Here is a 57,671-nt window from a genome sequence, read left to right on the forward strand (position 1 = left end):
GGTGCGAACTTCTTTAACGTTTACCAGCTTGTCGCTTGGAACACTACCCGCAACAGTCGAAGAATTCACCGTGGCGACTGTTGCGCTTTTTGTTGTTGCGCCGGTTAGATCAGGAGATGTACCGTAAACGATTTCTGAAACATTAACCGTCGAATCCGTAAGCCAGTTGAAAGCCATAGCCGTTTTACCGGGTGCTGCGCCTCCACCTATAGCCAATGTGATTTGAGAAGGAATTGTCGCGGGTGCTGCTGCCGATGCAGTCATAGGCATCGCAAGCCCATTTGTAGCTAAAAGCACTACTAAAATTGCTAGAATCAATTTTGTTGTTGACTTTTTTATTCTTGACATTAAAATTTTCCCCCCTCTTGTTGCTGTATGACCTATGACCATTATGAGTACACTATGTTAAATCCAATACACTTTAATATTAAGATCATATTAATCCCCCATGTTGGTTTTCGATCAAATCGAGTAGCCTAAGGAATAAATTCAAAAGCCGAGACGCACCTTAAACAAGGTTCGAATCGGCTTTTTTCCTTCACAGAACATATGGGCAAGTACTCGATCATAGGTTTGCAGTAAGCATTTCCAGAAACTGCTTGTTGACTCCATGTTGATTAAAATGTCCTACATCTGCATTTTGTTGACTTGTTGGATTTTCCTGGAAATAGAAATTAAGCGGAATATGAACAGAATGGCAGGGGGACAGTCTGTACGTGCATAGGAGGTATAAGCGCGTGCGTTTGGTTTGAGGGTTCATGTAGGTTCTTTCACGAAGCAAGTGTTGATTCCACGTTGACTTTGAAACATAAAAAATACATCGCCAGAGCACTAAACCCTCATGGCGATGTATTCAACACTCTGATACTACTTACTCTTCCTCACCCGTCGCAATCGGGTTATCTGCCCACGAAATCCAGTCGCTCCAGCTTCCGCTGTAGAGCTTCACATTGTCGAAGCCCGCTTCGCTAAGTCCCAGCACATTCGGGCACGCTGTCACGCCCGAGCCGCAATAGACGATGATTTCATCAGCGTCGCGCAGCGCGGCGAAGTGCTGCTCTTGCTCCGCAGCTGACAACCAAGCGCCGTTCTCGCCGAGAACGCCTTTCCAGAAGAAGCTGCGCGCGCCCGGGATGTGGCCAGCCACCGCATCGATCGGCTCTTCCAAGCCGAGGTAGCGGCGCTCCTCGCGCGAATCCACCAGCACGGTGCCTGGGCGGCCGAGCTTGTCCTTCACTTCATCCATGCTCGCCAGCATGGAGCGGTGCACCTTCGGTGAGAAGGTCCGCGGGAATACCGCTGACACTTCACCCGTGACCGGGTACCCCGCGGATTTCCACGCGGCGTACCCTTGATCCAATACGTATACCTCGGAGTGGCCGAGGAATTTCAGCATCCACCACAAGCGCGATGCCATAGCTCCGCCCTGATCGTCGTAAGCAACGACGGTCTTCGTGCCGTCAATGCCGAGACTGCCGACGAGGATCGAGAATGCACCGAGATCCGGAAGCGGATGTCGTCCGCCGTGCGCCATAATGGCACCGGATAGATCCTTCTCCAAATCGACATACACCGCTCCCTCAATATGATCCTGCTCATACTGTTCACGGCCTGATTCAGGCTTACCAAGTGCAAAACGACAATCCGCGATGACGATATTCGCATCCCCCAATTGCCCAAGCAACCACGACTGACTTACGATATTTTCCACGGTTTCTGCCACCTTCCCCTACCTACAGTTAATCTCCCATCCCACTTGTGGGATTAGCGGAGTACGATTGCCAATTGCTTCGATCTCCACCCATTTTATCGTAAAAAGCTTGTGCGCGTAAGTTATCTGGTGCAGTTGTCCAGGTTAAATTTGCATAACCGTGTCTGGCTGAGTATCCTTTGCAGGCTGCGAAAAGCTTTGCCGCCGCACCCTGTCCACGCTCAGCTTCAACAACGTACAAATCGTTCATCACCGCAATTTTGGAGGCGCGCAGCGTGCTGAAGGTGAAGTATAACGTCGCAAAGCCGACTAACGCCCCTTCCTCCGTTTCAGCAACAAATTGAATGCCAATTTTCTGTTCGAGCAATTCATGAATCAAAGCGTTCAGCTTCTCATCCTCCGGTTGTCGGTACTGATAGAAATCCACAATATAAGCTAGCATTAAAGTTTTGAGCTGGGGAATATCGGACATGACAGCTTCACGAATGGTCACTTGTGTCATCACGGGTGCCCTCCTTATTGTAATTGATATAATGAAAACAGGCGCTTCAGCATTGAGTGTTAAAAAGTTGCGGAACGTCGTTCCGTATCTTTCAGACGTCAGGTAGAATAAGGGGATTTGTTAGTCTAAAATAGAACAATGGCCAAATACTGCTTATAGAAAGGTTGCCCACAATATGCCTGAACCTATTACCATAACTTTACCTTGGCGCGTGGTTCCACTAACGGATTCGAATTGTCAGGAACTGTGCACGTGGAGCTATCCGGCTCCCTACGACATTTACAACTGGCCAACTTGGGCCGCAATGCTCGACAACCAATCCGAATTCGCTGATCCCCAAATAAGGGATGAACAATATCGCGGTGTGGTGGATATAAACGGTACGCTAACCGGATTCGTACAGTATTTCCCGATCGTTGGCGTTACCCGACTAGGCCTAGGTCTTCGACCTGATCTATGCGGCAGCGGTGGTGCAAATGTTGGCGGAGTCCGAGGTACAACCGGTGAGGGGCTTGGCACGCAATTCGTTCAACTCCTTGTGGCTGAAGCCCAACAAAGAGCCCCCGAGCAAGAAATCGACCTCGAGGTACTCGTCTGGAACGAGCGCGCTATTCGCGCCTACCAGCGTGCTGGTTTCACGATCACGGATACATATGAGAAGTGGACGCCAACCGGAACAGCTGACTTCCACTGTATGATCTATACAGGTCCGACTATCCTTTTAGTACGTTAACTCCGCAAACGCCTGATCAAACTTCGCAGCAGTCGAGAAATCAAGCTCAGTCAAGCCACCGGCACTCCACGAGGTCAGGCGCAGCGTCACCATTTTATAATCAATGGCGATCATGGGATGGTGGTTAACTGCTTCTGAGATTCGAGCAACCTCATTAACGAAGTCGATTCCCCGCAAGAACGATTTGAATCGATACTTCCGCACGATCCACTTGCTTTCCTCAGCTTCAAGGTTCCACGTTCCCAACGTGGACAATCGCTCATCCACAGTTACTCTCTCTAGCCTCACTCTCACCAACTCCTCGATACTTCTACCGCCAGCTTATATATTAATAAATATGGCAACCCAAAAATAACGTTATGAAAACACCTTATTTGCTAGCATAGAAGAGATTTCAGGATAATAACGTTATCCCATAGCCTTATTATGATATAAACGGCGTATGCCGCTCGTTTTGATTGAAATAGCGTTATTTCATCATGCTATTTTCTCGTAGAATCTGTATATGGAACAAAGAGCGTTATGGCAGACCCTTATTTGGAAGCGTATGTGACCTCACCTTTCTAAGGGGACAATCGGCTCTGAAATCGACGCCTATTGCTGAGGCCCATTCTGGGTTAGCAATAGGGTCGATGCACCTACTCGTGAGGATGATCGTGTCCCCACTCCCTCACTCGTAATCATAGGCAACTACACCCATATCACTCTCTCCCGCATAAGTCCGAAGCAACTCCAAGAACGGCTTCCCGTAGTTGCGGTATTTCACCTCACCGACCCCTTTGATGCGCAGCATCGCGGCTTCCGTAGTCGGACAGCTCTCACTCATCTCACGCAACGTGCTGTCGGCGAAAATAATATAAGGCGGCACCTTCTCACGCGCAGCCATTTCACGGCGCAGCAATCGCAGCTGCTCGAACAACGTATTGTCCATCGCGGCAACAGCGCGTACGGGTTGCTTGCGCACCTTTTGATTCACGGTCAGCTTGCCCTGAAGCACTTCGGCAGCAGGCTGCATCAAACGAACAACCGGGTATTGACCATCGGACAGCTGCAAGAAACCTTCCGAAATCAGCACATTGATCAATTCAGCGATCTCTTTTTCGGGCAAGTTGCTCATAATCCCGTGTGTCGGCAAGCGATCAAATCGATAGTCCATAATCTTCTTCGCCTTGGAGCCCTTCAAAACCGAAGCGACCATCGAAATCCCGAAGCGCTCGTTCATGCGGCGAATGCAGGAGAAGATCTTCTGCGCCTCGACCGTAATGTCGACGGTGTCACGATCGTCCTTGCAGGAGCTGCAGTTCCCGCAGGTGTCTTTAATATTTTGCTCATCAAAATAATGTAAAATAGCGTTCCGCAAACAGCGCGGCGAATAGCAGTAGTCGATCATGGTTTGGAGCTTCTTGTACTCATTCGCTTTGCGCTCAGGCGAGAGCTGGTTCTGCTCAATCAGGAACTTCTGCGTCATAATATCCTGCGCACTGAACAGCAGAATACACTCGCTTGGCTCACCATCACGCCCCGCACGGCCGGCTTCCTGGTAATAAGCTTCCATATTTTTCGGCATATTGTAGTGAATTACGTACCGGACGTTGGATTTATCAATCCCCATCCCGAAAGCGTTCGTCGCGATCATCACGCGAATATCATCGTAGAGAAACGCCTCCTGCATGTAGGAGCGCTCATCATCGGACATGCCGGCATGATACTTGCCTGCGGCGAAGCCTTTTTTGCGCAACGTTTCGTACAAATCCTCAACATCCTTACGCGTCGCAGCGTAGATAATGCCGGGCTGATGCGTATGTTCCTTCACATAGTTCTGTATGTAATCCCGCTTTTTCTCACCGCGAAGAATGGTTAACTCCAAATTGTCACGTGAGAAGCCATTGATGAAAATCCCTGCGGCATCCAGATCCAACAATCGCGCAATGTCCGCAGTGACCTCAGCAGTAGCAGTTGCTGTAAAAGCAGCCACAATCGGCCGATTCGGCAGCTGCCGAATGAAAGGAGCAATCGAGACGTAGCTCGGACGGAAATCATGTCCCCACTGCGAGACACAGTGTGCCTCATCAATCGCAACCAGAGGCAGATTCAACGCCGCCATCCGTGCGCGAAACCGTTCCGACTCTAGACGCTCAGGCGCAATATAAAGCAACTTATATTTGCCCTGCATAGCCCCCTGCATGCGCTGTTCCACTTCTCTAGCTTCCAACGTACTATTAATGAATGTGGCCGGAACACCGAGAGCGCCAAGTGCATCCACCTGATCCTTCATCAAAGAGATAAGAGGGGAAATGACTAACGTCACTCCCTCCATCAGCAGGGCTGGCACTTGATAGCAGATCGATTTCCCGCCGCCTGTCGGCATAATTCCTAGCGTATCTTTCCCTTCGAGAAGGTTCGTAATAATATTTTTCTGGCCTTCCCGGAACTCAGGATACCCGTAAACCTGTTGTAGAACCTTTCTTGCGCCATCCAACATAGCTTCTTTACACCTTTCTATCGTACAGTTCTGCCTGTTTTAAACCAAATAAATGACCGAAACCAGCTTCTCGCCATCATGCACCTTGAGCACGTGATTCCCCGCATCATGCTTAACTGATCCTGCGCCAACCTGCATCACCGGTGAACTGCCTAGTCCGTAGAATATATCATCAGCCAGCGTACGCAGGCATTCTTCCTGTTCACTTTCGTCCAGCTCCTGCCAGTCTTCTGCATTCATCTCCAGCAGCTCATAGAAACCATTCACCATTTCGATCCCACGTACAAAATCAGTAACAATATCCTTATATTCACGACCAAATTTAATACCCACTCGCGCAGTCTCCCTTCAAGAAGCATTTCATCTAGCTTCACTTTATCATATTCTAGGTAAGAATGCAGGGTTAACCCCTTTCAGCACGGATTAAAAATATCACCTTTGGCATAAACTGTGGAAATGGGCAATTTCGGAAAAAATCTGTTACTATGGAAGAAGGAATGCGCCGCTCGGAGGGTAGGAACGATCACATGTTGAAACTTCAAATTCCCAAAAATCGAATGAACTACCTCATCAAGCAAATCCCGCTTCACTTTGACGCTATCCGTCTGGAGCAAGGCTGGGAGTATTATCATAAAGGCCGCGTGACCGAGGTTGATCTCAAAGGGCTTAGTGTTCTAGCCACCGTCACAAGCAAACAAGTCCATAAGGTAGAAGTTCATTTAGAAAATTTCGCTGCAAGTACCTGCACTTGTTCTTTCGATGGCTTCTGTCAGCATATCGGTGCTACGTTTTTCAGCCTATACGCCGCTTATGGTCGTGCAGAGCTTGTCCTACAGCAGCTCAAACAGCAAATCCATACACGGAAGAAGCCAGCCCGAAGTGCTGCAGCTTCCGTTATACAAGAACGCAAAGCGGCCGCACAGGCGAACGTACCCTTGGAAGAGAGTATGCCGAGTGATTGGCATCGTTTTTTTGAAGGAAAGTTTCACGGCTTCTCCATCTCGCATCAACATTCCATAGAAACCTTCTATGAGTCCGCCTTGGAGTCGTTGCCGACCTTTGCAGCCAATTGGCGCGATACCACGCGTGAGCTGTATATGTTCCACATTGTGCTGTTCATGATGCGGAAGATCGAACAATTTTATCAAGAAACGAAAAGCTCTTACCTCAGCTACTATCATGAAAACGGGTGCAAAATTTCCGCCAAAAACTGTGAAGATAAGCTTGTCGAATTCGTCGACCGCATAGATGTGAACCGCTCTTTCCTGGCGGAGCCTAAGATATGGTTATCCACGATGAAAATGGTCGGAGAATCCGCCCTGCAAGGCAAGGACAGTCCCGTTGATTGGCTGTTCGTATATCGTTTCATCTGGTGGAAGCTGACCGATCAACCTAGCGCGCAGAAAGAGGAAGTAACACGTCTCGACGGTCTTTTGGCCAAGAAGGAACTGCTTCCGAAGAAAAAGGATTCGTTGCTTGCGGCTAGGGCTCACTTTGATATTATGCAGGGGCATACCGAGCAAGCCTTCGAACGTCTTGGGCAATTGGCTCACCCGCATGCGAAGGATTTCTTCCTTTATTTAAATAAATTCGCGAGCGATGGACAGTGGGATCACATGCTGGTCTGGTTGCGCTGGCTGTTCCCCTCGATAACGAATGCGAATCATGATGATTTCCGCACGTTCTGCCAATATTGGCTAGATACCACGAAGCATCTGGCAAACGATAGCGAATGGGTACAGGTGATGGAGTCCTTACTCCCACGTTCCTACTACTATTACACCGCGTATTTGCTGCAAACGAAACGGTACCGTCAATGGGTGGATTTGCAGTTGGCGAATCGGATTTCACCTTTGAATTTGTATGGAATAGAGCTCAAAGCGATCGAAGAGCACGACTCCGCGCTGCTCCTTCCGCTCTATCATCAAGCAGCCGAACGGGCTGTTCTGGAGAAAAATAGGGCTTCTTACAAGACGGCAGTCCGCCTGCTCAAGAAGCTGCATAGCATCTATAAACACATCGGCCAGGATGACCGCTGGGAGCACTATATTTACCGCTTAGCGGATAAGTTCTCGCGTTTGCGTGCTTTCCAAGAAGAGCTCAAGAAAGGAAAATGGATTCGATGATCGAAACCAGCGCGCTGACCGTTCACGTTAGTTCCTTACCTAACGGGTCATTATTTCTATGGGGTTCCCGTGAAAACGGTGGTATTTGGGATGCTCTTGATTTAAAACATATGCTATTCGCCTGGCATCGCGCCTCCTTCTTCGGCACCTTCATGGAACCGAGCGAATGGCAAAATCGGGAAGGCATCGAACTGCTGCCGCTGGAAGCGCTCGATTATTTCAGCGAACCGCAGCCTGTTCAGCACTTACAATTGAAGTGGCATGCTTCTTCCGCTGATGTGATTGCGCTGGCTCCTGCTATTCGCGAGTCGCTTGCGACAGGTCGTTTCATGCCGGACTATGAGAAATGGAAGTCCGGTGAAATCGGTTGGAAGCTGCAGCTGCCGGAAGAGCTGCAATTGCTTGAGACTCCAGCGATATCACGCTGGATTCATGCCTTGATCCCGGAATGGGTCGATGCCGACGGGATCATGAAGGACAATTTACGCAAGCTCGAAGCTGCGTATCCGTTAATGCGGCGCGGCGATGTCAGCGCAGAGGTGTGGCTGGACGAGGAAGACTGGCTCGTCAGCATTGGCTGGCGTCAGGACCGGACGCCAATGCGTACGTGCCTGCAGCTCGTCGAGCCCGACCTGGCGCACGGCGCAGGCTGGCAGCTGCGCGTGCTGCTGCAGGACCGGCTGGCGCCTGAGGTGCTGCGCACCGTGACGACCGTCGGCGAGCCGGTCGCAGGGGAACAGCCACTGCCAGAGGCTTGGCTGCCTGAAATCGCCCGTGTCGAGCGCGACACGGCGAAGTGGGTGCGCATCCTGCCGTGGCTGGATGCGGGCGAAGGCGTCCTCCGTCAGTCGGTGACGGAGGAGGAGGCTTGGCGCTTCCTCGCAGAGGGAAGCGTAAGGCTTGTTGAGTCAGGAACAAGCGTGTTCCTGCCGGCGTGGTGGGATCGCATCCGCAAGATGCGGCCGAAGCTGCGCGCGAAGATCAAGTCTTCCGTCGGTTCTGGACGGGAGACGATGTTCGGGCTGACCCAGCTGATGCAGTTCGACTGGAAGCTGGCTGTTGGCGATTTGGAGCTGACGGAAGAGGAATTCCGTCAATTGCTCGAGGAGAAGCGTAAGCTGATCCAGATTCGCGGCAACTGGATTCAGCTCGACCCGAAATTCATGGCGCAGGTCGAGCAGATTATGAAGCAAGTGCACAAGAAGCAGGGGCTGTCGTTCCGCGATGTGCTGGAGCTGCATTTTGCCGGTGACGCAGGCGGCTTGCTGCCTGCCGAGGATGATCCTGATGCGATGCGCTACCTCGACATGGAGGTCGAGTTGAACGAGCAGCTGCGCCACATGATCGAACAGTTGACGCAGACCTCGGCGATTCCGACGATTGAACCGCCGCCTAGCTTTCACGGCTCCCTTCGCCACTACCAAGTGGACGGTATCTCGTGGCTGTTGTTCTTGCGTAGATTCGGCCTTGGCGGCTGCTTAGCTGATGACATGGGTCTCGGGAAAACGATCCAATGGATCACGTACTTGCTCACGGTCAAAGAGACCGAGCAGCCAGATACACCATCGTTGCTCGTTTGTCCAACCTCCGTGCTGGGCAACTGGCAGATGGAGCTGAAACGATTTGCGCCTTCGTTGCGCGTCCATCTTCACTATGGGCCGCAGCGGTTAAAAGGCCCTGCTTTCGGAGAGAAAATCGTCGGCAATTATGATTTGGTACTGACCTCCTATACGCTTTCCCATCTAGATGAGAGTGAGCTGGGCGCAATTGCCTGGAACTCGATCTGTTTGGACGAAGCTCAAAATATCAAGAACGCTTATACCAAGCAAGCTACGGCGATTCGCCGCTTGAATGGTTTCCATCGCATTGCCTTGACGGGAACGCCGATCGAGAATCGTCTGACCGAGCTATGGTCGATCTTCGACTTCGCGAATCCTGGCTATCTCGGCACCGTGCGCGAGTTCACGACTCGCTACGTGAACGCCATCGAGAAGACGCGCGATGAGGCGACGATTGGCAAAGTCCAGAAGCTGATCCGCCCGTTCTTACTGCGCCGCGAGAAGAAAGATCCGGCGATCCAGCTGGATCTGCCAGAGAAGAACGAGTCCAAAACGTTCATCTCGCTCACAGCAGAGCAAGGCTCGTTGTACGAGAATTACATCCAGGATATGTTCGATCGCCTGGATAAGCTTTCTGCGATGGAGCGGCGAGGCCTCATCCTCGCTGCGTTGACGAAGCTCAAGCAGGTGTGTAACCACCCTGCTTTGCTGCTCAAGGAAGGGCTCGGCGCCCCGTGGAGTGGACGCTCCAACAAGCTTGAGCGCTTGCTCGAGATGGTGCAGGAGCTGCGCCAAGAGGGCGACAAATGCTTGATCTTCACGCAATTTGTCGAGACGGGCAACCTGTTGCAGCATGTGCTACAGCAGGAGCTCGGCGAAAAAGTGCTGTTCCTGCACGGCGGAACATCCAAGAATGGGCGCGATGAGATGATCGCGCACTTCCAAGACAATGATGACCTGCCGGTCGACGAGCAGCGAAATGTGTTCATTCTTTCGCTGAAGGCCGGCGGCATCGGGCTCAACCTGACGGCGGCGAATCATGTGTTTCACTACGATCGCTGGTGGAACCCCGCCGTCGAGAATCAGGCCACAGACCGCGCCTTCCGGATCGGGCAGACGCGACATGTGCAGGTGCACAAGTTCGTGACACTCGGCACGCTGGAGGAGCGCATCGACGAGATGATCGAGCGCAAGCTCGGCCTCAGCCAGCAGATCGTGGGCTCCGGTGAGAACTGGATCACCGAGCTGTCGACCGACGAGCTGCGCGATTTGTTCTCGCTCCGCCGCGAGTGGGTAGAGGCGTAAAGAGGCTTCGAGGTCTGCGGTTTGAGGCACGACGCTGGCTTCACACACAAAAGAGGTTATCCCAAGCTTCACCTGGGATAACCTCTTTTGTGCTCCATGTGTATCCGTTGTCCATCTCAGTTCTATCTCTCTATGTACTCAACTACCACTTTCACTGTAACCTACGCTCTTTATACCTCTGCTGCTATACGCTATCTACTCTCCGTTTCTTTCCATCTCTAGCTATTCTTCCTCCATTCACTCTATCTCCCCCTACAAGCTCCCTTATTTCTCGCTCTACTGCCACGTTTCTCTATCTACCCTTCCATCCTCCACACTACCCCATCCACCAACAAGCTAATCCAAGGAGTTAACTGTATAAACTCCAGCTATTTTCATTCAATTCTCTTAAATAACTCATTTAACTGTAAAACCTACAACTAATCTGCCCGATTCCGATGAATTATGACCACTTCTCCAAAATTAACTGGAGGTTTTCCATTTAAGCGTTCCATTTCAGTATTATCATTGAAATTAACTGTACTTTTTCCATCTATTCGCGAAATGTGGAGCGGTACTTGGTGTTTTGTACTTGGTGTTTGGTTATTTCCCCTCCATCAAATCAATAAATCCAAAAACAAATAATAACCCTCTCCCATCGCACACGAGTAAGTCTGAATCTGTCGTGAGGTATCCAAGTCGGTATAGGCTTGGGAGAGAATGCCTTGCTTTTGCAGATTCATCATCAGAATGTTAGAGATGAAATATGGCCGCCACGTCCAATTCGCTTGACGGTAGCTCTCGTCTTTGCCCCATCCATCTTCGGAACGCGTGTAGTTAGAGGAAATCTGATAGCCATCGCCCTGGCAAATATACATGCGGATACAATTGTCCGTAACGTTACCGATGGTTTGCTCAATTACCGCATCAGCCTCCTCCGCAGTCGAGAAGTGAACGGAGGCGTTGATTAACGCATCCAGCCTTTGATGTACACTCAGCAGGTGATGATATCGCCCAAATTCATCCTGTCCGAACGATTTAATTTCCTGTTCCAGCATGGCTTTGTAGGCATCTGGACGCTGCAGGTCTGGCTCTGCTTTTGAGAACAAAAAACCTTGTACATATCTAGCCCCAACCTGTAAAGCGCTGCGCAGCTCCTGCTTCGTTTCGACGCCTTCAACGAGTAGGGAAGCACCAATCTGAGCAGATACAATGGAGAAAGACTGCATAACGGCCTTGTAGCCATCGTGGACGATACTCTTTTTCAAAATATTCAGGTCAACCTTCAAGATCTTCGGCTGCAAGCTCGCAATTCGGTCGAAGTTACTAAAGCCGCTTCCGACATCATCAATGGCGATCGTACATCCGAATTCACGATATAATTCAACAATCCACGTCAGCTCCTGGAGCTTGCCCGTAAATTCCTCCTCGGTGATTTCAATGACGATCCGCGAGGGATTAATCTTGTATTTTTTTAACAATTCAATCGTTGGTAAGATGCCCGTTCGCTTGTAAGTTCTATAAATCCAAGAGGGCTTTAGGTTAATAAACAGTTCGCTCTCGTCCGATGCAGCGACTATTCGTTCAATGGCCTGCTCTCTTAAATGACGATCAATCATTAGCTGCATGTCTTCGGAAATCTCTGGGTCTTTGAAAAAAGGACCTAAGCTCTCCACACCACTCTCGCGAACCCATCTACCTAGTGTTTCATACCCTATTATTCGTTGACTCTGCAAAGAGATAATCGGTTGAAAATAAGGACGTACTTCATGACGCGGCGGAATCTTGATGTTTTTCACCTGCACAGTGCGCCTCCCTCTTGGAAATTTTTATGTCACATGACTTAACATCCATATCGTTATTGACTCATATTTTAAACGACATCTCCCTTTTCTGCAATCTATGATGGAAGAAAACATAACATTATCGATTTTTAGAGGAATTTGTTGATGTTTGTCGAATTTCTAGGTGATCTTTTATTCTATTAGAAGTTAGGTGACCGATTGGAATGAAAACTTTCACGAGATCGCGGATCTCCATGCTATATGTCATTTTAATAGTCGTTTTACTAGCTTTCGTCAGTGTATCCAACTATATGGCTTCTCGAAATATGGAGAGAGAAAACAATGCGATTGTGAATCAGGCGATTCCGATTCTGACGACGGCCAATAGTTTATTGACCAGCTTAATCAATCAGGAGACGGGTCTCCGCGGTTACCAACTAGGTGGAGGCAATGAACAGTTCCTTGAGCCTTATACCACGGGGAGAGAACAGGTCGCCATGGATTTAAGCACGCTTTCGTCCTACGACAAGAAATATCCAACCCTACAACTTATTATTGATACCCAGGCGATACCAGCCATTACCAATTTGCAAAAGTACTATGATACGACTTTAGAATTATTCCGTGCAGGTAAAATAGAAGAAGCGAAAGCCCGTGTCACTGGCGGCAAAACGCTAATGGATCGCTATCGTGTCATTCATACGAGTATCGAAAAAAATATTGGGCAGATTACGTCTTCAGCTTCTGAGGCTTCTCAGCAAGCAGGTCAAACCTCCCGTTTGATCACCATTGTCGGCTTCCTGATCGCTCTTCTTGCAGGAGCTATGTCCATCATCATCTCCTTACGCTCCTACCAAGCGGAGAAGGAGCTGCGCAAGAGCGAGGAAACTTACCGCTATATGGCGGAGAGTCTGGAATCCCAGAACGAGGAAATTATTGCCCAGCAAGAGGAACAGCAGATTACGTTGGCTAAGTTGTCTGAGCGCGAACGAGATTTGGAACTCATCTCCTCATACCAAGAGAAGCTCACTGGCTATGTGAAGTTAACTGATTTCTTGAAACATACGCTGCCTGCCTTATTAAATTCGCTTGCGCAGGATGCGGCTTTGGTTGTCCTCGAGGATCGATCAGAGAACGGGGCCAGTTCCTACGAGGTTATTCATTCTATCGGGTATCCCAAGGGACATATTCAAGCTTCACGCAGCGAACTCTTCGGCCCAGCCAGACGTGTATTCGAAGAGGGGGTTTCGATCACACATACCCGTGATGTGACAGGCAATGAGCAAGGTGTCCATAACGGCATGACACGAGCTATCGATCATTACATTCCGCTCACAGATGATAAGCAAGAAGTCATTGGTTTTCTCTTACTAACGAGTTACCAATGCGCGCACTATCAAGATGATAATCAACGTCTAACCAAAGGTTTAGTTCGTCAATTCGGGCTGGCGTTCTATGCACAGGTCGTCAATGATGAGAAACTACAGCAAGCAGAAAGCCTAGCCTTACTGAACGATCAACTCACGGCAGAGAAATTGCTATTAGAAGGTCAGCATGACCTTATTCAAAATATTTTAGAATCCGCCCACGAGGGTATGATGATGTGTGATTCAGAGGGTATGATTCTCTTTTCCAATCATCGGATGAATCAATATTTCGGGCTACATGAACGGATCGGCCAGAACCTTGTTAGCTGCAGCTATGAGATTGGGGCCAAATCGCCTAGTTTTCATGGGGTAGCAGCTTCCATCGAGGCCTTGATAGATCGCTCGCTGTCTCATTTGACGCAGCGCTTCAGCTTTCAGCAGGACGAACAGCTCCAACATGCGGAGCTCTACGCTACCGTTGTTAGCGAAGGCACGGAGCAGCAAGGCTATCTCTTCGTTTTCCGTGACCGTACGGAAGAAGAGCGCGTGGATGAAATGAAGAATGAATTCATCTCCATTGTTTCACATGAGCTGCGGACTCCGCTGGCCAGTGTGCTTGGATTTATCGAAATTTTACTGCATCGCGACCTTCCGCAAGAGAAGCAGAAACGTTACATGGAAACCATTTATAACGAAGCCCAACGCCTGTCGAATTTAATCAATGACTTCTTAGATCTACAGCGGATGGAGTCCGGTCGTCAATCGTACAACTTCGCACCGATTCATTTGCAGTCTCTCGTCACCGAAATTGCAGAGCAATGGCAGGATAAGCAGCTGCATCAGATCGTCATTCATCAGCAAGAGCCTGAGCTTTGGGTACGGGCAGATGTTGATCGTATTCGCCAAGTATTCGATAACCTCATTAGCAATGCTATCAAATACTCGCCGGCAGCAGATCATATCGACATTCATGTGTTGGCACATGACGGTAAAGCTACCATTGCCATTCAAGATTACGGTCTCGGTATACCACCGGAAGCGAATGAGCATATGTTCTCGAAATTTTTCCGTGTCGACAACTCCGACCGCCGTCAAATAGGTGGCACAGGCCTCGGTCTCGCCATTGTAAAAGAAATCGTCGAGGGCCATGGCGGGCACATCTCCTATACGTCTGAAATGGGGCATGGTACCACGTTCCGCATTGAACTCGATCAATATGAGATTTCCGGCTTAGACGGGAAAATCGTTATTTTCGAAGACGATGATAACCTGGCCAAATTAATTCAAGTCGCTTTAAATAAGCTAAGTCTACCTTCGATCCAACTGCGTTCCGCTGAGGAAGGCATGATCGCATTGCGTCGCTGTGAGGGTGAAGGTCCTGTTCTATTTATCGTAGACATCCATCTAGAAGGCGAGAAAACAGGCTGGGATTTCATCGCAGACCTGTACAAGCATCCTTTGCATGCGCAAACGCCAGTCATTGTTTCAACAGCGCTCGATCCGCCTCATGATTATCATGAGAAAGAGATTGAGAAATATCTGAAAAAACCGTTCACAATGGAACGACTTGTACAGGTGGCGAAACGCTTGCTCGACAATAAAAGCAGCCTAGCCTACGTTTTCCCAGCTCAAGACAAAGAAACCCTCTCCACCACCTTAGAACGCAACGGCATTAATGTGCTCAAAATGCAAGAGAATCAGGACATGATTGAGGTTGATCTCATTAGGCCTCCATCGGACAAGTAACCGTTCATTGATCTCTCCTACCTTATTATAGGGTGGGGGAGATTTTTATCATTATTGTAAAGAAGAGGGATTTCCCTACAGAATCGCCAATATAATAGAAAAATAGAGGTAAGTGAAGAGAAAGGGTGTGCCCGTATGGCAAAGCTTGAACCCGCTTCCAAACCATTGCAAGGCCGCAGTGTTTGGGCGTTATTTTTCTCCCTGCCTATTTTCGCATGGGCGATGTACGATTTTGCAAATACCATTTTTTCTTCCAATATCGTAACTGTGTTCTACCCTTTTTATTTAAAAGAAACCTTAGGCAGCAGCGAGGAAATGAACCAGATTGCAAGTACGTTCATCACGTACTCCAATGCGTTGTCTAGCTTCTTCTTGGTGCTCCTATCTCCCTTATTCGGTGTCTGGATTGATCGTACGGGCAAAAAGAAAGCCTATCTCGTCCCCTTCACACTGATCGCGATCATCGCAACATTTTTGATGGGGGCATCGGCCGTATGGGATACAAATACAGAGTGGCTCGGCCTCAATACATCCATTCTCGGTGTTATTTTATTTTTCATGGTCGCCAAATTTTTCTATAACTCCAGCTTAGTGTTCTATGACTCCATGATCTCTGATCTGGGCAATGAACGCGAGATTCCTTTGATCTCCGGATTTGGTGTAGCCGTCGGTTATGTAGGTACGCTCGTGGGTCTAATTGCTTTCTTGTTCGTTCACGATAACCACTTCGAGAGTACATTCATTCCAAGTGCGGTCATGTTCCTCATCTTTTCACTGCCGATCATGTTCTTGTACAAAGAGAAGCGGCAAAAGCCAGTGGCTAGCAATAAGTCGCTGCTTAGCGGTTATCGCGAGATTTGGACGACGTTCAAGGAAGCTCGAAAGTACCAAGCAGCTTTCACGTTCATGATCGCCTACTTCTTCTTCAACGATGCCATTGCTACGGCGATTGCCGTTATGGCCATTTATGCGAATACCGTCATGGGCTTCTCGACGGGGCAGTTCATTCTACTTTATCTTGTATCCACGGTGTCTAGCGTGATCGGGTCCTTCCTATTCGGTTATGTGACACGCAGTATTGGACCTAAGAAAGCCGTAACCATTGTCGCTATCATCCTCATTGTGGCCATCTCCCTCGCTTCTTTAGCAACAAGCCAGAGCATCTTCTGGGTAGCAGGCAGCCTGTATGGTGTTTCTATGGGTGCGATGTGGGTGACCTCTCGTACCTTGATCGTGCAGCTAACACCGGAAGAAAAACGCGGTCAATTTTTCGGCCTATTCGCCTTCTCAGGGAAGGTGTCCTCCATTGTCGGACCTCTACTCTACGGCTCCATCACATGGGCTATGGCCTCTACTGGCAACTTAGCAAGTCGAGTCGCACTTGGCTCCTTACTGGTCCTAGTCATCATCGGGCTCATCGTCCACATGCGAGTTCCGCAAAAATTGCAAAATCCCGCTTAATTCATGTACAATTACATCTAACATGAGGAAGCAGACACAGCAAACACTAGAGCATCTAAGGCTTTAGTGTTTTTTTGTAAGCATCCGTTGGTTACCGCACTATACTTCCTAGTCAGACACAATCTATCGTACAGGCGTTCTCATCAGAAAGAGGGGATATGGTAATGGCTTTACGGTACAAACGAGTCCTCATTAAACTTAGTGGCGGTGCTGTCGCAGGTGATAACTCCTTCGGATTTGACCCTACACAGCTGGATCATATCGCCAATGAAATTATGACCGTCGTGAATTTAGGCGTTGAAGTGTGTCTTGTGATTGGTGGAGGTAATATTTTCCGCGGCAATATGGGCGAAAGCTGGGGCATCGAGAAAGCGGAGGCTGATAACATCGGCACACTCGCAACAGTCATCAACAGTTTGATGCTGCGTGGTGTGTTGAAAGCGAAGACGGAGGCCGAGGTGCGTGTTATGACAGCCATCCCAATCGCATCTGTGGCAGAGCCTTTCATTCGTTTACGAGCCATTCATCACTTGGAAAAAGGGTACATCGTCATTTTCGCCGGCGGAAACGGACAGCCTTTCGTTACGACGGATTATCCGTCTGTACAGCGGGCGATTGAAGTCAATTGCGATGCCATTCTCGTGGCCAAACAAGGCGTGGACGGTGTCTTCGACAAAGATCCGAAGCACCATCAAGAGGCGCTCCAGTACAAATCGCTCCATTACAACGATGTGATTCAGCACAATTTGAAGGTGATGGATCAATCTGCCTTTATTCTAGCGCGGGACTACCATGTACCGATTCACGTGTTCAATTTCGACAAACCTGGCTCGATGAAGGACATCTGTGCGGGGCTGAACACGGGTACGATTATTAGCGCGTCATCTGAACTCATATATCATTAATGGATTTGTATACACACGGCCCTCTCCATCGTACCTTGACCATCCACCATTTTCGCCGTCGCACCAACGCAAAATCGTACAATCGCAACTTTACCTGTATAAACTACAGCTAATTCTGCCACTTTTCTCACATCGGATAAAACAACTGGATTTCCTCCAGTTAATATGACCCTATTACGCTGAAACGGTGGGGATTGGGGATTTTACCTGTACATTATCCAGCTAATCGTCCAAATCGAGCTAAATTGGTGAAAATAGATGGAGGTTTTCCAGTAAGCTGGTCGCGGCGGTATGTTGAGAGGGCGGACGACAATATATCAAAAGCAAAAAAGGATAGACAGCAGAATCTGCTGTACTATCCTTTTATTTTATGCGCGGAGGAGCACGTAATAGTCATTCGCGTTTTTCGTTGCAAATCCACAGGATTCATAGAGGCCGAGCGCTTTCTCATTCTCTACCGACACTTCCAGCTTGATATGCTCCGCTTGATCTTGCTCTTTCAGCGCTGTAATCGTTTGACTTAAAATCTGACGACCATACCCCTTGCCCCTGATCCCAGGCAGCACGCAAAAACCATAAATAAATCCACTAACGCCCGGCTCCACCATCGCACCCAGCTTTCCAATCGGCTCTTTGTTCTCACCTAGCTCCGCAATCCACGTCCGTTCCTTGTCACCCGTAATGGTTTGCATCACGTACTCACGTGTGTCAGCTTCCGTCATGTCGAAGCCTGACATATTCAGCTTAACCAACAGTTCCGTATCGGAACTATCTGCTAAGCGAATGCTCAATTCTGTTTGCGTGGAGGCGGGCGGGATTACCTGCTCTTTCAGCTCCATCACATACTCCGAAAAAGAGTACGCCGCGCCAAGCTTGGTCAAAAAAGCCTTTCCGCTTTCCGAGCCACGCTCATTGATGAAAATAAGTTTAGGAACCTCTCTTTGGCTGCACACTTCCATGGCCCTTTGAACAAGTTGGTTGAAAATCCCTCGGCGCCGCGCCTCAGGATGCACCATGCCGCTGATTTCCACTTCGGTAGATAAGAAGCTGTAAATAGCAAGGAAACCGACAATCCGGTCATTTTCATAATATACGAAATCATTCGTCACACCAGCAGGACGGCTGGATAAAGTGCCCCAGTTTAATTTAATGTCAATACCTTCATGCTTATTACATAGCTCCCATAGCGCTCGAACTTCCTCCAACTCTTCAGGAGATAGTCCCGCTCTTGCATATATGCCTTGTTTCATATGTTGTCCTCCATTAGTCATCTCATTCATTTGGACTTACCTGCTGTCATTATACATGTCTGAACGTTGCCGTGGTAAGCTAATAAATCATTCTACATATTTTTTCGTGGGGCTGTGAACGGTTTGCAGGAGCTATTCGTACTATCTATGAAACCAGACAGAGAGGGTGTTCAATCACTTGGAAGAGAATGAATTCATTCGTCAAGCCATGCTAGGCGACACCGCCGCTCTGTCTCAGCTTCTGCAGAAGCATTATGCATTTGTGTATAAATATTTAGTCAAAATCACGCTGAATCCCTCTCAAGCTGAGGATCTTACGCAAGAAACAATGGCCCGATGTATCGAGAAAATAAAGCTCTACAACGGGACTTCGAAGTTCTCGTCCTGGTTAATCACCATCGCCACTCGGTTGATGATCGATCAGAGCAGACGCCGCCTTTGGGAGCGCAAGTGGCAGGAGAAAGAGCAACTGCAATCCTTACGCCAATTGCAATGGCAGACCGCACATCACACGGATGACGCTTGGCCGGAGGTGTTAGATGCCTTAGCCGATATGCCGCGGGATAGTCGCATACCACTTATTCTTAAACATTACTACGGATACACCTATGAGGAAATTGGCGGCATGCTCGGCATTGCGGAGGGCACCGTGAAATCTCGGGTGCACCATGCATTAAAACAACTACGGAAGGAGCTGATGTAGATGGATGATGAGTTGCACAAGCAGCAGCGGCAAAAGCAGCTTGAGGCGGAACGTTCAGAGCGTAAAGTGCGTGGCGAGGGACAGACAAGCGAGGAGCTTGCCGATGAACTAACCTCTCGCCAGCTGCGTGAGGGGCTTGACCTCCTCGAGGCTGCAGTCCACGTGCCAACGCCGAGCATTGCTTGGTTCGATCAGCAAATTGCCGCGACGCAAAGTAAGCGGAAATCCAGACTAGTGCGCGATCTAGTGATCCTATGGATCGGCGCGATGCTTTTGTTTTATGTGTATTATCTCACGGTAACGGCTAAGCCAGTTGCCTTCCTCTCCATCCAAGCCGCGGCCATATTGGTTCCGTTAGCTTGGCTAATCCTAAGAAAGCAGGTGGATTCTCATGACACCAACTGAATCCAAATTCGATCAACTGCCCCTTTGGGCATGGATCGGTATCGCATTGATTTTACTCGTACAAAGCACATGGCTGTACGTTGACTCCCGCAGGCGTGGCGCTCGCCACCCTTGGTTTTGGGGTATTTGGGGCATTATTCAGGCCCCGGTTCCCACGATTGTTTATCTGTTCGCGGTGCGTAAAATTCACCGAAAATGAATGACGTACTACCATGACGGTTGCCCTCAAGGGCAGCCGTTTTTTATTTCCAATTTAAAAATCCATATTGACTTCCTTCAGTCGAGTGAGCTATGATTTGGTTGTTGTTTTACTAATTTAGTAAATTAGTAATTTAGTAAATATTAATCGAAAGGACTGAGACCTTTGTTAACCAATCGTTATGTTCGTACCATTATCCTGTCCCGCGTGCTCTTGCAGCTCGGTATTTGGATCCGTAATTTCGCTATCCTTCTCTATATCTCGGACATTACCCATAATAATCCGCAGTATGTATCCTTGATTTCCGTTGTAGAGACAGCGCCTATTTTCATTTTCGCCTTCATTGGCGGCACGTTCGCGGATCGTTGGCGTCCGAAGCTGACCATGGTTTGGTGTGATTTCATATCCGCCATTACCGTATTCATCGTGCTGCTTGCTGTACTCTCTGGTTCTTGGTACGCCTTGCTGGTGGGGACGTTTATTTCCGCGAGTTTATCGCAGTTTTCTCAACCGTCTGCCATGAAGCTCTACAAAAAGAATGTACCCGCGGATGGACTCCAGAGTGTCATGGCAATGTCTCAATCCCTCGTAGCTATTTTCATGGTCTTGGGACCTGCTGTCGGTACTTTCATCTATCTGAAATATGGCATTGAGGCTTCGTTAATCCTAACGGGTGTGATGTTCTTGGGATCATCACTTGTGCTTACTTCCCTCCCGAAAGACGACAGAGAAGAAGTCTCCGCGGGGAGCAGTAGCTTCTTAAAAGAGCTAACAGCAGGTCTGCGGTATGTGCAAACCAACCGTGCGCTACGAACGCTGAGCCTCACTTTCGGTGTCACTGGATTAGCCGCCGGTTTAATTCAACCACTCGCGATCTTCATTGCAATTGAGAAGTTAGGACTAAGTAAACAGTCTCTCCAATGGTTTATGATGGCCAATGGGGCCGCCATGCTAATCGGGGGAGCTGTCATTATGGGGGTTGCGAAAAAGGCCAAGCCGCAGATTTTGCTTGCGATTGGTTTACTAGTTAGTGCCATCTGCACGATTGGCGTTGGAGCCTCCACATTCATATGGTTGACGTTGATCCTACAGATCATAAGTGGATTGTTCTATCCATGTATCCAGGTCGGCATTCAAACCCTGATTATGAGGAACACTGAGGGGCCATTCATGGGGCGAGTTGGCGGAGCAATTACGCCGATTTTCATGGGGATGATGCTGATAGGGATGGCTTTATCCGGTTATTTGAAAGATTCGACATCCTTGTTGACTGTTTATGTGTTGAGTGGCTGTTTGTTGTTCGTGGGAGTCGTGTTGCTTGGCCCACTTCTTCGAAAAAAGCAGCAAAACATAAAGCAACAGAGTATGTAGGAAGTGAAAGAGCGATCAGCTTGGCTAGGTGCGACTGTGGTAGGTGCCTGCTAATGCATGGCAGTTGTTGGAGATGGATGTATTGAGGGAGGAAAGAGTAGCTCGAATGCTAGTTGTTGATTGGGTGAGTAATGGTTGTGCTAAGTAGCTAATGTTTGAGGGAGAGCTCTATGCGGCTGGATAGCTTGTTGGCGATCGGGCGAGTGTGTGGTTGTTTTAAGTAGAGTAGCCTGGGTGGCGTATTGCATGGAATGCTGTTACTTGACTCTTCCACGTTTACCAGCTGCGTAGCTTTAGATGGATTTCATACAGTTATTTCCCCCGAAAAGAGCTTGTTTATTGAAATAACTGGATTTCCTCCCGCTAATTCGCCCCGATTAGGGACTACAGGCAGAAAAGCAGCAAAATAGATGGAGGTTTTCCAGTTATTCACTCATTTCGATGAAACCTGCCGAGAATAGATGGAGGTTTTCCAGTTATCTTTTTCGGCAGAGGCGCAAAGAGCTGGGAGAACGCACAGACGCATAGGTGCCCTTGGCCCCTGGCCCCTCCTAGCACTCTCTCACTCCACGCCTCCAACTCACTTAGCCCGCTTCCCTAACACATACTCCTCTGGCGTCTGTCCCAGGATCGACTTGAAATCCTTAATAAAATGAGACTGATCATGATAGCCGAGATCCATCGAAAGCTTAGCCCAATTGTGCGTGTCGTTTCCGTCGGTGGTTTCTGCTGCATTTTGGATGCGGGCGATTTTGATAACCCACTTCGGACTGACACCAACATACTGGTCGAAGAGACGCTGAAGCGTGCGAATATTCATCTGAAAATGTTCGCATATCGCATCAACCTTGGTAATGTCGGGTTGCCCGTACACATGATCCACGATCTGATTAACTAGTAGGACTTGCTCATCCTGTGCAGGAAGTTTGGAACGAATCATGCTTTCCACCAGACTAATGTTCCGCCCATCGTCACTATGGCTAAACACCTGAGCTTCCAAAGAACGCGGGTCGGTGTCAAAAACATCCCTAATACTCAGCGGATTGTCTAACATACTAGATATGTTTTCTTGGACAAAAGGGTAGAAGCCACCCGGCTTAAATTTCACGCCGAACACACTCCCCTGACCTTCCAGGTGATGTCCGTATTTCTCTTTACCAGGTCCGAAAATTGCCGTGCGCTCTGGCTCCACAACGAGGTTCACGCAAGGATTCGGGATAACATGCTGTGTGTAAGGGTCTTTGCCCACTAGGTCCCATCTGACAACCCAGTAGTGCCGAACGAAAAAGGCTACATCCTCAGCCGGCGCATACCGACATAGCTGAAATTTGTGCCCACCTTGCTGAAAATTAATAATACCCAGACTAGGCAAAGAGGGGCTTGTAGTTGGAGTCTCTTTCATCCCTAGATTCGTACTCGGATTCAGATTCGTAGTCATATCGAACACTCCTTGTCGCGTTTTTACAATACATGGGAATACTAGCTGCATTATGATAGGTAGGATCACAGAAGCGAAGGAGTGCGAGCGATTATGGAGCTAAAGTATGAATTTTATATTGGTGCAAGCACCAAGCAAGTTTGGGATATTCTCATCACGCCAGAAGGTACTCGGCAAATTTTATTTGGCAGCGTACTGCATTCAACTTTTGAAATTGGCTCGGATTATTCCTATATTGGTCCTGGTCAAGATGGCGATGAAACGGTTCATGTATATGGCAAAATATTGGCTTATGAGCCTGAGAAATTACTCAGCTGTACCGAGCATGCAGGTCCTTCCTATCGGGAGAACCATGCAGAGTTTGAATCCCGTATGACAATGACCCTAGAAACCGTTGGAAACTGTACGAAATTAACGCTTGTGAACGATCAATGGACGCCAGACCATCCGAGCTTTGAGTCTACCAAAGCCAGTTGGTGGATGATTCTCAGCAACATCAAGACGCTAGCCGAGACGGGTAAGACGCTAGATTTCGGTTGGTAGACTTTTCAAAACTAGAAAAGAAATAGAGGAGTCCATTCGGACTCCTTTTTATATAGCTCACACCTTACAGTGGCAGAAGCGCCAACTTCTCTTTCCCTTCCAAACCATCAACCATCGCTTCCCAAGCATGTGGCTTATTCGCAAGCACGGCATAATACCGCCGCAAGAATTGTGCCACCAACGCCGCACTAATCTCCGCCTGTTCTTCATCCGTTGGCAGGAAACATAGATCCAGTTCCTCAACAGCTTCCCCATTGTTCTCCCAGGATGGGTGTACGTAGGAAAAATCAATCCGCTTGTAGCCAAGATGCGACAGCACCTCACGTCGAACGTAAGGGTCCATCGGCTTCACGCCGCCAAAAGCATGTCCCTCGATCCGATATGGATCATAAATCTCAGCGAACATCCCGAGCATAGGCTTACCCGATTCTGCCGCAAGTCGCTCAAGGTCCTGCCAGCGTTTTCTTGCTAGAAACCGACCGATCCCAAGCCCTGCCCCACCAATAATGGTGAAATCCGTCATTGCCACTTGCCAATCTTCGTAATAGCGATACTCCGTTGTACCGACCACTTTGCCTTCATGCACCGCAACAAAAACGCGAATGCCCGGGTCTTCTAACGGCTCTTTCCATAAGGGATAATCCAGCACTTCCTCCGGCGGGAATACCTCTTTCATCAGATCGTGCATCGATCGAAACAACGGATCCTCAATACTCGTTATACGTATGAATTCCATAAGGTCAACTCACTCCTATTTGTAATATGTAAAAGGATTCCGCCACTCCATCAACAGCGCATGATTCAGCGATTCCTCATCCTCCAAATACCCCGCAACCACCCCGACTGGCGTCCGGCCGCATCTTAGCAAAAAAGTAATTACCGGGTCCTTCATCGTCGCCTTCATCACTGCCTCCACGTAGTTGTCTGCACTCATTGCTTCCGCCACCTTATGATAGCCCGGCATTCGTCCGCCACCAAGCAAACGCGCCAACCCCAACTGAACGACGACCTCATACATGGACTGCATAAGCCACTTGCCTAACCCAAGCTTACGATACGCGGGCATGATGCAGACATCCACAATGTAGAGTGTGTCCCCGTCTGGACGATGCGTGCGGATGGATCCACTATCCGTTACCGTTGACCAACTATGATCAGCGCTAGCCGCCATATCCTCACTGTCCACACGCAGTCCCGTAATTGAACCTACAACCTGGCCCGCCACTTCCACGCACAGCGCTCCTTCGGGAAACCGAGTTACATGTTCCGTCAGTTGCTCCTTCGTCCACCAGAGCTCAGAGGGAAACGGAGGTGGAAAACTTGCCTGCTGAACAGCAATCAGCGCCTCGAAATCTGCCACGCCATAAGTGCGAATGATCGCCTCCACAGGCGTATCACCATCGAAAACATAGAGATGTTTTCTCATGGCATTATGACCAATCCGTATACAAATCCGTTCGGCGGTCACGCCAGGTAGTGACGGAGCCCCGCTCCCGAACGACTGCCAACAGCGAGAGGTCAAGATCGGCGGTCACAACCATATCGCCATTAATCTCCCCTTCGACGAGAATACCTTTAGGCGGGAACGGCACATCATTAGGCGTAATGACAGCGGCTTGCCCGAAGTTCGCTCTCATGAAATCAACCGTTGGTAAAGCGCCGACAGTCCCCGTCGTCACCACATAGATCTGATTCTCAATCGTCCGGGCATGACACGTATATCGAACCCGATGGAACCCATGTCGATCATCTGTACATGAAGGAGCGAACAGTACATCTGCTCCACGGGCTCTGGCCATCCGCACGATTTCGGGGAACTCCACATCGTAACAGACCAGAATGGCAATCCGCCCTTTGTCTGTATCAAAAACCTGCAGCGAATCCCCCGCACCCATTCCCCATTCCTTTACTTCGGTAGGAGTAATATGCAACTTCTTTTGCTCACCAATACGACCATCTGGATAGAACAAGAACGCCGTATTAAACAGCTTGTCCCCCTCTGCCGTAATGTGCGTACCGCCAATTAGATGCATGCCCGTTTGCTGAGCAAGTCCCTGAAATAAGTTGCGATATGCTTCTGTAAAAGATGGGAGTGCTTCTATCGACAATGGCTTGCCGCTCTCATCGCCAATGGACATCAGCTGCGTGGTGAACAACTCCGGAAACAGGACAAAATCCGCCTCAAACTCCTGCGCCACCTTCACATAATGCTCCACCTGTGCGGCAAACTCTTCAAAGCTGCTTATCGTATGCAAATGATATTGAACAGCGGATACCCGCATTTTCATGATTCCAACACTCCTCTACCTCATTCATTCAAAACGAAACTGTTACAGCCGAACCAGCACCCTGCCTCTGACCTTGCCTTCCAACACTAGCTGCGCAGCCTCAGCAACCTCATTCAGCCTGGCTTCCTTATACACCGTCTGCTCAAGCAGCCGTGGCTTCAGCTCCGTGGCCATCCGCTCCCAGAGCGTCTTTCTCACTGCTGATGGACAATAGACCGAATCAATTCCGAGTACATTAACACCGCGCAGGATAAAAGGATACACTGTCGCCGCAAAATCCCCGCCGCCCGTCAATCCACTCAGCGCCACGGAGGCGCCGTATTTCATGCGGCTGAGCACGTGCGCTAGCGCCGGGCCTCCTACAGGATCAACCGCCGCAGCCCAATACTCCTTGCTGATCGGCTTACTTTCGGCAGGCGAAAGCTCCTCCCGAGATAGCACCCGCGTCGCACCAAGCTCAAGCAAATACGCGTGGTCAGCGGACTTCCCTGTGCTGGCCTCTACTTCATAGCCGAGGGCGGCGAGCATCGAGACGCTGCTGCTGCCCACACCACCCGTAGCCCCGCGCACGAGCACGGGTCCTTGCCCTGGGCGCAGCCCATTCGCCTCCATGCGGTGAATGGACAGCGCTGCTGTAAATCCCGCCGTGCCAAGAATCATCGCTTCGCGATGGGTCAGTCCCTGCGGGAGTGGCACGACCCAATCGGCGGGGACGCGCGCATACGCGCTGAACCCGCCGAAATGCCCTGTGCCCAGCTCGTAGCTGGTCACGAGCACCTCATCGCCCTCGCGATAGCGGGGATCTGAACAGGCCACGACCGTACCCGCCAAATCGATGCCAGGTACCATAGGGTACTGGCGCACGACTCGCCCCGATGGGCTGCAAGCCATCGCATCTTTATAGTTAATGCCGGAGTATGCGACGCGGATGGTCACTTCTCCAGCGGGTAAATCGGCCATGCGTAGTTCTTTTATTTTGCAAGAAAACTGATCCTGTATTCGCTCTACGACTATTGCGTTAAAGCTATCCATATTGGGCGCCTCCAAGCTTTTTCTCACCACTACACTTGATGCTATTAGTTTACTAAATTTTGTATCTCCTTTCCATTCTTGTATCCCATCCCTTCCAATCACATTTTCCATACGTTTCCTATGACCCCACGCAAGGATGTGATACCATTAAATCGACAATTTATCTACTAATCCTACAAATACTGGAGTGCAACTCATGGATCCTACACTAACCATGTTCATTTCACTTATCGCGACCTCGGGAGTTTTCACAGTCTTTCTGTGCATGTATGCCTATATCAAACGCAAAGAAATCCCCGGTGCCTATACATTCGTCATCTATACGGCAACACAGGCTATTTATATTTTTGCTCATGCTTTTGAAATGGCCAGCGATACGTTAGTCGAAGTAAAACGATGGACGGTTCTCGAATATATTGGCATCGGGGCCGCGCCTGCCATTGGTTTGTTGATTGTCATGCAATATGTTGGCATGAACTTGACTCGTACAAAGATCGCAGCGCTCTTCATCATTCCAACCATTACCTTAATTATGGTGATAACCAATGATTATCATCATTTATTTTATAAAGACATGTATTTTCGCGAAAATGTACCCTTCCCCACTACGGATATCGTTATCGGACAATATTACATCGTTCACGGCGCTTATATTTTCGGATGTATGCTGGCAGCGGTCGTCTTGCTTCTGCGCAGATGGCGTCAGACAAAAAAAGCCTACCGTTTACAACTCGTAACCTTAATCATGGGGCAATTCATGCCAATGACAGGTGCGTTCGTCTATCTGATGGGGCTAACACCGTATGGCATTGACCCCGTACCTATGATTCTTTGTATAACTTCTGCCATGTACATCTGGGCGATTGTGTCTACAAGGATGTTGACGGTCATTCCGATTGCGAAGGATCGTATTTTTGAAAGTATGCGGGAAGGCGCTATTGTCCTGGACTTCGCCGATCGGCTGGTAGACTTTAACGGTGTCATTAGCGCAATGTTTCCGGGATTAACAACCGACATGCTTGGACTAACGCTCGATGAAGCTTGGATTCAGTTGTCGGGTACGCCGTTTCCCGTGGCGCGATCACAAGACGGTGTGCAGGAAGAATTTAGTTGGCGCGCCGCCGATGGTAAGAAATTCTTTTACCAGATCCGTTCCTCCGTTGTGCGGGGACGCAATGGGGAGCCGATCGGGAGCCTGCTGATGCTCATCGACGTCACCGAGCAGAAACTACTCCAAGATCAATTGGAACAGTTAGCCTATTATGATGGCTTGACGAAGCTGCTGAATCGGACGGAGTTTCTCCGTCGGAGCAAGATGATTTTGGAAGGAGATCTAAGTGGCGAGAAATCGACGTGCATCCTGCTCTTCGATATTGATCATTTCAAGAGCATCAATGACACCTACGGTCACGATGTAGGCGATCTCGCGATTCAGCACGTAGTGAAGGTGGCGAAACGGCTTGAGGCCGACATACCTAACGTGCTGATCGCCAGGTACGGCGGCGAGGAGTTCGTCATGGCAATGCCTGCTTGCTCGATGGATGAGGCGGTCTTGCTGGCTGAACGGGTTCGTGCACAGCTCGCAGCGGAGCCGATGAGCGGCAGCTTTGGATCGATTGCCATAACTGCGAGCTTCGGATTAACGCAGGCAGGCCATCGCGGAGACAGCTTGGAAATGCTTCTGAAGCATGCTGATATGGCCTTATATCAGGCCAAACGGGCAGGCCGGAATCAGGTGCGGGTATTTGACGGAACTGCGGAAGCAACGTTCGGCAACTCACGGTGAGCATTAACTGTAAAAACTACAGCTAATATTGGCTTATCTCGGTGTTTTTTGAGTTTAGATGGAAAAGCTACAGCTAATTCTGACAGATGAGGGCATTTCGGCGAAAATGGATGGAAATTAGCTGTAGGAAATCCAGTTAATCGACATAACGAGGGAAATGCAGCCGAAATAGATGGAGAAAATCCAGTTAGTTGGCGGGTGGGAGTGGCGGTGGGAGAGTAGCGGTGGAAAGTAGCGAGGGCGTGTGCTAGCAACTACAAGCGGACCAGTGACAGACTGATTGACTAGCCGGTGGAAGCGACGTTCAGCAACTCTCGGTGAGCATTAACTGTAAAAACTACAGCTAAAATTGGCTTATCTCGGCGATTTCTGAGTTTAGATGGAAAAGCTACAGCTAATTCTGACAGATGAGGGCATATCCGCGGAAATGATGGAAATTAGCTGTAGGAAATCCAGTTAATCGACGCAACGAGGGAAATCTAGCCGAAATAGATGGAGAAAATCCAGTTAGTTGGCGGTGAGAGTGGCGTAGGCGGGTGCGAGGAGGACTGGTGGACTACGGGGAATGGTGCGGGTTTGGACGGGACTGGTGAGAACCAGTGAGAAAATGGAGCAGGATTGACGGGGCGTGGGGCTAGCTAGGGACTAGATAGTTTCTGTCGGAGGACTGGCGGGGGAACGGAAACTAACTCGTCACTGGCGAGGACAGTGCTAGCACCTACAAATGAGTGTCAACAGGCTGATTCACGCTAAGCAAAAAGGGAGTTCCCCTCCACGGGAACTCCCTTTCTATTTCCTGCCGGACTCCACGTCCGTCAAAGCGAGCTGGCTTCGCTGAATTGGCTCGCATACAAATCATAGTAATGCCCACGAAGAGCCAACAGCTCTTCGTGCGTACCGCGCTCCACGATCTCGCCGCCGTGGATGACCAGAATGGCACTCGCTTCGCGGATCGTGCTGAGCCGGTGGGCGATCACGAAGCTCGTTCGCCCCTTCATGAGCACGCCCATCGCCTGCTGGATGTGCTGCTCGGTGCGCGTGTCGACGGAGCTCGTCGCCTCATCGAGCACAAGAATCGCGGGGTCGGCGAGAATCGCCCGCGCGATCGTGAGCAGCTGCCGCTGGCCCTGACTCAAGTTGCCGCCTCCGGCGGTCAACTTGGCGTCATAGCCGCTCGGCAGCTTGCGAATGAACCCGTCCGCGTTCGCAAGCTGCGCGGCGGCTTCGACTTCTTCGTCCGTCGCGTCTAAGCGGCCGAAGCGGATATTTTCTCGGATCGTCCCCGAGAACAGGTAGACATCCTGCAGCACGAGGCCGAGTTGGCTGCGTAGGCTGTCTTTTTCCATCTCACGAATGTCTAAGCCATCAATCGTAATACTGCCCTCATTTATATCGTAGAAGCGAGTTAGCAGATTAATGATCGTCGTTTTACCAGCACCCGTGGGACCCACGAGAGCGATCAAATCACCAGGCTCCGCAGTGAACGAAACCTCATGCAACGTGGGCACTTCGTCGGTGTAGCTGAAGGAAACGTTTTGAAACACGACTTCCCCTTTGACATCCGTTAGCTGGACACCCTCTTTACTCGATTCGTACTCCGTCTCATTATCCATCACTTCAAAAACTCGCTCCGCACCCGCAATACCCGACTGAATCATATTGTACTGGTTAGCGAGATCGTTAATCGGACGGCTAAATTGCTTCGAATAGTTCAAAAAGCTGATAATCACGCCAACCATCGTCCATCCCCTCAGCACCATCCAACCGCCGATAGCAGCCAGTAAAATGAAGCTAAAATGATTGATCATATTCATGCTCGGCCCCATCATTCCCGAGAGCTGCTGCGCACCAGTACCAGCGACTCGAAGCTGCTTATTGATTGCAGCGAGTTGATCGACGGCAGCGGCTTCGCGTTGGAATGTTTTCACAACCTTTTGCCCAGAAATTGTCTCCTCAATCAAGCCATTCAGCTCACCGAGTCTCTGCTGTTGCTCTTTGAACAAGCGTTGGGTATGTTTCGTGATTTGCTTGGTTGTGAAAAGCACGATCGGAACCGTGATTAAGGCGATGAGCGTAAGCCAAATATTCAATGTAATCATCATGATCAAAGACCCGACAATCATAATGATGCTGGTCATAATTTGTGTTAAATTTTGACTGAGCGTGGTCGCAACGTTATCGACATCATTGGTCGTGCGGCTCATGAGTTCCCCATGTGAGGTCTTGTCAAAATAGCTAATAGGCAGCTTGTGCAGGTGGCGAAAAAGATCCTGTCTCATTTGCCACACGGTCCGCTGGGATACCCCAGCAACCAGATAGGATTGGATCCAAGACGCGGCCCCGCTGACTACGTAACAGCCCAGCAGCAGGAGACAGAGCCCCAGCAGTCCATCCTGGTCTCGCGGTATGATGTAATCATCAATCGCTCTTCCGATTAAAAATGGCCCTAGCAAGGCAAGGCCGCTGCCGAGAACTGTCAAAATCGCAACGGTGAGCAGCCCGGTACGTTGTAGCCTCAGATAGCCCCACATGCGAAGGAGGGTTGCGCCGATGTTTTTCGCGCGTGGTTTGCGCGTTTGCTTGTTAGCCATGCAGAGCCGCCTCCTTCCCTTGCTGGGAATTATAAATATCTTGGTACAGCTGGCTTGTCGCCAACAGTTCCTCATGTGTTCCTCGCGCAGCGATACGCCCCTCATCTAGGACAAGGATTTGATCGGCCTGCAAAACGGAGGAGACGCGCTGTGCGATAATGATGCGTGTGCTGCCTGCCATCAACGCTTGCAAGGAACGCTGGATGCGTTTCTCCGTGCCCAAATCAATTGCACTCGTGCTGTCATCCAGCACAAGTAATGGGGATCGCAAAAGCAAGGCCCGAGCTATCGCTATTCGCTGCTTTTGACCGCCAGATAGATTCACGCCTCGTTGCCCCAACTTGGCTTCATAGCCTTCAGGCAGTTTGGAGATGAAACTATCAGCCTCTGCTGCTTGGGCGACAGCCACCATCTCTGCCTCCGATGCTCCTGGCTTGCCGAATAGAATGTTGTCGCGAATCGTCCCGCTAAACAAAATGGACTGCTGCAGCACAATGCCAATCTGGCTACGCAAGTGTTCGACGGGCAACTCTTTCACATCAACGCCATTTAGACGAATATGTCCACTGGACGCGTCATAGAGTCGGGGGATCAAGCTAACCAGTGTAGATTTACCTGAACCTGTTGCCCCAAGTATGCCAATGGTTTGACCTGGCAGTGCTTTAAACGAAATATCCTTGAGAACTGGCTGATCGGGAGCTGTCTCATACACGAAGGAAACCCGTTCAAATTCTAACTCACAGCCCACCACAGTGGATGATGTAGCCAAGGATTGGTGTGGTTTAAGTAGCTCTGCTTTTTCCTGATCCTGAGCAGGTTCATTTGGATCCACCTTCGTATCGAGCACCTCTCGAATCCGTTCAGCGGAAACCTGCGCACGGGAAATATTCATCAGCGTATTCGTTATAGATACAAGCGAAAACAACACTTGGCTGATATAGATGATGAATGCGGCCAAATCGCCGATAGCCATCGAACCGCTCCATGTTTGAGCACCGCCGAACCAGAGAACGGCAACGATGCTTATGTTCAAAATCAACGTCATCAGCGGCCCGCTTGTAGCTAAGGCGCGAGCAGAGCTAAGGCTGGCGTTCAGCAGGTCCGTGTTCGCTTGGCCAAATCGGGTCCGCTCGAAGGCGGCGCGAACAAAAGCTTTGATCACACGAATGCCCGTCGTGCTCTCTTGCATAACCGTGTTTACGCGATCGATCTTCGTCTGCATTTGGCGAAAAAGCGGTGTAGAGCGTTTCATCAACAGATACAGAATGACAAATTGAATCGGTACAACAGCTAACAAGATCAAGGAAAGTCGTGGTGAAATGACCACAGCCATGATCAAACTGCCGATAAGCAGCGACGCTTCACGCGTAAATTGACGCAGTAAAATTTGCAGGATGTTCAGCATTTGCATCACATCGCTGGTCAAACGAGTGATCAGTGAACCGGTCGAGAATGTATCCAACTGTCGGAACGACAAGGATTGGACTTTCTCGAATACGCTTATCCGCAGGTCAGCGCCAAAGTTCTGGGCAGCTTTCACTGTGAAAAATGTACAGCCCACTCCGCCTATAAGACCAATGATGGCGACGCCTAACATATGTAAGCCTGTCGACCAGATCAATGCGAGATTCCCCTCAGCAACACCGTGATTCACAATGGTCGCCATGAGGCGAGGCTGCGATAAATCCATACATACCTCCATCACCATCAGCAAAGGAGCGAGCAGCGTTATGAACCAATACGGTTTAACAAACGAACGTAGTTTCCACATGGCATGATGTCCTTTCTTTTGTTTGTCAGCTAACCAAATTACTCCTCTTTGGGACGGAGATTATCTTTCATTTGAAGCAGAAGGCGGCGGAACAGCAGCTTTTCCTCGGGTAAAAAATGCGCAAAGATCATCTCATCCGTTGTATTGATCGCCTCTTTGACATGTACCGTGACTTCCTTGCCCTTCTCGGTCAGGTAGACACGCGTAACTCTTTGATCGTTCTCATCAGGACGGCGTTCGACAAGGCCGGTTTTCTCCATGCGGTCAACCATGACGCTTAATGTCGCCCGTTTATTATGAATGCGCGAGGCTAGCTCGCTATGGCTAAGTCCATCCTCTACGGACAATGCCAGCAGCAACGGAGGTTGCCCTGGATAAACATCATAGGGATGAATGATTTGATCAATTGTATGTCGGTGCATTTTCAGCAAATGTGACATCAAATGAGTTAGCGATTCTGGATTATGGTGATGGCGAGACAATGAAACGCCCTCCTTTTTAGTTAGTCGGCTAATTAATATTTTAGGTAGCATTGCTTGTCCTGTCAATACGATTTTTACATGTGCACGTGAGTGGGCATGGTGATAGGAAATTGGGATGAATAGTGAGCTGGTATGGAGGATGCTTGGGGAGGATGTTGTTGGTGAGGGTGGGTTGGGGAGTAATTGGCTTGTTTCTGGTGCGGGGGCTTGGTGGGGATGGGGCGTCTGTTGGTGCTGGCGGGTTAGGGACTAATTGGCTTGTTTTCTGGTGCGGGGGGATGGTGGGGATGAGGTGGATGGTGGTGCTGGCGGGTGGGGTGGAGTAATTGGCTTGTTTCTAGTGCGGAGGCTGGGTGGGGCATGCTGCGTCTGTTGGTACTGGCGGTTGGGGTGAGAGTAATTGGCTTGTTTTCTGGTGCGGGGGCTGGGTGGGTATGAGGCGTCTGTTGGTGCGGCTGGGTTAGGGAGTAATTGGCTTGTTTTCTGGTGCGGGGGCTTGATGGGTATGAGTCATCTGTTGGTGCGGGTGGGTTGAGGAGTAATTGGCTTGTTTCTGGTGCGGGGGGCTGGGTGGGGCATGGTGCGTCTGTTGGTGCTGGCGGGTGTTAGGGAGTAATTAAGTAGCCCAGCAACCACTTAGATGGAAAACCTCCATCTAATTTCATCCTTTTCCTCTCAAATTTTAGATTAGATGGATTTCCTACATGTAATTTCGCCCATTTAGCGCCATAAGCGAGAACTCAGGGAAATTAGCTGTACATTTTCCAGTTATTCTCCAATTTCGATCATTCCCCTCGAAATTAGCTGTAGTTTATCCAGTTATTCTGCCACTACTGGAAGCAGCGCCTCAAACGCGCGCCACTACGCGCGCGCAACAAAAAATCCCTGGTCCACCGACCAGGGAATACGCACTACCTTACTGCTGCGCGAAGCCCACCGCAGCCAAAAACCGTCCGAACGCCGCTTGCCCGGCTTCGTCTCTCTTGAAGACGCCTGCGTCGAGCAGGACGTCCATGAACTTGCTGCCGACCTCGGTCTGCAGCACCGCATTCGCCGCGTCGGCCGTCAGCGACGCGCCGTGCTTCGCGAGCAGCTCCGCGATCCAATCCGCATGCTTATGCAGCGGATGGCTCAGATCGCTTAGCTCGCGGCCGATCTCGGCTTCACCGGTGAGCAGCTTGGCAATCGCTGCCAGTTCCTCTTGCAGGCGGCCTGGCAGCACCGCCAGCCCCATAACCTCAATCAAGCCGATGTTCTCCTTCTTGATGTGGTGCAAGTGCTGATGCGGATGGAAAATCCCATCCGGATGCTCTGCGCTGGTGCGATTGTTCCGCAACACCAGATCAAGCTCGTACTCGCCGCGCGCGTTGTTGCGGGCGATCGGCGTAATCGTGTTATGCGGCACGTGCTGTCCGTCCTTCTCGCTGAACGCGAGGACTTCCGCTTCCGCATCGCTGTAAGCACGCCAGTCGTCGAGCAACTTACTCGCCAGCTTGTACAGCTGTTGCTTGTTGTGCCCGCTCAGGCGCAGCACCGACATCGGCCACTTCACAATCGCGGCCTTCACACCAGCATAATCCGCATGTGAGAATGCTTTCTCACTTGGCGCTTTTTCCATCGGGAACTTGTGACGCCCGCCTTGGAAATGATCGTGGTTCAGGATCGATCCCCCAACGATCGGCAGGTCTGCATTTGAACCGATGAAGTAATGCGGGAACTGTTCGATGAAGTCGAGCAAACGGTAGAACGTATTTGCCGTTGTTTTCATCGGAATATGCTTTTCATGGAAGATTATGCTGTGCTCGTTATAGTACACGTAAGGTGAATACTGCAAGTACCACTTCTCGTTATCCAACTCGAGTGGGATGACACGCAGATTCTGTCTAGCCGGGTGATTCACACGGCCTGCATAACCCAGATTGTCTACGCAGAGTAGACATAGGGGGTAGCTGCTTTGTGGCAGCGTTTTGAGCAGCGCAATTTCCTTCGGATCCTTCTCCGGCTTAGACAGGTTGATCGTAATTTCCAAATCCCCGTACGTCGTTTCAGCCAGCCAGTAAGCATTCTTCGCAATACGATCCATACGAATATAGTTGGAATCGATGGATTGCTTGTAGAAATAAGCCGTCGCCGCTTCCACATTCTGCGTTTTCGCGATCTTCCAGAATTCACTGACCACCTCAGAAGGACGGGGCATCATGAGTCCCATAATACGTGCGTCCAGCAAATCGCGGTACGTCATCGTGTTCTCTTCCAGTAGCCCTGCTTCCCAAGCTGCATCTAACAGCTCTTCCAGCAAGCCAACCGGACTGCTCAATTTCTCCGCAGGTACTTCCCCTTGGAAAGGCTCCGCTAGACCGAATAAATCCAATAAAGCATTACGCGATGTATACACATCCAACTGTTCGATCAATCCGTTTTGGGTAGCGAACTGCAGGAGTCTTTCTATTGTTAACGCTGCAGATTGCGGCGTTTGTAATGTGCGTTCCATATTGCCACTTCCCTTTCTTGTGAAAACCTCAACCTCACGTTAAACGTTCACTTCAGCCGCGTACCCCTTCGGGTGCTTCTGGTGCCAGTTCCACGCGCTCTCAATGATCGCTTCCAGGGAATCCAAAGCTGGCTTCCAGCCAAGCTCGGCTCTTGCACGCTCCGAGGAGGCGATTAGCGTTGCCGGATCTCCGGCTCTACGAGGCTCGACTACCGCAGGGATCGCATGGCCTGTGACTTTGCGCGCGATATCGATCACTTGCTTCACGGAGAAGCCTGTGCCATTGCCAAGGTTATAAATGTTGCTGTCCGCACCGCCGCGCAGCTTCTCTACCGCCAGCACGTGTGCGCTCGCTAGATCGCTAACGTGGATGTAGTCACGTACGCAAGTACCGTCTTCTGTTGCATAATCCTCGCCGAATATCGAGATATGTGCTCTTTGACCCAGCGCTACCTGCAAAATAATCGGAATCAGATGCGTTTCCGGGCTGTGGTCTTCCCCGATTTTGCCACCTGCATGGGCGCCAGCTGCATTGAAGTATCTTAATGAAACATATTTGATGCCATGCGCCGTATCGAACCATTTCATCATTTTTTCCATCGCCAGCTTCGTTTCGCCATACGTATTCGTTGGCAAGGTACGATCGCTTTCAAGGATCGGGATGTTTTCAGGCTCGCCATACGTCGCAGCCGTCGATGAGAATACGATGCGTTTCACGCCGTATTGCGTCATTTTTTCAAGTAAGCAAAGGGTTCCGTACACGTTATTGTGGTAGTATTTCGCTGGATTGGTCATGCTCTCACCAACGAGTGAATTCGCTGCAAAATGAATGATGGCATCGATATTATTTTCAGCAAAAACCGTATCCATAAATTCGCCGTCACGTAGATCGCCAACGTATAGTTTACCGCCAAGTACTGCGTCCTTATGACCTTGCTGCAAGTTATCGACGATAACGACTTCTTCGCCTTTGGCCAGAAGCTCTGCTACCGCATGCGATCCAATATAGCCCGCTCCACCTGTAACTAGAATTGCCATTTTACAACGCCTCCTCAAGTTGCTCTACACCGTTGCCAATATCGCAAACATAGAAGCTTGGTGTAAGCCCTGTAATGCCCGTATACTCTGCGCCTACTTGGTCGATGAACGTCTGAACGCTGTCTTCATGAACCAAGGAAACCGTACAACCACCGAAACCTGCGCCCGTCATCCGTGCACCTAACACACCTGGCACTTTCAACGCCGCTGCAACCATCGTATCAAGCTCCAAGCCCGTTACTTCATACAGGTCACGCAGGGAATCGTGGGATCCGATCATCAGCTTACCGAAGGATTCTAGGTCATTCTTCTCAAGTACTTCGATGGATTTCAAAACACGATCAATCTCTTCCACAACATGCTCCGCTCTGCGGCGAACCGTTTCGTCTGGGATCAAGTGTTTATATTCATTGAACTGCTCAAGGTTCAGTTGACCAAGCAGTGTGATGTCTGGGAATTGCTTTTGCAAGTAGGTAACCGCCTGCTCGCATTGACTTCTTCTCTCATTGTAGGCGGAGTCGACGAGACCTCTGCGTTTGTTCGTGTTGCCGATCACAAGCTTATAGCTACCGCTTTGAAAAGGAACATGACGATACTCGAGCGTATCACACATCAACAGGATCGCGTTGTCTTTCTTGCCATTCGCTACAGCGAATTGGTCCATGATGCCGCAATTTACACCGACGAATTGGTTTTCTGTTTCTTGTGCGAGCAGCGCGATTTTGACTGTATCGATCGGGTACTTCTCAAGTGTCAGTAAGCTGTACGCTGTAACAACCTCGATGGAAGCTGAGGAAGAGAGTCCTGCACCATTTGGAATTTCACCGTGGAACAAAAGGTCATAACCTTGCGTCACTGGGAATCCTGCTTTCGCTAAGTGAACGAAGATGCCTTTCGGATAGTTGATCCAATCATCCTCTTCTTGGTAGGACAAGTCGTCTATGGAAATTTGTTTGCGAAGCGCCAAATTTGTAGAAGCGAAGCCGATCACGCGATCTTGTCTTGGACGAATGATCAAGGTCGTTCCGAACGTCAAAGCTGCCGGGAATACATAACCGCCGTTGTAATCCGTATGCTCGCCGATCAAATTCACTCGACCTGGAGCGTGAAATGCTGATATTTCCGCAGCTGTTTCTCCATAAATTTCAATAAACGTGTCTTTTAGAGCTTGCAAATCTGCCATGTGTGGCACCGCCTTTAGTTGTATTGGTATGTTTGCTTGGTTGTTGTTAGATATGTTGTTTGTGTAAGTTTGTAGCTTAAGTATAAGAGATACGCCAAGGATTGGCTATGGAGGCATGTTATTTCTACATGGAAAAATGTGATTTGCAGTTTCCTCTTTATGTGAGATATATGATACAGTGAAGGGAACGAATGGTCTTCGAACGGAGATGAGGAAACGTCATGCAAAAGCCTGAGAGTTATTATGTAGTATCGAACCCTCTTCCTGCTGGGGAGAGCGATTTCACGGTATTATTCGCAGGGGAAAGTCAGACCAAGCCAGAACATCGTCTTGGACCGAAGGTCTATGACTATTACTTAATCCATTATGTGTTATCAGGCCGAGGCGTATTCTCCACGCATGGAGAAGAGTATGCCATTGGCGCTGGCGACAGCTTCGTCATTGAGCCGGAACAGCTAATAAGCTACGTATCTGATGAGCTGGATCCTTGGCATTATTGTTGGATCGCCTTTACAGGTGTACAAGCGGCAAAGCTCGTTGGTGTGGCGGGCCTCACGCCCGCGAACCCCATCATCTATATCGCGCGCAACCGGCATATGCCTGTGCTTTTTCGCCAGATCCAGCAGGCGCTCAAATCCAAGAAATCCAACGCGCAACTCAAAGCGACAGGCTACCTCAGCTTGTTGCTCGGTGAGTACTGCGAAGCCATGTCTGCCCCCGTGGTAGCAGGACTGGTCACCGAAGACGAGAGCGACCGCATCGTGCAGCAGGCGATTCACTACTTGTCCACGCAATACGCGGAGCCCATTACGATTGAAATGATGGCGGAGAGCCTAGGCTATAATCGCGCTTATCTATCGCGCATGTTCAAGCGGCACACCAAGGTGACGCCGGTGACGTTCTTGCTCAAGCTGCGCGTGGACAAAGCACGCTTACTGCTGCGGGAGCGGCTGGAGCTCACGATTGAGCAGATCGCAGCGTCAGTAGGCTTCTATGACCCGCTGTACTTCTCCAAGCAGTTCCGGCGCTGGTATGGCGTCTCGCCGAGTGAGTATCGGAATCAGATCAAGTTGCTCTAATCCGAATGCTTTTTATCTAAACAAAAAATAGATGCCTGATTTTCGGCTATACCCACTGAAAGCACGCTGTATACTTTAGATATAAATGATGAAACAGGGTGTGCGTATGATACTTGATGATGAACTTAAGCAAGAATATTATAAAGCGCTAGTGGACAAAAAGTCGGAATATGAAGGTGTATTCTACGTAGGGGTGAAAACAACCGGCGTATTTTGCCGTCCGACTTGTCCAGCAAGAAAACCAAAGTATGAAAATTGTGAGTTTTATGAAACATCGAAGCAGGCGCTTTTGGCTTCCTTTCGACCCTGCCAACGATGTCGTCCACTATCGCATCCGAATCAAGTCTCAGAGCTTGTCACATTGCTCGTTGAAGCCGTTGAGAACAACCCCGAAAAACGATGGAAAGAACAAGACTTCAAAGATCTCTCTGTTGATGAATCCACGGCCCGCCGTCAATTCAAGAAACGATTCGGGATGACTTTTGTAGAATATGCACGTGCACGTCGCATGGGACTGGCCTTGAAGAACATTCGATCAGGAGAGAAGATTATCGATACACAATTAGCATCTGGCTATGATTCCAGCAGTGGCTTTAGAGATGCTTTCTCGCGTATCATGGGTGCAGCACCTACTCTATTAGAAGATAGCAAAGTATTGAAAGCTGCATGGCTGGATACGCGGCTCGGCCCCATGATTGCCATCGGAGACGAGCGCAAACTCTTTCTGTTAGAATTTGTTGATCGACGTGGACTCGAACTGGAAGTAGAACGGCTTAGAAAGAGAACGAAATCCGCTATAATCCCTGGTCTCACAGAGCCCATTCAGTCGATCGAACGGGAACTCACTCAATATTTTGAAGGTAAACTACATGAGTTTAAGACTCCGCTCTTTTTAATGGGATCACCTTTTCAGCAAAGCGTCTGGGAGCAATTAATACAAATACCGTCAGGGGAAACCCGTTCCTATGCCGATATTGCCACTTCACTCGGTAAGCCAACCGCCTATCGCGCGGTAGCTCAGGCTAACGGTGCCAATCAATTAGCCATTGTGATTCCCTGTCACCGTGTTATTAACTCGAATGGTGAGTTGGGCGGTTATGGCGGTGGATTAACACGCAAAAAATGGTTGTTGTCTCACGAAAAAAACTCCAATATTCGTCTTAATTCCCCCGGGCAGATGGCGTTGACGCGTATTTTGACGCCATGAAATGCTGCAGCGCTCCAAGTAAGATGAACACTGCCATTACGCCGGCCGAATATCTGTACATCACCGAGTAGTTGGTTACTGACGAGATGGCGCCAAGCAGAATTGCACCGAGCGCAACGCCGAAATCCGTTGAATTGTAGAACATGCTGTTCGCCATGCCATACTGCTCCGGATTCGATAATCGCAGCATCCAAGCTTGAATCGTAGGCTGAATGGCACCGAATCCTACGCCATAGAGCAGCGCGGACACGATCAACATCGGCATGTCATGCGTAATCGACAGCACCGCCATGCTGGCCATGACGAACATTCCTGCGGGAATCAGTACCGAAGCATGCCCGAAGCGGTCGAAGATTCGTCCCGAAAACGGACGAACGAGAATAATCGTGACGGCGTTGAACATGAAGAATAAGCCGACCTGTTCGATATGTACATAATCGCCGAACAAAGCAAGGAAACTAAGCAAACCGCTATACGTGATGGAGAGAAAAAAGTTCAGCAACGCGGGAAACAACAGTTTCCTATTGAATCTGGGTTTTACTGCGGATCTGGGTAGACCGACTTGACCAACAGGCTTCGTTTGCTTCGAACGCGACAGCCATAATACCGGAAAGATAGCCACGGATGTAATCAATCCTATCATCGTCAAATGCATGAAACTGTCTTGTTTCATGACATTCAAGCCGATAGACGGACCGATCGACATGGCTAGACTGGTCGACAACCCGAAATAACCAATGCCCTCCCCCATACGTCGCAACGGGATAATACGGGATACGAGTGTCGGCAGAATCGTGCTCGCCATTCCGAAGCCGATGCCATAGCCAATACGCAACGACAATAACGTGGCGACAGAGCCCGCGGCTGAGTACAGCGCCGTAGTAGCCGCAGCGACAATGAGACCCGCGAGCAGAAGCTTCATCCGCGAAACGCGTTGCATGAGCGCTGCGGTCGCGAAACGCGATAGGATGGCTGCCAGCGCGAATACAGACGTCACAAGGCTTACCTGGATGTTTCCTGCATGAAATTCACTTTTCACGTAGGCTGGAAAGGACGAAAGGAGCATTTGCAAACTTAGAAATAACAGAAAAAAACAGATTGTCAAAGCAATGAAAGGCCTTGTCCATAATGGAGTTTGTTGTTGTTGTTCTTGCTGCATTTTAGCGTCATCTCCATCAAATATTATTAGTCTTCTACGAGCTCCGTATGCCCTAGTTTCCTGCCGATATGCAGTTGAATGCGCAGCAACAGCTCCATCATGATATCGTATTCCTCTTCCGAAATGCAGGCTTTTACTTCCGCCGTCACACTGTCTTCGATCGGCGTCGTTTCGCGAATGATCGCTTGCCCGAGCTCAGTGCTATATACAAGAAAAGACCGCCGGTCCCGATTGCCCGCTTTCTTATAGATAAGCCCCTTCTTCTCCAAAATATCCAAAATCCGCGTCGTCGTCGGCTTATCCTTGCCGGTCCGTTCGGCGATTTCACGTTGGATCAAACCTTGAGCGCGATCGATTTGATTCAGCGCAGACCACTGCTCGGGCGTAATGCCATGAGCGCTTAGTCGTTGCTGAAACAACGCCGTCAGCTTTCTGTGCGTAACGCCCATCGCGAATCCGATTGGCAGCATGCGGGGTTCGATTGACATATACGTTGCCCCTTTCAACTAGTTGTTTAAACAACTATATGTTAGACAACATGTTTTGTCAATGTTACCACGGCCTTTTTTCCTATGATAAAGAAGGGGGTTAAGAAATGTTTCTCACGCAAAATGGCATCCACTCAATGAGTGAATGCCTGTATTACTTCGTCCTAATCATTGTTTCCATCCAGATTTAACTCATTCACCGGTATAACTTCGAGCCAATCCATGCGTACTATGTTTACCATGGATGTAAGTACAAGACGATGTAATCCAGGACTAAGCTGGAATTCGTCATTCAAACGCAGCGTACTCCATGAATTCCCAGCAACCTCTACCATACCAATTACTTTATCATCGACTGAAACAGCTATCTGCGCTCTTTCATTAGGTGCAAAAGCACGCAAATCAACCTTATATAGCGATGCTTTGGAAGCATGACACACTGTGAATTCATAAGCCAACCAATCTTCAGGTGTTAATTGAACACATAACCGTTCATCAGCTTGCCAACTTTCCCCCTTGCCATGTTGAAAGTTAGGTGTCGTTCTGGATCCTTCTATAAAGCGGATATCTGTTCTGTCATTTATCCGAAATCCAATGTTTTCAACCATACGATACTTGGTCCCATAACTTATCCCTTCTCCTTTGTACCCATAGAAAATAGCAGGTATACGAGTCGAGGGTCTGCGGAAAAGGGAATCTGTTACTTCTTTTTGATACAAACATTGCTCAAAAGAAATGTTGTGCAGGTATTCCCATAAAATGTGCTCGGCTGATGCCTCATCTGGTTTAACTCCGCCTTCTAAGTAGTCGATCAACTGCTGCCAGCCTGTTGGCTTGATCACAGTGCATGGCGAATTAGCTTTGTCCATTTTTTTCCAAGTCCAGAAATTCCACGAGATGTCATGATCCTCGAATAATCGAAATGCACCAGCATACCATTCCTTATTATTCTCGCCGCCTTCGCCCATAAAGATCGGCACGTTCCATTCTTCACGCTTATCCAGATAAATCTGAATACTCTCCGTATCCGGGTTGTTCCAGTATTTATGAAATTGAAGCATAAGATTATCGTCAAACTTTTCATTAAAAATCGACCAATCTGTAGCCCAGTGCACACCTTCCAAAATGATCATATGATGGACATCGACTTCGCGGATAGCCTTAGTAATTCGCTTATATAAAGGCATTACTTGATCATTATAGGCTGAAAACCATTCAGGCAAAGGCTCGTTCAAGAGATCATAACCTGCTACAATCCACTCATCTTTGTAACGTTCAGCTAGCATTCTCCATAACGCAACTGTGATCTCTTGATTCCGTTCGTTCGTAAACAGCTCAGGTTTATCGAACTCCGAATCATCGATATTCGTTCCTGTCTGTCCTCCTGTAGCACCGTGCAGATCAAGAATCACATAAAGTCTATGCTCACGACACCAATCAATGACGTTGTCCATGATCTTCAAATGAGCTTGATTATAGCGAACAACCTCACCTTCACTATCCTCTATCAAAAATCTGGCAAGAATCGGTACACGAACGGAATTGTAACCATCCGCAGCGATTTGCCGAATATCCGACTCTGATGTATATCGATTATAATAAATCTCCCAGAATTGCTCAGCCTTCTCTTCGCCAATCAAATCCTTAACCATCTGTTCGATTCGTCTTGGTCGATCTCCTTGATCAGGAAAAAGCCACATGTACCCTTCAGGAAGCATCCAACTGCCAAATCCAACGCCGCGAAGCAGAATCTCCTGTCCTTCACCGTTTATTAGCTTTTTGCCTTTGGCCTTTAAAAACCCAGTTACTTCATGCCCTCCAGTTATCACAATAAGATTCCCCCTCTCCACTCTAATTGATGGCATTATCCTTTGATCGCACCTTCAGCAATTCCATTTAGAATATATTTTTGCAGAAATAGATAAAAGATAATGACAGGCAGCATAGCCAGCAATAAGGCAGCTAAAATATTGGACCAGTCATTGCTGTATTCTCCAAATAACATATTCGTTGATAAGAGCAGTGTATATCGATCTGAATCGGTTAATATTAAAAGTGGCAAAAGAAAGTCATTCCATATCCATAGTAAATTCAAAATCGCAATGGTAGCTGTGACGGGTAGAAGAAGCGGAAAAATCACAGTAAGGAACAATTTAAACTCTCCACAGCCGTCGATAACGGCAGCTTCATCCAAATCTCGCGGAATGGATTTCACAAAACCGTGATATAGAAAAATGGCCATGGACACACCTAACCCGATATAGATTAAGCCAAGTCCATAAATCGAACCTTGGATGTGTAGTTCTCTAGATATTTTCACGAGAGTGATCATGACCGAGTGAAAAGGGATTAACATTGAAAGTATGAAAAGTCCAAACAAAAAAGCACTCAATTTCCCTTTCGTTCTGGACAGCTTGTATCCAGCCAGGGAAGCACAACCAATAATCCCAAATAAACCAACAACAGCAATTTGGATCGTATTCGATAGACTTCTTAAAAAATGTATTTTTTCAAAGGCGCTCGAATAATTGGAAAATTGAAAATCAGCAGGAAAGGATAGAATATTCGTCAACATCTCGCTTTGCGTTTTCACAGAATTCAATAATCCCATATAGATTGGAAATAACATCACAACCGTTCCGACGAGCAGGAAGAGAAAAATAAGAGATGAGCCAGCACGACGACTTATTAGGCTAAGTCCAACACGTGTATCTTGACTACTCATGCTTCCACCTCTCTTCTTTTCATGATCCACAATTGAACGAGTGTGACGATAAAGACAATCAAGAACAGAATCATTGCCTTAGCGCTAGCATAACCATATCGACTACTCAGACTAAATGCTTCTTCATAAATATTAAGCGCGATAACCTGTGTAGCCCGCCCCGGTCCACCGCCAGTCAAAGCAAAAACCGCATCAAAGACTTTAAAGGAACCGTTTAAAGTCACGAAAAGACCAATGGTCAAAGCTGGATATATCATGGGTAGCGTAACATTTCGAAATGTTTGCATCGCATTCGCCCCATCTATAGCAGCAGCTTCTTTCATCTGTTGCGGCACCCCTTGAAGTGCTGCGATGTATATGACCATTAAGTATCCTACTCCACTCCAGAGGGAAAGGATCAAGAGTGTATAAAAGGAGAATCTTGGATCCCCTATCCACGATTGGTCTAAAAAGTGAAAGATCGTATGTTCAGCTATATAGGGTAAAACCTTAGTGAAAATAAACATCCACATAAACCCGCCGATAATTAAGCTAATCATATTTGGCATAAAGAAGATCGTCCGAAACCAAACTTTACTTCGTTTTTGTAATTCTATTAACACTGCCAAAAGGATAGCCAAAAAATTGGATAATACGACCATGAATATAACGTATTTGAGTGTAAACCAAATGGCATCCAGAAAGTATGGATCATCTGTGAGCGCTTCGATATAGTTGCTTAATCCCACCATATTATAGGTAGGATTGAGCCCATTCCAATCCGTCAAGCTGTACCAGATCCCCCCAAAAGAGGGGGCGAGTACAAAAACGGAATAGAAGAGTATTGCGGGAAAAACGAAGGCTAACAGGATGATGTTTTGCTTCCTATTCCTTGTAAAAATCATTTTGTATCACTCCTAGTTAACCGCGTTACTCAGCCTTTACTTAGCAGCTTTAACTGCTGCTGCCCATGTTTTATCCATTGTTTTAATAAACTGCTCTTTGGTAACGGTTTTAGCATAATAGCTTTGCAACAATTTAGCTTGCTCGTCTGTAACACCGTTTGGCAGCTTCAAATCCTGATACGCTTTCCCATTTTCTACATAGGCTGAGGATTCCTTCACCCACGGATTTACTTCAAATTTATGAACAGTAGAGATAGGATTGAATTTCAATTGTTTAAATAGCGCGGAAGAATCTTTCTCATCCAGGATATAGTTCAGTAAATCAAGTGCTACTTCTTTGTTTTTAGTTGTTGGCGATACAGCTAAGGAAGTAGAGGTTGAAAGATTAATCATGGTATCTTTGGAATCATTGCTTACAGGTAGTGCTGCAACACCCATTTCAAAGCTTGGATTAACTTTGAGAATGGCATCCGCATTCCAAGGACCTTGTACCCACATAGCGGATTTTCCATTGGCAAATTCAGCGGCACCAGCTTCATTACCAACCTCGAAAGGTTTTTTCGTGCCGTTTGCGTTAATGAGATCGATAATATCAAAAATGGCTGCCACGTCACTATATGAAGCCTGACCCGCACTCATCTTTTCAATCCAATCCGGATGCTTCGAGGAAACAATACCACCAAGCGATTGCGCAGTCATAAGTTGTGGGACCCATGACTCTTGAAAAGCCAGTTCAAATGGTGCAATATTCGCTGCAGTTATTTTTGCGATAACAGCTTTCATTTCATCCAATGTGTTTGGAGGTGTTATGCCCAAATCCTTGAATATTTTTTTATTGTACAAGTATCCCCATGTTGTGCTTTCAAAAGGCAGCACGACGATTTTACCATCGATCGTAACGGTTTTCTTCACGGGTTCATATAAGCTTTTAATGGCTGCTTGACTAGATAAATCACTTAGGTAACCTGCTTTATAATAAGCCGGAATATCATTTGCATGAATGGTAAACAAATCCGGTGCGTCATTCGATGCTAGACGAGTTTGTAAGATCTGCTTGGATTGATCGGAATTAGGCATTTCCGTTTTAATCGTGACATCTACATTTTTCTCTGCCAATTCTTTTGCTTTAAATTGCTCGAAGTATTTTTCAAATTGTTCTTTATACTGGGGATAGCTCATAAATACATTGAGTTCTACTTTTTTCGGAGTTGCAGTTGCCTTTGTACTGACTGGTGTGCTTGCAGGTGCTGCACTACTAGCGTCTGTATTCGTCTTATTTGTGCTAGTGCCGCATCCTGCAGCTAATATCAAGCCTAGGATAATACTCATATTAAGCGTTTTCTTCATGGATCGTTCCCCCCCTGATTTAACTGCTCCTTCAGTATAGTGGAAGCGCTTTCTATATTCATTTCAGGATATTAACATCTTCTATTGCACAATATTGATGTAACTCGGAAAAACAATCCATTTATTTCCGTAATTCTCCTGGGGCAATTCCATAATGTTTTTTAAACACCCTGTAGAAATAGGCAAGGTCTGGATACCCTGTCATTTCAGCAGCGTGCTTAATTGACAACTTATGATCCACAATGAGTTCTTTTGCTTTTTCCATGCGTTTGAGATGAATATAATCGGTCATCGTTTCTCCGGAGAATGTTTTGAATGCCCGACTTAAGTGCTCCTTACTTATATAAAAATAAGCGGCGAGTGACTCCAAACTAATCGATTCGTTATAATGCCTATTGATGTACGCGGTCACCTCTCGCAAATCCAGCTTATTTCTATTTTTCCGTGCCTCCAATAGTAAAGCAATAGCCTGATTATACATGCGTTCAATCTGTCCAATGGTCTCTATCACAGAATTCCAACCCATTTGAACGGACGGCTGTTGTTCCAATTCAGATATGATATGGTTCCATTCTAGCTCACTTGTCGAAACAAATTCTTCGAGCATTAAGGTAAAGTCATGACCAATTTTATTCAGAATACTGCCATCGAATTGTTCAGCCTGCATCGGCTCCATAAATTCCCCTAATGACTTCAATGTTTGAATGACACCTGATGCGTTTAAATCCAACATATAACCATAGATCAATTGACGATATTCCAAATACTTATCGAGTGAAGCCGCATCGGCAAATACAAGCGGTGTTTTCCAAGATACTTCTGAAATTTGCTTGGCTTGCTGCAGTTCACGAACACATTGCGCTAGGGCAGCATTCAGCTCTTCGGGGTCCACCGGTTTTAATAAGTATTCCTTCGCTTGGGATCGAATAGCTTGCTTTAAATAAACAAAATCATCATAACCACTCATCACAATGATCTTAAGCAAAGGATGTTTATCATTCAGCGCCTTTAAGAGCTCGACACCATCAATACCCGGCATTCTCATATCTGTTACCACGATATCAGGTGCTAGCTCTGCGACCATTCGCAACCCTTGTGTTCCGTCCTCTGCCTCTCCTATTATCGTTAATTGGAGTTTGTTCCATTCTCCAAGCTGCTTGATCACTTTTCTTGACCAAGGCTCATCGTCTATAATCATCACTTTATACATCTTCAAACTCCTCCTTTTCCTGTATCGGCAATATGAATAAAACGATCGTTCCCTTCCCTAGCTTGCTGAAAATACGTACACCATATCTTTCGCCAAAATGCAGCTTCAACCGAGAATCAACATTTTTCAAACCAATGCCTTTTCTTATCCCGCTTTGCTCATCTTCAGAGAATTTCGAGTTATTTTCATTACCAGAACGTAATCCTATTCGGATTAGTCCAAGCTTCTCTTCGTCTAAACCTATGCCATCATCTTGAACAGCAATTAGAATTTGATTACGGATTCGTTTGATTCTTACCTCAACGAGCCAGCTGCCTTCTTTTTTATGCAGTCCATGTTCAAACGCATTTTCTACGATAGGCTGAAGTGTAAATTTGGGAAGCCGGCATTCCGAAGGCAAATCATCTTTCTCAACCACCACCTGACATCGCCCTGTAAACCGCTGCTCCTGAATAAAGATATAGTTCTGCATATGCTTGAGCTCATCTCTAAACGTAACTAAATCGCTACCTGTACTGATTGAATATCTTAATAAATCTCCGATCACCCGTGTAACTCGATATATCTCAGGCGCATCCTTCTCTAAAGCCATCCCTCCGATTAGATGAAGGGTATTGTTGAGAAAATGCGGATTGATTTGAGCTTGTAGTGTCCTCAGTTGCGCAGTCTTAATATCTATTTTCCCTTGGTATTCCACTTCAATTAACTCTTTAATGCGTTGCATCATTGAGTTGTAACCATGCTCCAACAGGCCAAGTTCATCACTGTTTTTGACAGATTTCAATTCAAAGCTTTGAATTTCCGCTCTTCTCATGGTTCGTGCTAGACTTATAATCGGCTTACTAATACGAAGCGAAAAAAGGATAGAGAGAATGATCGAGGCAGCGACAAATAAGCTCCCAGTGACTATACCGGCATTAATCGTAGGTTGAGCGCTGCGATTTATCGTTTCGAGCGGAATGGCTTTTATCAGTGTTAATTTACCATTGCTAACTTTCTGCATAAAGAAATAATACTTATTGGTTTTCTGAATGCCAAGACCACTATCAGGTACAGCAAGACTTTTTAATAGCATGGAAATATCTCCTAATGCCTGTTCATTCTTAGACCCCGATAATAATTCCCCTTCATCGTTGCTCAAGAAAATCGAGCTGTCTGGTTCAGATCCAAGAATACTGCCGACCTCATCCCAAACCTTGCGGTTGATCTTAACGGAAAGACCACCCAACAGCTTACGATCTTCAAATCGATTCATACTGTGAAACGCATAAACCCCATTTAGTTCCTGCTTAAAATAAATATTAGTCGGTGTTTCCAACATCCGGCTCCATGGTCCAGTCCGGATATCCATAAAAGAAATTAAACGGCCAACATAACTTACGGATAATGCCTGTTTGTTTTCATGAATATATAGCGTAAAATCATCAATTTTACGGGAATTGGAATGTAATAATGAGGTTAGGGTATCACCAACATATTTTTGCGTTTGATATTGTACATTTAAATTCGGATTAGCTATTTGTTGGAGATTCCCCATTAATTCCGAATTGATCTGAACCGTATAAAATAAAATGTTCATCTGCTCAATAAGCTCATTCAAATATTGATTAGCCCATTCCATACGTGAGTTATTGGCACTAATCATTTCCTGTTCCACCGAATGCCGTGTATTGCTGCTAGCAAGCCAGGTTACAGTCACAACAGGTAATGTAGTTAAACAAATCATCAAGACCATCAATCTAAAACGGATTCCTATTTTTCTTTTCAGAAGTATCCCCTCATTTCACTTCCTATTCCAAAAGCCGCTACTCAATCATATAAGAAACAATTCGTGTGAGATACCGTTAATCCTCTAAGGTCGCATCGACAAATAAGCCGTCTCTGAGCGGCCATATGGGAGGTAGGCAACCTTTCTTTCGTATCTAGCTTTTTTAACAATTCCACCTGAGACTCGAGGAGTATAATTTTTGATTCCTGTCTTGCAATAACTTCATTTTCTTAGACATGATGTAATCCCCTCCGGTGCTTATTTTAGTATACAAAAAAGATACACACAGTCTGAACACTCTTTCAAAGTGTCCAAACTGTGCGTACCAGTGTAGTCTCTCGTCCATGGCTGCCGCTGTTTCTTGTATCAGGAAATGAAATATTTCATTAAACCTTGGAAAAAAGCTTTTAAAAAGAGCCTTATCTTCGTCTAAGAACTAAGAGCATCCTTTATTTCTCTTGAGCATTTGCTGCCAAATACGCGATAATGGCCTGATTAACCTGCGCCAACCTACCCTCGGCAGTTTCCAACAGCTCCTCCAGCAATCCGACTGAACCCTGATGAATCGCCGTTTGAAGCTCATCAGCCGTATGACTGAGCGGCGTTGCTCCGATGTTGGAAGCCACACCTTTCAGCGTATGAGCTAGCATCAGCGCTTCGGGATAGTCTATGTTCTTAATCGCCTCTCGTATCTCATCTATGGCGTTCGTGTGATTTGCTGCAAACTTGTGCAAAATCCGCTCGTAGAGGTTCACATTTTGTCCCAGGCGCCCTAGTGCCTCCGCCGCGTTCAAGACAGGCAGCGCCTCGATTTGCTTCGCTGCTGCGACCTCAGCATACCCTCTCCCACGCGAGCTCTGAATCGTTCGCTGTAAGACGCTGAATAGCTGAATAGGTTCAAACGGCTTGGAAATATACGCATCCATGCCAGCTTCCACGACCTGTTCCTTGACTCCCTGCATAGCATCAGCAGTCATCGCGATAATCGGCGTCTCTTGATCGAAATCCCTAATATTTCTCGTCGCTTCAAAGCCATCCATGAGCGGCATCTGCAAATCCATCAAAATGGCATCATACCGCTTAGTCGCTACCCGTTTCAACGCCTCGATGCCATTCTCTGCTACGTCTACATGAATGTCCATTTCCTGAAGAATGGCCTGTGCCACCTGTTGGTTGATTTCATTATCTTCCACTAACAAGACCTCTGTGTTACGGAGCATGTGCAGTTTTTTGGCTTCCTTCTCACCCTGTGGCGATGAAATCTTCATCTGTAGCTGTTCTTGGAACAAGTTCGTTATTTGGTTGTATAACTGCGACTGGCTCATTGGATAATAGAGTACCTTTTTCACAGACGCCGTCTGAGATTTCAGCTGAAGCTCAGATTCATGATACGAACTGATCAGTACGATCACTTGCACAGGTGTCGCATACTCCAGCTTTATTTTCTCCGCCAAGGTGTGTGCCTTCTCATCCTGAAGGTTCCAATCAATCATAACCAGATCATAGCGGCCGCTTACGCTAATTTGTTCAAGTGCGCTTTGAGCAGAATCTACGGCATTCACAATAAATTGGAACTGTTCTAGTTGACTCTTCAGAACAAGACGCATTTCCTCGTCATCGCAAATGAGGAGCACACGCAGGAATTTCAAATAGGAAGCTACTGGTGCACTGAATAAGTGCTCAGAACCTACTTCGAACCTCACTGTGAAGATGAAGGAACTCCCCCTCCCCAGCTCGCTCTCGACATGAATCTCCCCTTGCATCAACTCTACGATACTCTTGCTGATCACTAGTCCAAGACCTGTCCCCCCGTATTTGCGGGTCGTTGACATATCGGCTTGAGTGAATCCGTGGAACAATAAAGCTTGCTGAGCAGGTGTCATCCCAATGCCTGTATCCCGCACTTCGAATCGCAGCGAAACCCCGCTGTCATCTTGTGAAGAAACACTTACCGCAATCGCGATTTCACCTTCATCCGTAAATTTCAAAGCATTATTCACCAAATTGAGTAAAACTTGATTCAATCGGAACGGATCACCATTCAAGACTTGAGGGACCTCATGATGGATGGAGAAATGCAGCTTTAACCCCTTCTCATACAGCGAAAATCCGATGATATTCGATATATTGCTCATAATTTCATACAAATCAAAATCGATGCGTTCTAGAACAATCTTCTTAGCCTCAATTTTCGAGAAATCAAGAATATCACTGATGATTGTTAGCAAGCTTTTGGCCGAGAGCACCGTCTTCCCGACGTAATCCTTCTGCCGCTCCGTGAGTTCTGTTTGCTGGAGCAAATAATTCAATCCAATGATGGCGTTCATCGGTGTGCGGATTTCATGGCTCATATTCGCTAGAAATTCACTTTTCGCTCGATTAGCAGATTCGGCGGATTCCTTGGCATCAGCAAGAAGCAAATTCTTGGTTTCCAGCTCTGATGTTCGTTCCTCCACCAACACTTCTAGGTGATCTTTGTACTGATTCAGCGTCTCTTCGGCCTGCTTACGTTCGGTAATATCGACACCCGCAAAGATAACACCGCCCACTTCTCCCGTCTCTGTCCAAATTAAGTTATTGCTCCACCCGTATAGGCGCTCTTCACCTAATTTATCTACGATGAGCGATTCAAAATAGTCCGACAAAGCATCGCCTTCCATGAATTCATGGTAGCGCTCTTTCCGCATTTCTACTAGATTCTCTGGCCCACAAACTTCAAACCAATTCTTACCTAAGGTAGCCGTTTCCTCATAACCTAGCACCGAGTATCCCTTACGGTTCAACAGCTCAATTCTGCCATCTCGGTCCAAAACGACAATCATGACATCAATGAGATCGAGATAGCTTTGAGCTTTCTCTTTCTCTTTCATCAACTTCTGTTCGCCCTTCCTTCTTACAGAACGCGTCTGCAAGGCAAGGGCAGCCCCAATGGCAATCGCCACAATCGTGAAAATGCTCGCCATCCAAAGTACTAGCTCACGCTGATTGGAAGTTCGATCTACATCCCTTTGAGTCCCCATCAAATTGTAATCAATCCACTTATGTAAGCTCGCATCGGCTTGCTCTCGTTTCGTTCCAAGCTTGTCCAACAAGCTCTTCCCCATGATATAATCGCCAGATTGGACGGCATCGATGATACGCTGACCCTTCTGCAAATAATCTATCGTTTTATCCGACACTTCCATATAAATCTGTTTTTCACTCTCGGAGTTGATGAAAGACTCGTAGCCTCGATACTTCTCATCAAACTGTCGACGGACATCCTGATACGAGGTAATCACGGTAAGAAGGGCATTCTTATCCGTTTCGAGCAACATTTTATGCAAAAGAACTCTTTCTTGTGTAATGAGCTCTTGCATCTCTACAATTCTAGCAATACTCGGCATCCAATTCGTCTTGACATGGTCAAGAGTCCCCTTCAGGGCAAACATCTGATAGAAGTTCGTTCCAATAACTGCTATTAATAAAGCAATGATGATGATAAAAGTCCACATCGACTTCATCAAAGTAATCGCTTTCATTTGTAATCACCCCTCTTTGCCGATTATAACATAATGTCTACGATCCTAGTAAAAAAGGCCAATCCGAATTTCCTGATTGACCTCCTCAGTACCTAGTAAGCATTGACGAATTTAGTTCGAAAGACTAACTGTAAAAAATCCATCTATTTTTCAACTATCCCGCTCCAAATTCAACTTAGATGGAAAATATGTAGTTAATTCCACCCAATACGCCCCAACTGACAATATAGCTCGATATTAGCTGTACTTTTTACAGTTAATCGAACAAAAGTGAGAATTAGGGCCAAATTAGCTGTATGAAATCCAGTTAATCTATTAGAGAGGTTCGGGATGTTCAGAGTGCTGGGGGAGGGGTGTTACTCGACCGACTTAATTGCGCAACAAAAAGCACCATCACAGGATCACTCCCATGACGGTGCATATTCAATCTATCTCTTACCTGGATCGTACGGCTCACCCAGTGCGGACGGCGCTTTCGCACGTCCCACGGCTCCTGCCAATACGAGAATTGTCAGCACGTAAGGCAGCATGTAAAGGAATTCCTGCGGGATGTCTTTGGAGAAATCGAACAACCGCATGAAATTGTTGAGCGCTTGCGCCATCCCGAAGAAGACCGCGGCGCCCAGTGCGCCAAATGGATGCCATTTGCCGAAAATCATCGCGGCCATCGCAATAAAGCCTTGACCCGAGATCGTGTTATGCGAGAACGCACTCGTTGTCGTTAGCGTGATCGTCGCCCCGCCGAGACCGCCGAGCAGACCGCTGATCAGCACAGCGATATAGCGCACGCGCTTCACTTTGATCCCAACCGTATCCGCGGCACTCGGATGCTCACCAACGGCACGCAGGCGCAGGCCGAACGGTGTTTTGAACAGCACGTACCACGTCACGAAGACTAGGATTAACGCAATATACGTCGTCGGATAAGCTGTAAAGAGTGCATAGCCGATATACGGAATCTTGGAGAGAAGCGGAATTTCCCATTTGGAGAATACATCATTCAGTGTTTCGGTTTGACCCGCACCATTGAACAATACTTTCACCAAATACAACGTTACGCCAGCTGCCAAGAAGTTGATAACCACACCACTGATAACTTGATTCGCTTTGAACGAAATCGTCGCAACCGCGTGAATCAAGGCAAAGATCATAGCGAATAGCAACGCGCACAAGAGTCCAATCCACGGGGACCATATCCCCATGTTCGCTTCTTCCGCGTAGTAAGCGCCAACCGCGGAAGCGAAAGCGCCGGAAACCATCAGACCCTCGATCCCGATATTGACGATACCGGAGCGCTCCGAGTAAATGCCGCCTAAAGCCCCGAAGATTAGCGCTGTGGAATACACCAGCGTTGTATTAATAAGTTCACTGAATTTCGTGAAGAACGCATTAAGCATACTGAGCAGGTCCATATTACGAAGCCCTCTCTTTCTTGCGTTTGCCGTAGAACGGGATCAGTACCCATTTGACAATACCTTGAGTAGCGACGAAGAAAATCACCGATCCGATGACAATACGGATAATTTCTGGTGGTACATCTGCACCAAAGCTCATCCCCGCAGAACCATAAGATAAGCCGCCGAAAAGGACAGCACCCAACACGACTCCTATCGGATTGTTGGCCCCGAGCAAGGATACCGCGATACCATCGAACCCATACCCCGGCGTGCCTGCCGCAACGACCTGATAATGGAAGACACCAAGTACCTCGAATACACCAGCAAGTCCAGCAAACACACCGGAGATGAACATTGCCTTGATGATGTTCTTATTCACGTTCATGCCCGCATATTTAGCGGCATCGATATTATGCCCTACGGCACGCAGTTCGTAGCCTTGCTTCGTTTTCCAAAGAATCAAGTAGAAGACGACTGCTGCCAGAATGGCAATCAAGGTCCCCCAGTGGAGCCTCGCATGGTTCATCGCTTCCGACAACCAGCCGATACTGAGTGAAGCCGAGTCTTGAATCATATACGAACGTTGCTGCTTCGGCTCAAGTAGGAAAGTGTTCACAATGTAGTTGGATAGGAACAACGAGATCCAGTTCAACATGATCGTTGTGATTACTTCATTAACACCGCGCTTCGCTTTCAAATAGCCAGCAATCGCACCCCAAAGTCCGCCAACCAAAGCGCCGACAATGACCGCAAGTGGAGCATGAATGATCCATGGCAGACCATGGATTTTGACACCAATAAAGGTAGCCCCCGTCATCCCCATCACGAACTGCCCTTCCGCACCAATGTTGAACAATCCCGTACGGAAAGCGAAGGCAACGGATAATCCGGTTAAAATAAGTGGCGTAATCGCCCGAATCGACTCCCCAATGTCGTACGGACTGCCCAAAATCCGAGAGAACAATGACCCATACGCAGCAATTGGATTGTAACCGCCAGCCAGCATGACAAGCGCCCCGAATAGCAGCCCCAGCACAATCGCCACAAGGGGATTGACCGCTGATTCACTTGTAAAAACGCGAACAATTTTATTCATGAAGGGCTCCTTTCTCCGAGCGCTTACTGCCCGCCATCAGCAGACCGATCTCCTGATCGTTCGTATCCTGCGGCATTACTTCGCCCACAATCTGTCCTTCGTAGATAACGGCAATCCGATCGGAAACATTCATAATTTCATCCAGCTCAAAAGAAATCAACAGAACGGCTTTCCCTTTGTTCCGCTGCTCAATCAGCATCCGATGAACGAATTCAATCGCACCAACATCCAAACCGCGCGTCGGCTGCGCCGCAATCAACAGATTCGGATTCTTATGTATTTCCCTTGCAATAATCGCCTTTTGCTGATTACCGCCAGACAAGGAGCGTGCCTTGTTGTAAATACTCGGTGTACGCACGTCGAACTGCTTAATTAACGCCTCCGCATGCTTATCAATCGCATCATAGTTCAAGAAGCCGGCTTTGTTATACGCAGGGTGGAAATACGTTTCGAGCACCATATTTTCACTCATTGTAAAATCAAGCACAAGCCCGTGTTTATGCCGATCCTCAGGGATATGCGACAGCCCTGCCTCCGAAATCTCACGCGGTGTCTGATTCGTAATGTCGCTGCCCATGAGAAGCACTTTACCCTCATCCACTGTACGCAAGCCCGTCAATGCTTCGATCAGTTCACTTTGACCGTTGCCATCTACACCCGCAATACCTAGAATTTCGCCAGCTTTCACTTCAAAATTAAGCCCTTTAAGCGAAGCTAATCCTTGCTGGTTACGAACCATCAAATCTTGTACCTGGAGAACAGGTTCACCAAGCTTTACTGCTTCTTTCGTAACTTTAAAGGAGACATCACGTCCGACCATCTTCTCGGCCAGAATTTGCGGATTCGCTTGGGCGCATGCCAAGGAATCAATCACTTTACCACGACGAATAATCGTCACTGTATCGGCAATCTCCATAATTTCTTTCAGCTTATGTGTAATGAGAATAATGGACTTGCCCTCTTTCACAAGGTTACGCATAATGACCATCAATTCACTAATTTCTTGCGGCGTTAGTACAGCTGTAGGCTCATCAAAAATTAAAATATCGGCGCCGCGATACAGCGTTTTCAATATTTCGACACGCTGCTGCATACCGACTGAAATATCTTCGATTTTGGCTTTTGGATCCACACGTAAACCATATTGCTCAGATAGCTTGCGCACTTTATCTTGTGCTGTTCGGATATCCACATTCATACCACGTTTGGGTTCCATCCCCAAAATGATATTTTCAGTTACTGTAAATGGTTGTACCAACTTGAAATGTTGATGCACCATCCCGATGCCGAGCTCAATCGCTCGATTCGGACTGTCGATAAAAACCTCGTTGCCTTGTACATGAATACTACCTTCGTCCGGCTGATATAAACCGAACACAATGTTCATCAGTGTTGACTTTCCTGCACCATTCTCGCCAAGCAAGGCATGAATTTCGCCTTTTTGCAGCTTCAGGCTAATGGCATCATTAGCTACAATGCCTGGAAATCGTTTCGTAATGTTGCGTAGTTCAACAACTGGGACTGCTTCACTCATAAGATCACCCTAATGATCAATTTTT

Annotated in this window: 46 protein-coding genes (1 of these 46 only partly in view); 15 read left to right on the forward strand and 31 right to left on the reverse strand. The window is 48.0% G+C overall.

Annotated elements, in window-relative coordinates:
* The 3 genes from GC096_RS37235 to GC096_RS37245 form a co-directional block, all read right to left on the reverse strand.
* Positions 1 to 348: the 5' portion of an S-layer homology domain-containing protein gene (locus GC096_RS37235; RefSeq protein ID WP_171638177.1), read on the reverse strand. 5,961 nt of this gene lie to the left of the window's left edge; the window shows 348 of its 6,309 coding nt (coding positions 1–348); the start codon lies at positions 346 to 348; the stop codon falls past the left edge of the window.
* Positions 349 to 871: 523 nt separating this feature from the next.
* Positions 872 to 1,711, reverse strand: a complete 840-nt coding sequence (locus tag GC096_RS37240; protein ID WP_171638179.1) for a sulfurtransferase — start codon at positions 1,709 to 1,711, stop codon at positions 872 to 874.
* 28 nt (positions 1,712 to 1,739) lie between these two features.
* Positions 1,740 to 2,213 (reverse strand): GNAT family N-acetyltransferase, encoded by a 474-nt coding sequence (locus GC096_RS37245; RefSeq protein ID WP_056622098.1) that lies wholly within the window; start codon positions 2,211 to 2,213, stop codon positions 1,740 to 1,742.
* Between the two features lie 175 nt (positions 2,214 to 2,388).
* Between GC096_RS37245 and GC096_RS37250 the strand changes: the two genes are divergently transcribed.
* Entirely contained in the window at positions 2,389 to 2,946 is a 558-nt protein-coding gene (locus GC096_RS37250) for a GNAT family N-acetyltransferase (RefSeq protein WP_171638181.1), read from the forward strand.
* Here the strand turns inward: GC096_RS37250 and GC096_RS37255 are convergent.
* The 3 genes from GC096_RS37255 to GC096_RS37265 form a co-directional block, all read right to left on the reverse strand.
* Positions 2,935 to 3,234: a 4a-hydroxytetrahydrobiopterin dehydratase gene (locus GC096_RS37255; protein ID WP_171638183.1), complete on the reverse strand. Its 300-nt coding sequence runs from the start codon at positions 3,232 to 3,234 to the stop codon at positions 2,935 to 2,937. The two genes, GC096_RS37250 and GC096_RS37255, sit on opposite strands and share 12 nt — an antisense overlap.
* Positions 3,235 to 3,616: 382 nt before the next feature.
* Positions 3,617 to 5,428, reverse strand: coding sequence for a DNA helicase RecQ (recQ, locus tag GC096_RS37260; RefSeq protein WP_171638185.1), 1,812 nt, complete (start codon positions 5,426 to 5,428; stop codon positions 3,617 to 3,619).
* Positions 5,429 to 5,467: 39 nt separating this feature from the next.
* Positions 5,468 to 5,761, reverse strand: a complete 294-nt coding sequence (locus tag GC096_RS37265; RefSeq protein ID WP_171638187.1) for a hypothetical protein — start codon at positions 5,759 to 5,761, stop codon at positions 5,468 to 5,470.
* A 194-nt stretch (positions 5,762 to 5,955) separates the two neighbouring features.
* Here GC096_RS37265 and GC096_RS37270 point away from each other — a divergent pair, with 194 nt between their 5' ends.
* Positions 5,956 to 7,554: an SWIM zinc finger family protein gene (locus GC096_RS37270; protein WP_171638189.1), complete on the forward strand. Its 1,599-nt coding sequence runs from the start codon at positions 5,956 to 5,958 to the stop codon at positions 7,552 to 7,554.
* Entirely contained in the window at positions 7,542 to 10,418 is a 2,877-nt protein-coding gene (locus GC096_RS37275; protein WP_171638191.1) for a DEAD/DEAH box helicase, read from the forward strand. The genes GC096_RS37270 and GC096_RS37275 overlap by 13 nt, the downstream gene beginning before the upstream one ends.
* Positions 10,419 to 11,014: 596 nt before the next feature.
* On the opposite strand, the gene GC096_RS39450 is transcribed toward GC096_RS37275, so the two are convergent.
* Entirely contained in the window at positions 11,015 to 12,196 is a 1,182-nt protein-coding gene (locus tag GC096_RS39450) for an EAL domain-containing protein (RefSeq protein ID WP_171638193.1), read from the reverse strand.
* Positions 12,197 to 12,405: 209 nt separating this feature from the next.
* On the opposite strand from GC096_RS39450, the gene GC096_RS37285 reads away from it, so the two are divergent.
* From GC096_RS37285 to pyrH, 3 genes are all read left to right on the forward strand, one after another.
* On the forward strand, positions 12,406 to 15,294 hold the full coding sequence (locus GC096_RS37285) for an ATP-binding protein (protein WP_171638195.1): 2,889 nt from the start codon (positions 12,406 to 12,408) through the stop codon (positions 15,292 to 15,294).
* Between the two features lie 135 nt (positions 15,295 to 15,429).
* Positions 15,430 to 16,755, forward strand: coding sequence for an MFS transporter (locus GC096_RS37290; protein WP_171638197.1), 1,326 nt, complete (start codon positions 15,430 to 15,432; stop codon positions 16,753 to 16,755).
* Between the two features lie 164 nt (positions 16,756 to 16,919).
* Positions 16,920 to 17,660, forward strand: coding sequence for a UMP kinase (pyrH, locus tag GC096_RS37295; RefSeq protein WP_171638199.1), 741 nt, complete (start codon positions 16,920 to 16,922; stop codon positions 17,658 to 17,660).
* A gap of 368 nt (positions 17,661 to 18,028) precedes the next feature.
* On the opposite strand, the gene GC096_RS37300 is transcribed toward pyrH, so the two are convergent.
* Entirely contained in the window at positions 18,029 to 18,910 is an 882-nt protein-coding gene (locus tag GC096_RS37300) for a GNAT family N-acetyltransferase (protein ID WP_171638201.1), read from the reverse strand.
* Positions 18,911 to 19,088: 178 nt separating this feature from the next.
* On the opposite strand from GC096_RS37300, the gene sigY reads away from it, so the two are divergent.
* The 4 genes from sigY (at position 19,089) to GC096_RS37320 (ending at position 21,588) form a co-directional block, all read left to right on the forward strand.
* Complete coding sequence (gene sigY / locus GC096_RS37305; protein ID WP_171638203.1) at positions 19,089 to 19,613, forward strand: RNA polymerase sigma factor SigY; 525 nt, start codon at positions 19,089 to 19,091, stop codon at positions 19,611 to 19,613.
* Positions 19,614 to 20,018, forward strand: a complete 405-nt coding sequence (locus GC096_RS37310; RefSeq protein ID WP_171638205.1) for a YxlC family protein — start codon at positions 19,614 to 19,616, stop codon at positions 20,016 to 20,018.
* Positions 20,005 to 20,217 carry a sigmaY antisigma factor component gene (locus tag GC096_RS37315; RefSeq protein ID WP_171638207.1) on the forward strand — a complete coding sequence of 71 codons (213 nt, stop codon included), beginning with the start codon at positions 20,005 to 20,007 and terminating at the stop codon, positions 20,215 to 20,217. Before GC096_RS37310 ends, GC096_RS37315 begins: the two co-directional genes overlap by 14 nt.
* 165 nt (positions 20,218 to 20,382) lie before the next feature.
* Positions 20,383 to 21,588 carry an MFS transporter gene (locus tag GC096_RS37320; RefSeq protein ID WP_171638209.1) on the forward strand — a complete coding sequence of 402 codons (1,206 nt, stop codon included), beginning with the start codon at positions 20,383 to 20,385 and terminating at the stop codon, positions 21,586 to 21,588.
* A gap of 580 nt (positions 21,589 to 22,168) precedes the next feature.
* Here GC096_RS37320 and GC096_RS37325 read toward each other — a convergent pair.
* Positions 22,169 to 23,026, reverse strand: a complete 858-nt coding sequence (locus GC096_RS37325; RefSeq protein WP_246303270.1) for a helix-turn-helix domain-containing protein — start codon at positions 23,024 to 23,026, stop codon at positions 22,169 to 22,171.
* A 93-nt stretch (positions 23,027 to 23,119) separates the two neighbouring features.
* Between GC096_RS37325 and GC096_RS37330 the strand changes: the two genes are divergently transcribed.
* Entirely contained in the window at positions 23,120 to 23,569 is a 450-nt protein-coding gene (locus GC096_RS37330) for an SRPBCC domain-containing protein (RefSeq protein WP_171638211.1), read from the forward strand.
* Between the two features lie 64 nt (positions 23,570 to 23,633).
* On the opposite strand, the gene GC096_RS37335 is transcribed toward GC096_RS37330, so the two are convergent.
* Genes GC096_RS37335 through GC096_RS37350 form a run of 4 tightly spaced genes read right to left on the reverse strand, consistent with a single transcriptional unit; the run spans position 23,634 to position 26,889 of the window.
* Positions 23,634 to 24,305 (reverse strand): GNAT family N-acetyltransferase, encoded by a 672-nt coding sequence (locus tag GC096_RS37335; RefSeq protein ID WP_171638213.1) that lies wholly within the window; start codon positions 24,303 to 24,305, stop codon positions 23,634 to 23,636.
* A 15-nt stretch (positions 24,306 to 24,320) separates the two neighbouring features.
* A complete protein-coding gene (locus GC096_RS37340) occupies positions 24,321 to 24,995 on the reverse strand; it encodes a GNAT family N-acetyltransferase (protein WP_171638215.1) in 675 nt (224 codons plus the stop codon).
* Positions 24,996 to 24,999: 4 nt separating this feature from the next.
* Complete coding sequence (locus GC096_RS37345) at positions 25,000 to 25,857, reverse strand: carbon-nitrogen hydrolase family protein (RefSeq protein WP_171638217.1); 858 nt, start codon at positions 25,855 to 25,857, stop codon at positions 25,000 to 25,002.
* Positions 25,858 to 25,899: 42 nt separating this feature from the next.
* Entirely contained in the window at positions 25,900 to 26,889 is a 990-nt protein-coding gene (locus GC096_RS37350) for an acrylyl-CoA reductase family protein (protein WP_171638454.1), read from the reverse strand.
* A 196-nt stretch (positions 26,890 to 27,085) separates the two neighbouring features.
* On the opposite strand from GC096_RS37350, the gene GC096_RS37355 reads away from it, so the two are divergent.
* Positions 27,086 to 28,675 (forward strand): histidine kinase N-terminal 7TM domain-containing diguanylate cyclase, encoded by a 1,590-nt coding sequence (locus GC096_RS37355; protein ID WP_171638219.1) that lies wholly within the window; start codon positions 27,086 to 27,088, stop codon positions 28,673 to 28,675.
* An 815-nt stretch (positions 28,676 to 29,490) separates the two neighbouring features.
* Here the strand turns inward: GC096_RS37355 and GC096_RS37360 are convergent.
* From GC096_RS37360 to GC096_RS37370, 3 genes are read right to left on the reverse strand one after another with little or no spacing between them, the layout of a single operon-like run.
* Positions 29,491 to 31,266 carry an ABC transporter ATP-binding protein gene (locus GC096_RS37360; protein WP_246303271.1) on the reverse strand — a complete coding sequence of 592 codons (1,776 nt, stop codon included), beginning with the start codon at positions 31,264 to 31,266 and terminating at the stop codon, positions 29,491 to 29,493.
* On the reverse strand, positions 31,259 to 33,037 hold the full coding sequence (locus GC096_RS37365) for an ABC transporter ATP-binding protein (RefSeq protein ID WP_171638222.1): 1,779 nt from the start codon (positions 33,035 to 33,037) through the stop codon (positions 31,259 to 31,261). Before GC096_RS37365 ends, GC096_RS37360 begins: the two co-directional genes overlap by 8 nt.
* A 38-nt stretch (positions 33,038 to 33,075) precedes the next feature.
* Positions 33,076 to 33,519, reverse strand: coding sequence for a MarR family winged helix-turn-helix transcriptional regulator (locus GC096_RS37370; protein WP_246303272.1), 444 nt, complete (start codon positions 33,517 to 33,519; stop codon positions 33,076 to 33,078).
* 152 nt (positions 33,520 to 33,671) lie between these two features.
* Here GC096_RS37370 and GC096_RS37375 point away from each other — a divergent pair, with 152 nt between their 5' ends.
* Entirely contained in the window at positions 33,672 to 33,845 is a 174-nt protein-coding gene (locus GC096_RS37375) for a hypothetical protein (RefSeq protein ID WP_171638226.1), read from the forward strand.
* Between the two features lie 590 nt (positions 33,846 to 34,435).
* On the opposite strand, the gene GC096_RS37380 is transcribed toward GC096_RS37375, so the two are convergent.
* Genes GC096_RS37380 through GC096_RS37390 form a run of 3 tightly spaced genes read right to left on the reverse strand, consistent with a single transcriptional unit; the run spans position 34,436 to position 38,231 of the window.
* Entirely contained in the window at positions 34,436 to 36,010 is a 1,575-nt protein-coding gene (locus tag GC096_RS37380) for a UDP-glucose--hexose-1-phosphate uridylyltransferase (protein WP_171638228.1), read from the reverse strand.
* 39 nt (positions 36,011 to 36,049) lie between these two features.
* Complete coding sequence (gene galE / locus GC096_RS37385; RefSeq protein WP_171638229.1) at positions 36,050 to 37,048, reverse strand: UDP-glucose 4-epimerase GalE; 999 nt, start codon at positions 37,046 to 37,048, stop codon at positions 36,050 to 36,052.
* A 1-nt stretch (position 37,049) separates the two neighbouring features.
* A complete protein-coding gene (locus GC096_RS37390) occupies positions 37,050 to 38,231 on the reverse strand; it encodes a galactokinase (protein ID WP_171638231.1) in 1,182 nt (393 codons plus the stop codon).
* Positions 38,232 to 38,452: 221 nt separating this feature from the next.
* Between GC096_RS37390 and GC096_RS37395 the strand changes: the two genes are divergently transcribed.
* On the forward strand, positions 38,453 to 39,310 hold the full coding sequence (locus tag GC096_RS37395) for an AraC family transcriptional regulator (protein WP_171638233.1): 858 nt from the start codon (positions 38,453 to 38,455) through the stop codon (positions 39,308 to 39,310).
* 106 nt (positions 39,311 to 39,416) lie between these two features.
* Positions 39,417 to 40,517, forward strand: a complete 1,101-nt coding sequence (locus tag GC096_RS37400; RefSeq protein ID WP_171638235.1) for a bifunctional transcriptional activator/DNA repair enzyme AdaA — start codon at positions 39,417 to 39,419, stop codon at positions 40,515 to 40,517.
* Here the strand turns inward: GC096_RS37400 and GC096_RS37405 are convergent.
* The 12 genes from GC096_RS37405 to GC096_RS37460 form a co-directional block, all read right to left on the reverse strand.
* Complete coding sequence (locus GC096_RS37405) at positions 40,471 to 41,676, reverse strand: MFS transporter (protein ID WP_171638237.1); 1,206 nt, start codon at positions 41,674 to 41,676, stop codon at positions 40,471 to 40,473. The two genes, GC096_RS37400 and GC096_RS37405, sit on opposite strands and share 47 nt — an antisense overlap.
* A gap of 26 nt (positions 41,677 to 41,702) precedes the next feature.
* Positions 41,703 to 42,164: a MarR family winged helix-turn-helix transcriptional regulator gene (locus GC096_RS37410; protein WP_171638239.1), complete on the reverse strand. Its 462-nt coding sequence runs from the start codon at positions 42,162 to 42,164 to the stop codon at positions 41,703 to 41,705.
* A 164-nt stretch (positions 42,165 to 42,328) separates the two neighbouring features.
* On the reverse strand, positions 42,329 to 43,993 hold the full coding sequence (locus GC096_RS37415) for a cellulase family glycosylhydrolase (RefSeq protein WP_312886424.1): 1,665 nt from the start codon (positions 43,991 to 43,993) through the stop codon (positions 42,329 to 42,331).
* A 35-nt stretch (positions 43,994 to 44,028) separates the two neighbouring features.
* Positions 44,029 to 44,889, reverse strand: coding sequence for a carbohydrate ABC transporter permease (locus GC096_RS37420; protein WP_171638243.1), 861 nt, complete (start codon positions 44,887 to 44,889; stop codon positions 44,029 to 44,031).
* Positions 44,886 to 45,773, reverse strand: a complete 888-nt coding sequence (locus tag GC096_RS37425; protein ID WP_171638245.1) for a carbohydrate ABC transporter permease — start codon at positions 45,771 to 45,773, stop codon at positions 44,886 to 44,888. Before GC096_RS37425 ends, GC096_RS37420 begins: the two co-directional genes overlap by 4 nt.
* Positions 45,774 to 45,809: 36 nt before the next feature.
* A complete protein-coding gene (locus tag GC096_RS37430) occupies positions 45,810 to 47,120 on the reverse strand; it encodes an ABC transporter substrate-binding protein (RefSeq protein WP_171638247.1) in 1,311 nt (436 codons plus the stop codon).
* A 121-nt stretch (positions 47,121 to 47,241) separates the two neighbouring features.
* Positions 47,242 to 48,330, reverse strand: coding sequence for a response regulator (locus GC096_RS37435; RefSeq protein ID WP_171638249.1), 1,089 nt, complete (start codon positions 48,328 to 48,330; stop codon positions 47,242 to 47,244).
* Positions 48,323 to 50,065: a sensor histidine kinase gene (locus GC096_RS37440; RefSeq protein ID WP_246303288.1), complete on the reverse strand. Its 1,743-nt coding sequence runs from the start codon at positions 50,063 to 50,065 to the stop codon at positions 48,323 to 48,325. Before GC096_RS37440 ends, GC096_RS37435 begins: the two co-directional genes overlap by 8 nt.
* 482 nt (positions 50,066 to 50,547) lie before the next feature.
* Positions 50,548 to 53,619 (reverse strand): response regulator, encoded by a 3,072-nt coding sequence (locus GC096_RS37445; RefSeq protein WP_171638253.1) that lies wholly within the window; start codon positions 53,617 to 53,619, stop codon positions 50,548 to 50,550.
* Positions 53,620 to 54,047: 428 nt separating this feature from the next.
* Positions 54,048 to 55,031, reverse strand: coding sequence for an ABC transporter permease (locus tag GC096_RS37450; protein ID WP_171638256.1), 984 nt, complete (start codon positions 55,029 to 55,031; stop codon positions 54,048 to 54,050).
* 1 nt (position 55,032) lies between these two features.
* Positions 55,033 to 56,112: an ABC transporter permease gene (locus tag GC096_RS37455; protein ID WP_171638258.1), complete on the reverse strand. Its 1,080-nt coding sequence runs from the start codon at positions 56,110 to 56,112 to the stop codon at positions 55,033 to 55,035.
* A complete protein-coding gene (locus GC096_RS37460) occupies positions 56,105 to 57,646 on the reverse strand; it encodes an ABC transporter ATP-binding protein (protein WP_171638260.1) in 1,542 nt (513 codons plus the stop codon). Before GC096_RS37460 ends, GC096_RS37455 begins: the two co-directional genes overlap by 8 nt.
* Positions 57,647 to 57,671 lie beyond the last annotated feature (25 nt).

This window comes from Paenibacillus plantarum, from assembly GCF_013141695.1.
In the GTDB taxonomy this organism is placed as follows: domain Bacteria; phylum Bacillota; class Bacilli; order Paenibacillales; family NBRC-103111; genus Paenibacillus_E; species Paenibacillus_E plantarum.

Coding starts and splice junctions, on each gene's coding strand:
- GC096_RS37425 (WP_171638245.1), bottom strand. CDS start 45,773: ATGATTTTTACAAGGAATAGGAAGCAAAACATCATCCTGTTAGCCTTC.
- GC096_RS37355 (WP_171638219.1), top strand. CDS start 27,086: ATGGATCCTACACTAACCATGTTCATTTCACTTATCGCGACCTCGGGA.
- GC096_RS37395 (WP_171638233.1), top strand. CDS start 38,453: ATGCAAAAGCCTGAGAGTTATTATGTAGTATCGAACCCTCTTCCTGCT.
- GC096_RS37340 (WP_171638215.1), bottom strand. CDS start 24,995: ATGAGAAAACATCTCTATGTTTTCGATGGTGATACGCCTGTGGAGGCG.
- GC096_RS37315 (WP_171638207.1), top strand. CDS start 20,005: ATGACACCAACTGAATCCAAATTCGATCAACTGCCCCTTTGGGCATGG.
- GC096_RS37360 (WP_246303271.1), bottom strand. CDS start 31,266: ATGGCTAACAAGCAAACGCGCAAACCACGCGCGAAAAACATCGGCGCA.
- GC096_RS37275 (WP_171638191.1), top strand. CDS start 7,542: ATGGATTCGATGATCGAAACCAGCGCGCTGACCGTTCACGTTAGTTCC.
- GC096_RS37310 (WP_171638205.1), top strand. CDS start 19,614: ATGGATGATGAGTTGCACAAGCAGCAGCGGCAAAAGCAGCTTGAGGCG.
- GC096_RS37400 (WP_171638235.1), top strand. CDS start 39,417: ATGATACTTGATGATGAACTTAAGCAAGAATATTATAAAGCGCTAGTG.
- GC096_RS37380 (WP_171638228.1), bottom strand. CDS start 36,010: ATGGAACGCACATTACAAACGCCGCAATCTGCAGCGTTAACAATAGAA.
- GC096_RS37335 (WP_171638213.1), bottom strand. CDS start 24,305: ATGGAATTCATACGTATAACGAGTATTGAGGATCCGTTGTTTCGATCG.
- GC096_RS37435 (WP_171638249.1), bottom strand. CDS start 48,330: ATGTATAAAGTGATGATTATAGACGATGAGCCTTGGTCAAGAAAAGTG.
- GC096_RS37270 (WP_171638189.1), top strand. CDS start 5,956: ATGTTGAAACTTCAAATTCCCAAAAATCGAATGAACTACCTCATCAAG.
- GC096_RS37410 (WP_171638239.1), bottom strand. CDS start 42,164: ATGTCAATCGAACCCCGCATGCTGCCAATCGGATTCGCGATGGGCGTT.
- GC096_RS37420 (WP_171638243.1), bottom strand. CDS start 44,889: ATGAGTAGTCAAGATACACGTGTTGGACTTAGCCTAATAAGTCGTCGT.
- GC096_RS37285 (WP_171638195.1), top strand. CDS start 12,406: ATGAAAACTTTCACGAGATCGCGGATCTCCATGCTATATGTCATTTTA.
- GC096_RS37365 (WP_171638222.1), bottom strand. CDS start 33,037: ATGTGGAAACTACGTTCGTTTGTTAAACCGTATTGGTTCATAACGCTG.
- GC096_RS37375 (WP_171638226.1), top strand. CDS start 33,672: ATGTTGTTGGTGAGGGTGGGTTGGGGAGTAATTGGCTTGTTTCTGGTG.
- GC096_RS37445 (WP_171638253.1), bottom strand. CDS start 53,619: ATGAAAGCGATTACTTTGATGAAGTCGATGTGGACTTTTATCATCATC.
- GC096_RS37455 (WP_171638258.1), bottom strand. CDS start 56,112: ATGAATAAAATTGTTCGCGTTTTTACAAGTGAATCAGCGGTCAATCCC.
- GC096_RS37460 (WP_171638260.1), bottom strand. CDS start 57,646: ATGAGTGAAGCAGTCCCAGTTGTTGAACTACGCAACATTACGAAACGA.
- GC096_RS37345 (WP_171638217.1), bottom strand. CDS start 25,857: ATGAAAATGCGGGTATCCGCTGTTCAATATCATTTGCATACGATAAGC.
- GC096_RS37245 (WP_056622098.1), bottom strand. CDS start 2,213: ATGACACAAGTGACCATTCGTGAAGCTGTCATGTCCGATATTCCCCAG.
- GC096_RS37405 (WP_171638237.1), bottom strand. CDS start 41,676: ATGCAGCAAGAACAACAACAACAAACTCCATTATGGACAAGGCCTTTC.
- GC096_RS37450 (WP_171638256.1), bottom strand. CDS start 55,031: ATGGACCTGCTCAGTATGCTTAATGCGTTCTTCACGAAATTCAGTGAA.
- GC096_RS37290 (WP_171638197.1), top strand. CDS start 15,430: ATGGCAAAGCTTGAACCCGCTTCCAAACCATTGCAAGGCCGCAGTGTT.
- GC096_RS37330 (WP_171638211.1), top strand. CDS start 23,120: ATGGAGCTAAAGTATGAATTTTATATTGGTGCAAGCACCAAGCAAGTT.
- GC096_RS37440 (WP_246303288.1), bottom strand. CDS start 50,065: ATGGTCTTGATGATTTGTTTAACTACATTACCTGTTGTGACTGTAACC.
- GC096_RS37430 (WP_171638247.1), bottom strand. CDS start 47,120: ATGAAGAAAACGCTTAATATGAGTATTATCCTAGGCTTGATATTAGCT.
- GC096_RS37250 (WP_171638181.1), top strand. CDS start 2,389: ATGCCTGAACCTATTACCATAACTTTACCTTGGCGCGTGGTTCCACTA.
- GC096_RS37325 (WP_246303270.1), bottom strand. CDS start 23,026: ATGACTACGAATCTGAATCCGAGTACGAATCTAGGGATGAAAGAGACT.
- GC096_RS37350 (WP_171638454.1), bottom strand. CDS start 26,889: ATGGATAGCTTTAACGCAATAGTCGTAGAGCGAATACAGGATCAGTTT.
- galE (WP_171638229.1), bottom strand. CDS start 37,048: ATGGCAATTCTAGTTACAGGTGGAGCGGGCTATATTGGATCGCATGCG.
- recQ (WP_171638185.1), bottom strand. CDS start 5,428: ATGTTGGATGGCGCAAGAAAGGTTCTACAACAGGTTTACGGGTATCCT.
- pyrH (WP_171638199.1), top strand. CDS start 16,920: ATGGCTTTACGGTACAAACGAGTCCTCATTAAACTTAGTGGCGGTGCT.
- GC096_RS37390 (WP_171638231.1), bottom strand. CDS start 38,231: ATGGCAGATTTGCAAGCTCTAAAAGACACGTTTATTGAAATTTATGGA.
- GC096_RS37300 (WP_171638201.1), bottom strand. CDS start 18,910: ATGAAACAAGGCATATATGCAAGAGCGGGACTATCTCCTGAAGAGTTG.